This is a genomic window from Ensifer adhaerens (genome assembly GCF_002940685.1).
Lineage (GTDB): Bacteria > Pseudomonadota > Alphaproteobacteria > Rhizobiales > Rhizobiaceae > Ensifer > Ensifer adhaerens_E.
Window position 1 is genome coordinate 458,848 of sequence record NZ_PNFP01000003.1, and the last position, 54,805, is coordinate 513,652.

At 63.0% G+C, this 54,805-nt stretch carries 60 protein-coding genes and 3 pseudogenes (2 of these 63 running past the window's edge); 41 read left to right on the forward strand and 22 right to left on the reverse strand.

Going from position 1 to position 54,805, the window contains the following annotated elements; all coding sequences use genetic code 11:
• The 5 genes in view from C1A35_RS08135 to C1A35_RS08155 are tightly spaced (at most 27 nt apart) and all read right to left on the reverse strand, a layout consistent with a single transcriptional unit that may run on beyond the window.
• Positions 1-169: the 5' portion of a fumarylacetoacetate hydrolase family protein gene (locus tag C1A35_RS08135; RefSeq protein ID WP_104663829.1), read on the reverse strand. 677 nt of this gene lie to the left of the window's left edge; 169 of the gene's 846 nt are visible here — the first part of the coding sequence; the start codon lies at positions 167-169; its stop codon lies off the left edge, out of view.
• 27 nt (positions 170-196) lie between these two features.
• On the reverse strand, positions 197-931 hold the full coding sequence (locus C1A35_RS08140) for an SDR family oxidoreductase (RefSeq protein WP_104663830.1): 735 nt from the start codon (positions 929-931) through the stop codon (positions 197-199).
• Positions 932-941: 10 nt separating this feature from the next.
• Positions 942-1,388, reverse strand: coding sequence for a MaoC/PaaZ C-terminal domain-containing protein (locus C1A35_RS08145; RefSeq protein ID WP_104663831.1), 447 nt, complete (start codon positions 1,386-1,388; stop codon positions 942-944).
• Position 1,389: 1 nt separating this feature from the next.
• Positions 1,390-2,469, reverse strand: a complete 1,080-nt coding sequence (locus C1A35_RS08150; protein WP_104663832.1) for a Gfo/Idh/MocA family protein — start codon at positions 2,467-2,469, stop codon at positions 1,390-1,392.
• Positions 2,462-2,791, reverse strand: coding sequence for an L-rhamnose mutarotase (locus C1A35_RS08155; protein ID WP_104663833.1), 330 nt, complete (start codon positions 2,789-2,791; stop codon positions 2,462-2,464). Before C1A35_RS08155 ends, C1A35_RS08150 begins: the two co-directional genes overlap by 8 nt.
• Between C1A35_RS08155 and C1A35_RS37330 the strand changes: the two are divergent.
• Positions 2,743-2,940 (forward strand): annotated as a pseudogene (locus C1A35_RS37330) (hypothetical protein); the annotation flags it as partial. The gene C1A35_RS08155 and the pseudogene C1A35_RS37330 sit on opposite strands and share 49 nt — an antisense overlap.
• Here the strand turns inward: C1A35_RS37330 and C1A35_RS08160 are convergent.
• From C1A35_RS08160 to C1A35_RS08180, 5 genes are all read right to left on the reverse strand, one after another.
• A complete protein-coding gene (locus C1A35_RS08160; protein ID WP_104663834.1) occupies positions 2,863-3,975 on the reverse strand; it encodes a mandelate racemase/muconate lactonizing enzyme family protein in 1,113 nt (370 codons plus the stop codon). The pseudogene C1A35_RS37330 and the gene C1A35_RS08160 overlap by 78 nt on opposite strands.
• A gap of 1 nt (position 3,976) precedes the next feature.
• A complete protein-coding gene (locus C1A35_RS08165; RefSeq protein ID WP_104663835.1) occupies positions 3,977-5,074 on the reverse strand; it encodes an ABC transporter ATP-binding protein in 1,098 nt (365 codons plus the stop codon).
• 6 nt (positions 5,075-5,080) lie between these two features.
• Complete coding sequence (locus C1A35_RS08170) at positions 5,081-5,947, reverse strand: carbohydrate ABC transporter permease (protein ID WP_104663836.1); 867 nt, start codon at positions 5,945-5,947, stop codon at positions 5,081-5,083.
• Positions 5,947-6,843 (reverse strand): carbohydrate ABC transporter permease, encoded by an 897-nt coding sequence (locus tag C1A35_RS08175; RefSeq protein WP_104663837.1) that lies wholly within the window; start codon positions 6,841-6,843, stop codon positions 5,947-5,949. Before C1A35_RS08175 ends, C1A35_RS08170 begins: the two co-directional genes overlap by 1 nt.
• A gap of 82 nt (positions 6,844-6,925) precedes the next feature.
• On the reverse strand, positions 6,926-8,245 hold the full coding sequence (locus C1A35_RS08180; protein ID WP_104663838.1) for an ABC transporter substrate-binding protein: 1,320 nt from the start codon (positions 8,243-8,245) through the stop codon (positions 6,926-6,928).
• Between the two features lie 165 nt (positions 8,246-8,410).
• Here C1A35_RS08180 and C1A35_RS08185 point away from each other — a divergent pair, with 165 nt between their 5' ends.
• From C1A35_RS08185 to C1A35_RS08195, 3 genes and pseudogenes are all read left to right on the forward strand, one after another.
• Positions 8,411-9,199, forward strand: coding sequence for an IclR family transcriptional regulator (locus C1A35_RS08185; protein ID WP_104663839.1), 789 nt, complete (start codon positions 8,411-8,413; stop codon positions 9,197-9,199).
• 76 nt (positions 9,200-9,275) lie between these two features.
• The gene (locus C1A35_RS08190; protein WP_104663840.1) at positions 9,276-10,112 is read left to right on the forward strand and encodes an amidohydrolase family protein; all 837 of its coding nucleotides are present in this window, start codon (positions 9,276-9,278) and stop codon (positions 10,110-10,112) included.
• A gap of 6 nt (positions 10,113-10,118) precedes the next feature.
• A pseudogene (locus C1A35_RS08195) lies at positions 10,119-10,211 on the forward strand (IS5/IS1182 family transposase); the annotation flags it as partial.
• A 25-nt stretch (positions 10,212-10,236) separates the two neighbouring features.
• Here C1A35_RS08195 and C1A35_RS08200 read toward each other — a convergent pair.
• The gene (locus C1A35_RS08200) at positions 10,237-10,632 is read right to left on the reverse strand and encodes a nuclear transport factor 2 family protein (RefSeq protein WP_104663841.1); all 396 of its coding nucleotides are present in this window, start codon (positions 10,630-10,632) and stop codon (positions 10,237-10,239) included.
• Between the two features lie 111 nt (positions 10,633-10,743).
• On the opposite strand from C1A35_RS08200, the gene C1A35_RS08205 reads away from it, so the two are divergent.
• Positions 10,744-11,724, forward strand: a complete 981-nt coding sequence (locus C1A35_RS08205; RefSeq protein WP_104663842.1) for a LysR family transcriptional regulator — start codon at positions 10,744-10,746, stop codon at positions 11,722-11,724.
• 45 nt (positions 11,725-11,769) lie between these two features.
• On the opposite strand, the gene C1A35_RS08210 is transcribed toward C1A35_RS08205, so the two are convergent.
• The 3 genes from C1A35_RS08210 to C1A35_RS08220 are packed head-to-tail and all read right to left on the reverse strand — an operon-like array spanning position 11,770 to position 14,622.
• The gene (locus C1A35_RS08210; RefSeq protein WP_104663843.1) at positions 11,770-12,906 is read right to left on the reverse strand and encodes an ABC transporter substrate-binding protein; all 1,137 of its coding nucleotides are present in this window, start codon (positions 12,904-12,906) and stop codon (positions 11,770-11,772) included.
• The gene (locus C1A35_RS08215; RefSeq protein WP_104663844.1) at positions 12,903-14,063 is read right to left on the reverse strand and encodes a CaiB/BaiF CoA transferase family protein; all 1,161 of its coding nucleotides are present in this window, start codon (positions 14,061-14,063) and stop codon (positions 12,903-12,905) included. Before C1A35_RS08215 ends, C1A35_RS08210 begins: the two co-directional genes overlap by 4 nt.
• A 7-nt stretch (positions 14,064-14,070) precedes the next feature.
• Complete coding sequence (locus tag C1A35_RS08220) at positions 14,071-14,622, reverse strand: MaoC family dehydratase (RefSeq protein ID WP_104663845.1); 552 nt, start codon at positions 14,620-14,622, stop codon at positions 14,071-14,073.
• 290 nt (positions 14,623-14,912) lie between these two features.
• On the opposite strand from C1A35_RS08220, the gene C1A35_RS08225 reads away from it, so the two are divergent.
• The 3 genes from C1A35_RS08225 to C1A35_RS08235 all read left to right on the forward strand — a co-directional run bounded on the left by C1A35_RS08225 (position 14,913) and on the right by C1A35_RS08235 (position 18,299).
• Positions 14,913-15,893 carry a sugar-binding transcriptional regulator gene (locus tag C1A35_RS08225; protein WP_104663846.1) on the forward strand — a complete coding sequence of 327 codons (981 nt, stop codon included), beginning with the start codon at positions 14,913-14,915 and terminating at the stop codon, positions 15,891-15,893.
• A gap of 55 nt (positions 15,894-15,948) precedes the next feature.
• Positions 15,949-18,003 (forward strand): bifunctional aldolase/short-chain dehydrogenase, encoded by a 2,055-nt coding sequence (locus C1A35_RS08230; RefSeq protein WP_104663847.1) that lies wholly within the window; start codon positions 15,949-15,951, stop codon positions 18,001-18,003.
• A 71-nt stretch (positions 18,004-18,074) separates the two neighbouring features.
• Positions 18,075-18,299, forward strand: coding sequence for a DfrB family trimethoprim-resistant dihydrofolate reductase (locus tag C1A35_RS08235; RefSeq protein WP_104663848.1), 225 nt, complete (start codon positions 18,075-18,077; stop codon positions 18,297-18,299).
• Between the two features lie 57 nt (positions 18,300-18,356).
• On the opposite strand, the gene C1A35_RS08240 is transcribed toward C1A35_RS08235, so the two are convergent.
• From C1A35_RS08240 to C1A35_RS08250, 3 genes are read right to left on the reverse strand one after another with little or no spacing between them, the layout of a single operon-like run.
• Positions 18,357-19,400 (reverse strand): substrate-binding domain-containing protein, encoded by a 1,044-nt coding sequence (locus C1A35_RS08240; RefSeq protein WP_043619406.1) that lies wholly within the window; start codon positions 19,398-19,400, stop codon positions 18,357-18,359.
• A gap of 48 nt (positions 19,401-19,448) precedes the next feature.
• Positions 19,449-20,498 carry an ABC transporter permease gene (locus C1A35_RS08245; RefSeq protein WP_104663849.1) on the reverse strand — a complete coding sequence of 350 codons (1,050 nt, stop codon included), beginning with the start codon at positions 20,496-20,498 and terminating at the stop codon, positions 19,449-19,451.
• On the reverse strand, positions 20,495-22,012 hold the full coding sequence (locus C1A35_RS08250) for a sugar ABC transporter ATP-binding protein (RefSeq protein WP_104663850.1): 1,518 nt from the start codon (positions 22,010-22,012) through the stop codon (positions 20,495-20,497). The genes C1A35_RS08245 and C1A35_RS08250 overlap by 4 nt, the downstream gene beginning before the upstream one ends.
• Positions 22,013-22,159: 147 nt before the next feature.
• Here C1A35_RS08250 and mtnK point away from each other — a divergent pair, with 147 nt between their 5' ends.
• From mtnK to C1A35_RS08280, 6 genes are all read left to right on the forward strand, one after another.
• The gene (gene mtnK, locus C1A35_RS08255) at positions 22,160-23,431 is read left to right on the forward strand and encodes an S-methyl-5-thioribose kinase (RefSeq protein ID WP_104663851.1); all 1,272 of its coding nucleotides are present in this window, start codon (positions 22,160-22,162) and stop codon (positions 23,429-23,431) included.
• Entirely contained in the window at positions 23,428-24,522 is a 1,095-nt protein-coding gene (gene mtnA / locus C1A35_RS08260) for an S-methyl-5-thioribose-1-phosphate isomerase (RefSeq protein ID WP_104663852.1), read from the forward strand. The genes mtnK and mtnA overlap by 4 nt, the downstream gene beginning before the upstream one ends.
• 4 nt (positions 24,523-24,526) lie before the next feature.
• On the forward strand, positions 24,527-25,462 hold the full coding sequence (locus C1A35_RS08265) for a transketolase (protein WP_104663853.1): 936 nt from the start codon (positions 24,527-24,529) through the stop codon (positions 25,460-25,462).
• A 2-nt stretch (positions 25,463-25,464) separates the two neighbouring features.
• A complete protein-coding gene (locus tag C1A35_RS08270; RefSeq protein ID WP_104663854.1) occupies positions 25,465-26,466 on the forward strand; it encodes a transketolase family protein in 1,002 nt (333 codons plus the stop codon).
• Positions 26,466-27,584, forward strand: a complete 1,119-nt coding sequence (locus C1A35_RS08275; protein ID WP_104663855.1) for a RuBisCO large subunit C-terminal-like domain-containing protein — start codon at positions 26,466-26,468, stop codon at positions 27,582-27,584. The genes C1A35_RS08270 and C1A35_RS08275 overlap by 1 nt, the downstream gene beginning before the upstream one ends.
• Positions 27,585-27,962: 378 nt before the next feature.
• Positions 27,963-28,211, forward strand: a complete 249-nt coding sequence (locus C1A35_RS08280) for a hypothetical protein (protein WP_104663856.1) — start codon at positions 27,963-27,965, stop codon at positions 28,209-28,211.
• A 159-nt stretch (positions 28,212-28,370) separates the two neighbouring features.
• Here C1A35_RS08280 and C1A35_RS08285 read toward each other — a convergent pair whose 3' ends face one another.
• A complete protein-coding gene (locus C1A35_RS08285; protein ID WP_104663857.1) occupies positions 28,371-29,201 on the reverse strand; it encodes an alpha/beta hydrolase in 831 nt (276 codons plus the stop codon).
• A gap of 325 nt (positions 29,202-29,526) precedes the next feature.
• On the opposite strand from C1A35_RS08285, the gene C1A35_RS08290 reads away from it, so the two are divergent.
• From C1A35_RS08290 to C1A35_RS08320, 7 genes are all read left to right on the forward strand, one after another.
• A complete protein-coding gene (locus tag C1A35_RS08290) occupies positions 29,527-31,146 on the forward strand; it encodes a benzoate-CoA ligase family protein (RefSeq protein WP_104663858.1) in 1,620 nt (539 codons plus the stop codon).
• Positions 31,147-31,150: 4 nt separating this feature from the next.
• Complete coding sequence (gene kynA / locus C1A35_RS08295) at positions 31,151-31,987, forward strand: tryptophan 2,3-dioxygenase (RefSeq protein WP_104663859.1); 837 nt, start codon at positions 31,151-31,153, stop codon at positions 31,985-31,987.
• 42 nt (positions 31,988-32,029) lie between these two features.
• On the forward strand, positions 32,030-33,169 hold the full coding sequence (locus tag C1A35_RS08300; protein ID WP_104663860.1) for an ABC transporter substrate-binding protein: 1,140 nt from the start codon (positions 32,030-32,032) through the stop codon (positions 33,167-33,169).
• 89 nt (positions 33,170-33,258) lie between these two features.
• Positions 33,259-34,179 (forward strand): branched-chain amino acid ABC transporter permease, encoded by a 921-nt coding sequence (locus C1A35_RS08305; RefSeq protein ID WP_104663861.1) that lies wholly within the window; start codon positions 33,259-33,261, stop codon positions 34,177-34,179.
• 8 nt (positions 34,180-34,187) lie between these two features.
• Positions 34,188-35,159: a branched-chain amino acid ABC transporter permease gene (locus C1A35_RS08310; protein ID WP_104663862.1), complete on the forward strand. Its 972-nt coding sequence runs from the start codon at positions 34,188-34,190 to the stop codon at positions 35,157-35,159.
• A complete protein-coding gene (locus C1A35_RS08315) occupies positions 35,152-35,901 on the forward strand; it encodes an ABC transporter ATP-binding protein (RefSeq protein WP_104663863.1) in 750 nt (249 codons plus the stop codon). The genes C1A35_RS08310 and C1A35_RS08315 overlap by 8 nt, the downstream gene beginning before the upstream one ends.
• Entirely contained in the window at positions 35,898-36,584 is a 687-nt protein-coding gene (locus C1A35_RS08320) for an ABC transporter ATP-binding protein (protein WP_104663864.1), read from the forward strand. Before C1A35_RS08315 ends, C1A35_RS08320 begins: the two co-directional genes overlap by 4 nt.
• A 129-nt stretch (positions 36,585-36,713) precedes the next feature.
• On the opposite strand, the pseudogene C1A35_RS36670 reads toward C1A35_RS08320, so the two are convergent.
• Positions 36,714-36,902 (reverse strand): annotated as a pseudogene (locus C1A35_RS36670) (pyridoxal-5'-phosphate-dependent protein subunit beta); the annotation flags it as partial.
• A 225-nt stretch (positions 36,903-37,127) separates the two neighbouring features.
• Between C1A35_RS36670 and C1A35_RS08330 the strand changes: the two are divergent.
• From C1A35_RS08330 to C1A35_RS08355, 6 genes are read left to right on the forward strand one after another with little or no spacing between them, the layout of a single operon-like run.
• Positions 37,128-38,150, forward strand: a complete 1,023-nt coding sequence (locus tag C1A35_RS08330) for a LacI family DNA-binding transcriptional regulator (RefSeq protein ID WP_104663865.1) — start codon at positions 37,128-37,130, stop codon at positions 38,148-38,150.
• Positions 38,151-38,184: 34 nt separating this feature from the next.
• Positions 38,185-39,141 carry a substrate-binding domain-containing protein gene (locus C1A35_RS08335; protein ID WP_104663866.1) on the forward strand — a complete coding sequence of 319 codons (957 nt, stop codon included), beginning with the start codon at positions 38,185-38,187 and terminating at the stop codon, positions 39,139-39,141.
• The gene (locus C1A35_RS08340) at positions 39,141-39,944 is read left to right on the forward strand and encodes an ATP-binding cassette domain-containing protein (protein WP_104663939.1); all 804 of its coding nucleotides are present in this window, start codon (positions 39,141-39,143) and stop codon (positions 39,942-39,944) included. Before C1A35_RS08335 ends, C1A35_RS08340 begins: the two co-directional genes overlap by 1 nt.
• Positions 39,941-40,939, forward strand: a complete 999-nt coding sequence (locus C1A35_RS08345; protein WP_104663867.1) for an ABC transporter permease — start codon at positions 39,941-39,943, stop codon at positions 40,937-40,939. The genes C1A35_RS08340 and C1A35_RS08345 overlap by 4 nt, the downstream gene beginning before the upstream one ends.
• Before the next feature lie 5 nt (positions 40,940-40,944).
• Entirely contained in the window at positions 40,945-42,012 is a 1,068-nt protein-coding gene (locus tag C1A35_RS08350; protein ID WP_104663940.1) for a phosphotriesterase family protein, read from the forward strand.
• A gap of 40 nt (positions 42,013-42,052) precedes the next feature.
• The gene (locus C1A35_RS08355) at positions 42,053-42,820 is read left to right on the forward strand and encodes a glutamine amidotransferase (RefSeq protein ID WP_104663868.1); all 768 of its coding nucleotides are present in this window, start codon (positions 42,053-42,055) and stop codon (positions 42,818-42,820) included.
• Between the two features lie 29 nt (positions 42,821-42,849).
• On the opposite strand, the gene C1A35_RS08360 is transcribed toward C1A35_RS08355, so the two are convergent.
• Complete coding sequence (locus C1A35_RS08360; protein ID WP_104663941.1) at positions 42,850-43,749, reverse strand: ribokinase; 900 nt, start codon at positions 43,747-43,749, stop codon at positions 42,850-42,852.
• Between the two features lie 25 nt (positions 43,750-43,774).
• Between C1A35_RS08360 and C1A35_RS08365 the strand changes: the two genes are divergently transcribed.
• The 12 genes from C1A35_RS08365 to C1A35_RS08420 all read left to right on the forward strand — a co-directional run bounded on the left by C1A35_RS08365 (position 43,775) and on the right by C1A35_RS08420 (position 52,102).
• Positions 43,775-44,617 carry a BtpA/SgcQ family protein gene (locus tag C1A35_RS08365; RefSeq protein ID WP_104663869.1) on the forward strand — a complete coding sequence of 281 codons (843 nt, stop codon included), beginning with the start codon at positions 43,775-43,777 and terminating at the stop codon, positions 44,615-44,617.
• Between the two features lie 2 nt (positions 44,618-44,619).
• Positions 44,620-45,267 (forward strand): TenA family protein, encoded by a 648-nt coding sequence (locus tag C1A35_RS08370; RefSeq protein ID WP_104663870.1) that lies wholly within the window; start codon positions 44,620-44,622, stop codon positions 45,265-45,267.
• A 26-nt stretch (positions 45,268-45,293) separates the two neighbouring features.
• Positions 45,294-46,544, forward strand: coding sequence for a Zn-dependent hydrolase (locus tag C1A35_RS08375; RefSeq protein ID WP_104663871.1), 1,251 nt, complete (start codon positions 45,294-45,296; stop codon positions 46,542-46,544).
• A gap of 246 nt (positions 46,545-46,790) precedes the next feature.
• Positions 46,791-47,144, forward strand: a complete 354-nt coding sequence (locus C1A35_RS08380) for an ArsR/SmtB family transcription factor (protein ID WP_104663872.1) — start codon at positions 46,791-46,793, stop codon at positions 47,142-47,144.
• A complete protein-coding gene (gene arsN2 / locus C1A35_RS08385) occupies positions 47,141-47,581 on the forward strand; it encodes an arsenic resistance N-acetyltransferase ArsN2 (protein ID WP_104663873.1) in 441 nt (146 codons plus the stop codon). Before C1A35_RS08380 ends, arsN2 begins: the two co-directional genes overlap by 4 nt.
• Positions 47,582-47,596: 15 nt before the next feature.
• Positions 47,597-48,124, forward strand: a complete 528-nt coding sequence (locus C1A35_RS08390) for an arsenate reductase ArsC (protein WP_104663874.1) — start codon at positions 47,597-47,599, stop codon at positions 48,122-48,124.
• Entirely contained in the window at positions 48,124-49,182 is a 1,059-nt protein-coding gene (gene arsB, locus C1A35_RS08395) for an ACR3 family arsenite efflux transporter (protein WP_104663875.1), read from the forward strand. The genes C1A35_RS08390 and arsB overlap by 1 nt, the downstream gene beginning before the upstream one ends.
• Before the next feature lie 2 nt (positions 49,183-49,184).
• Entirely contained in the window at positions 49,185-49,607 is a 423-nt protein-coding gene (gene arsC / locus C1A35_RS08400; protein ID WP_199772886.1) for an arsenate reductase (glutaredoxin), read from the forward strand.
• A complete protein-coding gene (arsH, locus tag C1A35_RS08405) occupies positions 49,582-50,310 on the forward strand; it encodes an arsenical resistance protein ArsH (RefSeq protein ID WP_199772890.1) in 729 nt (242 codons plus the stop codon). The genes arsC and arsH overlap by 26 nt, the downstream gene beginning before the upstream one ends.
• Before the next feature lie 238 nt (positions 50,311-50,548).
• Entirely contained in the window at positions 50,549-50,776 is a 228-nt protein-coding gene (locus C1A35_RS36675) for a GDCCVxC domain-containing (seleno)protein (protein WP_104663942.1), read from the forward strand.
• A gap of 107 nt (positions 50,777-50,883) precedes the next feature.
• Positions 50,884-51,075 carry a DUF6494 family protein gene (locus tag C1A35_RS08415; protein ID WP_104663878.1) on the forward strand — a complete coding sequence of 64 codons (192 nt, stop codon included), beginning with the start codon at positions 50,884-50,886 and terminating at the stop codon, positions 51,073-51,075.
• Positions 51,076-51,331: 256 nt separating this feature from the next.
• On the forward strand, positions 51,332-52,102 hold the full coding sequence (locus tag C1A35_RS08420) for an SDR family NAD(P)-dependent oxidoreductase (protein ID WP_104663943.1): 771 nt from the start codon (positions 51,332-51,334) through the stop codon (positions 52,100-52,102).
• Positions 52,103-52,130: 28 nt separating this feature from the next.
• On the opposite strand, the gene arsK is transcribed toward C1A35_RS08420, so the two are convergent.
• The gene (arsK, locus tag C1A35_RS08425) at positions 52,131-53,330 is read right to left on the reverse strand and encodes an arsenite efflux MFS transporter ArsK (protein ID WP_104663879.1); all 1,200 of its coding nucleotides are present in this window, start codon (positions 53,328-53,330) and stop codon (positions 52,131-52,133) included.
• Positions 53,331-53,349: 19 nt separating this feature from the next.
• Positions 53,350-53,691 (reverse strand): ArsR/SmtB family transcription factor, encoded by a 342-nt coding sequence (locus tag C1A35_RS08430; RefSeq protein ID WP_104663880.1) that lies wholly within the window; start codon positions 53,689-53,691, stop codon positions 53,350-53,352.
• Positions 53,692-53,734: 43 nt separating this feature from the next.
• Here C1A35_RS08430 and C1A35_RS08435 point away from each other — a divergent pair, with 43 nt between their 5' ends.
• Both C1A35_RS08435 and C1A35_RS08440 read left to right on the forward strand, forming a co-directional pair.
• The gene (locus C1A35_RS08435) at positions 53,735-54,244 is read left to right on the forward strand and encodes a DUF6428 family protein (protein WP_104663881.1); all 510 of its coding nucleotides are present in this window, start codon (positions 53,735-53,737) and stop codon (positions 54,242-54,244) included.
• A gap of 544 nt (positions 54,245-54,788) precedes the next feature.
• Positions 54,789-54,805 carry the 5' end (the start) of a hypothetical protein gene (locus tag C1A35_RS08440; protein ID WP_104663882.1) on the forward strand. 454 nt of this gene lie beyond the right edge of the window, so the window shows 17 of its 471 coding nt (coding positions 1-17); its start codon is at positions 54,789-54,791; the stop codon falls past the right edge of the window.

A 54,805-nucleotide genomic window follows, 5' to 3' on the forward strand; every position in this document is an offset into this window, starting at 1 on the left:
CAGCGGGCAGGCCGGCGAGATCGAGCGCCTTTAGTTCGGCGAGCTTGTCGGGGTCGAGTGCGGCGCCGGAGAAATCGGCGACGTGGCCCGAGAGGTCGCGCAAGGTACCGCTCGCATCGAGGATGCCCGGCTTTTCCTGACCCGGGAGGCCGTAACGAAGAAGTTTCATGTCTCTGCTTCCTGCTTCTGTGTGTTGTCAGATGGTCCAGCCGCCATCGATGGCATAGGCCTGGCCGGTCGTATAGGTGGCGCCCGCGAGGTGGACGGCAAGGTCGGCGATCTCTTCCGGGGTGCCGAGGCGGCCCATCGGCTGGCGGGCGATGAAGGCGGCCCGCGCCGTTTCATAGTCGCCCTGAGCGCGCATGCGGTCCTGCAGGGACGGGCTTTCGACCGTACCGGGGCAGATGGCGTTGCAACGGATGCCCTGAGATACGTAATCGGCAGCGACGGCCTTCGTGAGACCGATGACGGCCGCCTTGGTGACGCCATAGGCGAAGCGGTTCGGCACACCCTTGATGCTGGAAGCGACCGAGGCCATGTTGATGATCGCGCCATCCTTGCGCGCAAGCATGCCCGGCAGCACCGCACGGATGGTGCGGATCATCGCCTTGACGTTGAGGTCGAGGGCGAATTCCAGATCGGCGTCCTTCATCTCCAGGATCGAGCCCGCATGGACGAAGCCGGCGCAGTTGAAGAGGATATCGACGGCGCCGATCTTCGCGACGAGCGCTTCGACGGCCTGCGTGTCGAGCACGTCGAGCCGGTGCGTCTCGACGTCGGTTTCCTTGGCGAGTGCTGCGAGCGCATCGGCGTTGATGTCGGTCGCGTGCACCTTGGCGCCGGCTTTTGCGAAGGCCAAAGCCGAAGCGCGGCCGATGCCTTGAGCCGCAGCCGTAATCAGGACGACCTTGCCTTTAAGATCCGCTGTCATTCTCGATCCCTCATGCTTTGCGTTCGACGACCAGGATATGGTCGGCGGCGAGAACGACCTCGCCACGCTGGTTGATAACTTCTAACCGTTCCACGACGCGGCCCGCCTTCGGCCGCTTCGGATCGTCCTCCTTGGCGGAGATCGTCACGCGGGTGCGGATCGTATCGCCGATATGAACAGGGCGCACGAAACGCAGACGATCATAGCCGTAGGAAAAGGCAACCGGATTGATCAGTGATGCGGTCAGCCCCACGCCGATCGAAAAGATCATGGTGCCGTGGGCGATGCGCTGGCCGCCCGGCAGGGTCTTGGCGAACTCCGCGTCCATGTGGTGCGGAAAGAAATCGCCGGTGTGGCCGGCATGGACGACGAAGTCGGTCTCGGTGATCGTGCGACCCGTCGTCAGGCGCTCATGGCCGAGCTCATAGTCTTCGAAATGGATGATCTGTTCCGACATGTCATCGTCCCGGAAGGGCCGCGATCGCCGTTGCCGGCGCGGCACTCGATTGATAGGCGGCCTCGACCAGGGCCATCGTCTGCCAGGCATCTTCGACCGAGCCGATCAGCTCCTGGTCCTCTCCCACGACGAAACGCTGCAGATTGGCCATGCGGTTGACAAAGGCATCGGGGAACCAGGCGCCTTCGAGCGGGACCGACACCCAGTCGGCCGCCCCTGCGGGCCGGATCCAGAGCTCGTCCGGCTCGCCCCTGGGATAGTCGAGGTTGACGCCGAGCTTGACGTAGGCCGCACCCGAGGTTCCGGAGATGCGGAATTCGCAGGCCTGGAACTTGCGGCCGAAATCGTGGTCGTGGTTGACCGAGAGCGCGCAGCGCACGCGATCGCCATAGTCGAGGATCGCAGCCGTGCGCGTCTGGGCGACCTCGTGGTTCGGATGGCCGATCGTTTTCGCATGCACGCCCAAGGGATTGCCGAGCAGGCCGCGCACCAGATCCAGATAGTGGATCGAGTGCATCGCGATCTCGATGCGCGGCAGACCTTTCAGGAACGGCCACAGGCCCCAGGGGGTTGCCTGCGCCAGCCAGGCGTCGAAATCGACGACCTCGCCGAGGTAGCCCTTGGCGATCGCATCTTTCAGCGCCAGCATCATCGGGGCGAAGCGAAGCTGGAAGTTGACGGCGGCCTTGAGCTTGCGTGTGCGGCAGATCTCCAGAATGGCGGTAGCCGCCGCGAGATCCGACCCCATCGGCTTCTGGATGAGGGCGGCAGCGCCCACCGGCAACTTGGCGAGGATAGGCGCGTGGGCGGCAGGCGGGGTCGCGAGGTCGAAGATCGCACCTTCGACAGCAAGCGCGTCCGCCTCGTTGTCGAAGGCCCGGATAGACCATTTGTCTGCAAGCGCAGTCGCCTTGGAATGGTCGGGATCGTAAATCCCGGCAACCGGGAAGCCGGCCTGGCGATAGGCCGGCAGGTGCGCGTCGCCGACGATGCTGCCGGCGCCGAAGATCACGATCGGCCGCGGTTTAGCGGGCTTCGGCCACCACTGCCTGAGCGCGCCGGGGTCGAAATTCTCAGCCATGGTGGAAAACCTCCTCCATCATCGCCCACCACTCGCCTTCCTGGCGCGTCTCAAGCGGCTTCTGGCAGGGCATGCAGACAGACCACCATTCCTGGTTCTTCGGGTGTGCCGCCATTTTGGCCATGTCGGCCTCGAAATCCGAGCCGACATATTCCCAATAGCCGAACAGCAGGTTCTCCGGTTCTTTCAGGAAGATCGAGTAGTTGGTGACGTTGCACTCGGAGATCAGCGCGAGGATCTCCGGCCAGACGGCGGCATGCAACGCCTTGTATTCTGCGATCTTCGACGCTTCGAGGCCGATCACCATTCCCATTCGCTGCATCTTGCTTCTCCGCCTCGTCCTATTGCGCAATTCCGAACGCAAAACCGCTTCACACTTTTGCTGGAATTGCTTTAGCCACGAAACTCGCGGGTGAATTCGCCGATCGAGCGTGCTTTCACCGCGTCCCAGTCCCAGGAAATCCCGATGCCCGGCTCGGACGGCGCTAAAGCGCGGCCGTTCTTGATCTCCATGCCCTTCGTCGTCAGATCGTCGAGCTGCGGAATGTATTCGACATATTTGCCGTTCGGCACGGCACAGACGAGGCTGACATGCAGTTCCATCAGGAAATGCGGGCAGACCGGGATGTCGAAGGCTTCCGCCGCATGTGCCACCTTCAGCCACGGCGTGATGCCGCCGATGCGGGCGACGTCCACCTGCACGATCGAGCAGGCGCCCTTCTGCATGTATTCGCGGAAGTGGCGGATCGAATACATCGATTCTCCGACCGCGATCGGCGTCGGCGTCGAGCGCGTCAGCCGGATATGGCCGTCGAGATCGTCGGCCGGCAGCGGCTCCTCGATCCAGGCGAGATCCAGCTCCTTCAGCCGGGACGCCCGGCGGATCGCCTCGTCGACAGTGAAGCCCTGGTTGCAATCCGTCATGATCTCGAAGCCATCGCCGAGCGCCTTGCGCATGGCCGACAGACGATCATAGTCCTCCGAGCCATGCGGCTTGCCGATCTTCACCTTCGAACCGGAAAAACCCTTGGCCTTGGCGGCGAGCGCATCCTCGACGAGCGCTTCCTTCTCGATATGCAGCCAGCCGCCCTCGGTGGTGTAGAGCGGGCAGCTATCCTTGGCGCCGCCGGCAAGTTTCCAGAGCGGCAGCTTCTGCTTTTTGGCGCGCATATCCCAAAGGGCGGTGTCGACGGCGGCCAGCGCCAGCGCGGTGATCGCGCCGATCGTCGTTGCGTGGGTCGCGAACTCCATCTTGTGCCAGATCGCCTCGATGCAATCGGCGTCCTCGCCAATCAGGATCGGCACCAGGTGGTCGGAGAGCAGCCGCATCACCGACGAACCGCCGGTACCGATCGTGTAGCTGTAGCCAGTGCCCGTCGCGCCATCGCTGTCGGTGATGGTGACGATGGGCGTTTCCTGGCTGACGAAGCTCTGGATTGCATCGGTCCGCTTCACCTTCGGCGGCAGGTCGACCATGCGCAGTTCAATTTTCTCGATTCTTGCCATGTCAGCCTTCCAGAGCCTTGCCGGTATCGATGTCGAAGAGATGGGCGCGGGAGAGATCGAAGCTCATGCGCACCTTCTCGCCCGAGGTAAGCGGGCGCGGATTGAGCATGCGTGAAACCCAGTCGCGGCCGTTGAACTGAATGAAGACGAGCGTCTCGTTGCCGAGCGGTTCGGTGATCGACACCGGCAATTCCACCTCGTGCACGGCGGCCGGATCGCCGGCATGTAGTCCGTGGCCGCTCGGATAGATATCGTCGGGCCGGAGGCCGAACGTCACCTTCTGGCCGGGACGCAGCGCATTTGTAAAACGCGGCGGGATCGGCAGCCGCATGCCGCTTACAAAGACCAGCGTGCCGTTGTCGACGATCGCCTCGTCCATGTTCATCGGCGGCGAGCCGATGAAGCCGGCGACGAACTTTGTGGCCGGGCGCTGGAACACTTCTTCCGGCGTGCCCACCTGCTCGATGTAACCGTCGCGCATGATGACGATGCGGTCGGATAGGGTCATCGCCTCGACCTGGTCGTGGGTGACGTAGATCATCGTCGCCTGCATGCGGGCGTGCAGCTTCTTGATCTCGGTGCGCACCTGGGTGCGCAGCTTCGCATCGAGGTTCGACAAGGGTTCGTCGAACAGGAAGACATCGGGCTGGCGCACGATGGCGCGGCCCATGGCGACGCGCTGGCGCTGGCCGCCGGAAAGCTGCGACGGCCGCCGCTCCAGGAGATGGCTAAGATCGAGGATGGCAGCCGCCTCGTCGACACGCACCTTGATCTCGTCCGGCTTGCGTCCTGCGATCTTCAGCGAAAAACCCATGTTTTCGGCGACCGTCATATGCGGGTAGAGCGCGTAAGACTGGAAGACCATGGAGATGTTGCGGGCGCGCGGCGGCAGGTCGTTGACCTTGCGGCCACCGATCTCGATCGCGCCGTCGCTGACGTCTTCAAGCCCCGCGATCATGCGCAGCGTCGTCGACTTGCCGCAGCCCGACGGTCCGACGAGCGCGATGAACTCGCGGTCCTTGACCTCGAGATCGATGCCGTGGACGACCTCGAGCGCGCCGTAGCGCTTGACCAGTTTCCTGAGGGTGACAGGAGCCATGAACGATTATCCTTTCACCGCGCCGAAGGTCAGGCCCGAGACGAGGTGCTTCTGAATGATGAAGGTAAGGGTCAGCGCCGGGATGATCATCACGACGGCGAGCGCACACATGCCGCGCCAGTCGATGGTGAATTCGGCGGTATAGTCGAGAAGCCCGACCGGCAGGGTCTTGGAATTGACCGAGCGGGTGATCTGCGAGGCGAGTGCATATTCGTTCCAGGATGTGAGGAACGCAAAGATGCCGGCAGACGCGATGCCGGGACCGGCGAGCGGAAACTCCACCTGCCAGAATGCCTGCCACGGCGTGCAGCCGTCGATCTGGGCGGCCTCCGCCAGATCCTTCGGCACCTGCCGGAAGAAGCCGTCGATCAGCCAGATGGTGAAGGGCACGTTGAGCGCCACATAGGTGAGGATCAGCGAGAAGTGCGTGTCGATGATGCCGGTGCGGGCGTAGAGCATGAACAGCGGCAGCGACAGCGCAATGCCGGGCACGGCGCGCGTCAGCATGAAGCCGAGGAAGATCGCCGACTTCGCCTTGAAGCGGTAGCGGGCAAAGGCATAGCCGCCGGCCATGCCGATCGCAAGCGCGATCACCGTCGAGGTCACCGAGATGATCAGCGAGTTGCGGAAATAGTCCCAGACGGGAACACCCCCCTGCCCCGCGCCCGAGAACATGGCGCGGTAAGCATCGAGCGAAATGCTCTCAGGGATCCAGACCGGCGGCTTCGCCATGATCTCGACGGTCGGGCGCAATGACGACAGCACGATCCAGAGGCCGGGCAGGCAGATCACCGCCATGGCGAGAAACAGGCCGATCAGATGCGCTGTCTTGAGCAGGCGGCGGCGCAGGCGGTGCGAAGCGTTGATATCCATTACCACTCGGCTCCGATCTGCTGGCGCGCCGCGGCGAGCTTGCGGAAGAAATAGACGGTGAAGACGATCGACAACAGGATCGCGACATAGGCCATGGCGTTGGCGAGCCCCATGCGGGCGTCCGCATAGGCCGTGCGGCCGACGAGCGTCCACAGAAGCTCGGTGCGCTTGGCCGGGCCGCCATCGGTCATGATCTTGACGATGTCATAGGCCCGCGCCACGTCGAGCGAACGGATCGTCATGGCGATGAAGGCAAAGGGCATGAGATAGGGCCAGGTGACATAGCGGAAGGTCTGCCAGGGCGTGCAGCCGTCGACATGGGCGGCCTCGACCGGATCCTTCGGCATCGCAAGCAGGCCGGCAAGGATCAGGATGGCAAAGACGGCGGTCGAGGACCAGACTTCGGCGATGATGATGGAAAGCAGCGCCAGATTGCCGTCGATCAGCCAGGGGATCGCCTGGTCGGTCAGCCCCAGCGACTGCAGCGCATTGTTGACGAAGCCGATATTGTCGTTGAACAGGAACTTGAACTGGAAGCCGACCAGCACCGGCGAAAACATCATTGGAAACATCATCATGGTGCGCAGCAGGCGCTGGCCATGGGTCGCCTTGTTGACGAGCAGCGCCAGCCCGAGGCCGAGCAGCATTTCGGCATTGAGCGCCACCGTCAGCAACAGCACGGTGCGGCCGAAGGCGATCCAGAACTCGGCATTACCGAGAACGGTCATGTAGTTGCGCAGGCCGACAAAGACCCACAACGTCTCAGGCCTGGTCAACCGGAACGGCGTGAAGCTCGAATAGAAGGAAAACATCAGCGGCAGGACGATGACCGCCGCAAGCACGACGAAGGCCGGAAGCAGAAGCAGGGCCGGTGCTGACAATTTCTTGAGCTTCATCGGGCAGTCCTGAGGATGATATGAAATGGCTGAGGCGGCGCCGGCGCCCTCAAGGCATCGGCGCCGCCTCTTTGGTCAGGGGTCAGAGCTTGCCCGCGTCTTCGAGAATGCCGGTCGCCTTTTCGGCGGCGGCATCCAGCGCTTCCTTCGACGTCTTGTCGCCGAGGATGGCGGCCTGCAGTTCCGGATAGACGGCGTTGGAGATCTCGATCCACTCGGCGGTCTTTGGAACCGGGAAGGCATGCTTGGCAGCTTCCTGGAAGGCCTGCAGCACCTCTGTCTTATAGGCGTCGCCTGCGGCTTGCTTGATGTTGTATTCCCAGACGGCCGTCCGCGTCGGCAGGGGGCCGGCTGCCGATTCCAGCTTCTGGCTGTCCTCGTTGGTCAGCCACCAGACGAGCGAGGCGGCCGCGTCCTTGTTGGCGCAGTCCTCGGTTACCGAGAAGCCGTGATGGCCCGACCAACCGGTGCGCTTACCGGAGGAACCGGCCGGCTGCACCTTCACGCCGACATTGCCGGCGACCTTGGAGGACTTCGGGTCGTTGAAGAAGCTCGCCCAGCCAGGCCAGTCGAGGTTGAGCGCGATCGAGCCCGAGGCAAAGCCCTGGCCGAGGTCGTCCCAGAGATAGTTGGTCGTGCCCGGGGGCACCGCCTTGTCCTTGTAGAGCTTGACGAACCAGTCGAGCGCGCGCACGCCGGCTTCGGAATTGAAGGCCGGGCGGCCGTCCTTGTCGAGATATTCGCCACCCTCGGCGACCAGCATTTCATAGAAGCGGCCGTTGATCGCCTCTTCCTTGCCGGCGAACTGCGTGCCGTAGAAGTTCGGCGGTGCTGCGAAGAATTCGGCCTGGTCGCTCACCTGCGCCCAGGTGTCCGGCGGCGCGAGATCGTAGCCGTACTTGGCCTTGAAGGCCGTCTTCTTGGCTTCGTCCTGATAGAGGCTCTTCTGGTAATAGAGCGCCGACACGTCGAACTGGGCGCGCGGCAGCATCACCAGCTTGCCGTCGAGCGTCGAGGCATCGATCAGCGCCGGCACGAACTTGGCGATTTCTTCCGGCGGCAGCAACGCGAGCAGGTCGGTGTAGATGTCGGGATACTGCGGCGCGAAGGAGGAGTGGTTGGAGCCGACGCACCAGCTGACGCCGCCGGTCGCGATGTCCGACTTGATCTCCTTGTCGAGCTCGAAGTGGTTCTTCTTCGACAGAATGTTGACCTTGGCGCCGGTCGCCTTCTCCCATTCTCCGATGCGCTCATAGAGCTTTTCGTATTGCTGACCGCCGATCAGCTTGGCGTCGATCGTGACGCCTTCGAACTTGCCGGGCAGGTCCGCGGCGCTGGCCGCCCCCATCGCGCAGGCAAGCATAAGGACGCCGGCAGAGACGCCGGCAAGCAGCCTTTCCATTTCCACTCCCTCCCTGGTTCACGCCCTCTTCCCGGCGCGACTTTCTCATTTGTGAGAAACTAATTCATATACAAACAACAATTTTATGAGGCGTCAAGGGAGAACTTTCCTTTGTCGGCGGCTTCTTCTGCGTATATGGATATCAATATTCACTAAGGAGGCTTCATGGATACCGAAGAGTCAGATCGCTATCGCGCACCGGCCCTTGATAAGGGGCTCGACATTCTCGAGCTGCTCGCCAGCGTCGACGGCGGACTGACGCAGGCGGAGATCTCAAAGCGCCTGAACCGGAGCCCGAACGAGTTCTACCGCATGCTCGACCGGCTGGTGCGACGCGGCTATGTCACCCGCATCGACGGCGATCGTTATTCGCTGACGCTGAAGCTGTTCGGGCTTTCGCAACTGCATGCGCCGGTGCGCCGGCTTGCCTCCTACGCGACGCCGCTGATGCGCGATCTGGCGCAGCGCTCGAAGCAGGCAAACCACCTCGCGGTGTTCGACCGCGGCTCCGCTGTGGTTATCGCCCAGCAGGAAGCGCCTGATTACTGGGGGATCTCGATCCGGGTGGGATCGCATATCAGCCTGTTCGATACCGGCTCCGGCCACATCCTGCTCGCCTTCCGCTCGGTCGAAGAGCGCGAGATGATGATTGCGGAACATGCCAAGAGCAAGGACGAGGTTCCGCGCGGACCGGAGTTCTACGCCCGCCTCGACCAGATCCAAGAGCGCGGCTACGAGATGATGGCGAGCGCCCAGACGGCCGGCGTCTACAACCTCTCGGCGCCGATCCTCGGGCCCGATGGACGGGGGATTGCCGCGTTGACCGTGCCCTATATCGCACTCGTCAACGCGCCGTCGGCCCCGGATATCACCGAAACCATCGCCCTGCTTCTGAAAACAGCCGAGCAACTGTCGACGCTTGCGGGTTCGGACGTGGTGCCGGCAACCGATTGACGCCGGCCTGCGACGGCCGTACTTCTTATTTGAATAACCCATTCTTATGTGGGCTGCCAATCGGAGGAGAAGCGCCTTGATCATCGACACCCATCTTCACCTCATCGACAGGGCGAAGCTCAGCTATCCGTGGCTTTCCGGGGTGCCGGCGCTCGACCACGACTTTCTGTACGCGACCTATGAGCGCGAGGCCCGCCGGCTCGGCATCGAGGCGGCTCTGCACATGGAGGTCGACGTCGCGCCCTCGGAGATCGAGAAGGAGACGGCCGAAATCGCGCGGCTCGCAAGCCAGCCGGACAGTCTGCTCAAGGGCGCCATCGCCGCCTGCCGGCCCGAAGACGATGGCTTTGCGGCCTATCTCGAGCGTCAGGAGGCACACGGCTTCGTCAAAGGGTTTCGCCGGGTGCTGCATGTCATGCCCGACGACCTCTCCGAGCAGCCGACCTTCCGCGACAACATCCGCAAGCTTGGCGGACGCCGCTTCACCTTCGACCTCTGCGTGCTGCCGCACCAGATCGAAAAGGCGATCGCGCTTGCCGATCTTGCGCCCGACCTTCAGTTCATCCTCGACCATTGCGGCGTTCCCGACATTCGCGCCGGCACTGAACATCCCTGGCGCGAACGCATGAGCGAGATCGCCCGCCGTCCGAACGTGACGGCGAAGATTTCAGGCGTCGTCGCCTATGCCGACGAGACCTGGCAGGTCGAAACGCTGCGTCCCTATGTCGAGCACACGATCGGCGTCTTCGGCTGGGACCGGATCGTCTGGGGAAGCGACTGGCCGGTCTGCACGCTCGGCGGTAACCTCTCGACCTGGGTCGGGGCGACCCATGCGCTTATCGAAGGCTGCAGCGCGGAGGAAAAACGCAAGCTGCTTTCTGGCAATGCGCGGCGCATCTGGAAGCTCGCTTAGGGTGGAGGGCCGCGGGCCGATAACCGAAAGCTCTTGGATGCGCTCTTATGGATGGCCCGGTCGGTTGGCCGCTGGCGCAATCTGCCCGAACGGCTTGGCGGGACGAGGATCGATGGCAGATCTTTCAGGCCAGGATCTCGGCGGCGAATACCTTCTGGACGATCTGCCAGCGCCCGTTGAGGTAAAAGCACGACAGCAGATCGGTCACCTCGCGGGGCGGGATCCGCAGTCGGAGCTTGAGCAGCGCCATGTCACGGGCAATGGCGATGGAGAGGATTTGATCGGCGCGCACGCTGCCGGCATCCTGCGGTGAGGTCAGGCTCCGGACCGCATCGAGCCAAGCGGCAACAGGGGTAACCACCACGCTGTTGCCATCGCCGCGCCTAGTGACCAAGGCCGCGGGGTCGAAGATGGTCGCGAACTTGTCAGCGTCCATCGCATAGGCGGCATCGAAGTAGGTTTTGGCTAAGGCGATCAATTCATCTATGTTTCCGGCCGGGTGCGTGTTCTGCTGCGTCATGGTGGTTCCCTTCAACTCCAATGTCCAGCAGACTATAAGGACGGGGCGGCAATGGTTAGTTCGCGCGCGCTAATCAGCCTTATAAGCTGAGCTAAGCAATCGAGGACGATCATGAAACCTTCCCTTCCGTCTGCCGGAGACTTCAACCAGCTCCGCGCCTTCGTAGCCGTCGCCGATTCGCTGAATTTCAGCCGGGCGGCCGAGAACCTCGGTGTGTCATCCTCGGCGCTCAGCCAGATGGTGCGGGGGCTCGAGGAGCGTGTCGGGGTCAGCTTGTTCAACCGCACCACCCGCAGCGTCTCCCTGACCGAGGCGGGGTCCAAGCTGTTCAAACGGGTACAGCCCGCCGTCGAGGAACTGGCAGAGGCGCTGGGCGAGACCCGCGAGCGCCGCGCCCATCCCGCCGGGACCGTGCGGGTGCACTGCTTCCGGGCGGCCGCGGACCTCTACCTGACGCCGATCCTCCGTGACTTCAGCGACGCCTATCCGCAGGTAGTGCTCGACGTCACGCTCGACGACGCCGTCGTGGACTTCGTGGCCGAAGGCTATGACGTCGCCATCCGCCTCGGGGAGGTGATCGACAAGGACCTCATTGCGGTGAAACTCGGCCCGGACCTACGCCAGACCGCGGTCGCCTCGCCCGACTATCTCGCCCGGCACGGCACGCCGGCGCATCCGCGCGACCTTCTCGCCCATCGCTGCATCGGCTGGCGATGGCCCGGGCAGAAGACGCGATACAAATGGGAGTTCATGGAAAACGGCAAGTGGTTCGAGGTCGCAATCGACGGCCCACTGATCTCCAACATGAAGGATTTCGGGGTGCAAGCGGCGGTCGACGGAGTCGGTATTGCATTCGCCAGCCAGCAGCTGATCGCGCCCCACATCGCTGAGGGTCGCCTTATCGCGCTGCTCGAGGCCTGGTCCGCCCCCTTTCCCGGTTACTACCTCTGCTATCCGGCCCAACGGCGGATGGCGCCGCCGCTTCGCGCCGTGATCGACACCATCCGCGGCGGCCCGCGCGAGATTAACGGCGTAGAGACAGCGGCGGCGATCGGCGCGGCTGTTCCTCGAGGTCTACGTCCAGACCAGTAACGCGGGGCGCACTGCCGCCAAGCGCGGGCAGCGCTCGCCGGCTGGTCAGGCGGGAACAAAGGTCTCCGCAAACAGGCGATTGAGGTCCTCCACGACTTTTCGCGCGGGATCCTTGCGCAGCAGCCCATCATTGATGCGATCCGAGCCCGCCTGCTGGAAGGCCATGTAGCCATCGTGCCGGGGACGAACCCAGGCTCCCTCGAGCGTCTTGCGGGTGGCGCGATAAAAGTCCGAGGTCGCGACATTGACGACTTGGTCGTCCCAGGCGGCCGCATGACCGGGCTGTCCGCCGCCTGAGGCATAGGGGCCGCGCTGGACCTCGTCGCTCGCGATGAAATAGGCGAAATCGATCGCCGCGTCACGCGCTTGCGAGAAGGCCGAGACGGCAATACCTGTTCCGCCCAGGGCGGAGCCGACGGGACCATTGTTTCCTGCGACCGGGATATCGCCGAACGTGACGAGAGCCGGCCGGAATCCGGGCATGGCATAGCTGACATAGCCGTAGATCAGCGGCGCGCACAAGGCCTTAGAAGCCGGATCGCTCATCGTCTCCAGCACGGCGATCGGGTCCATCGAGAAGCAGGCGGGATCGATCAGGTCCGTCAGTTCGCGCAGACGCTCGAAGGCGTCGATGCCCGCATCCACCTCGATCAATTGCCCCTCCCCGTCGCTGCGGCAGGCATGGCCGAGATTGGCGACGAGCGTGTAGAAGCACATCAGCGAATGTGGTGGGCGCATCGGCAGCGCCACCTTGCTCTGGCGCGCCAGATCCAGCATCTCCGACCAGCTATCGGCGCGCTCCGTCAGGTCCGGCCGCCAGGCCTGCACCTGGGTCGCCGCGTCGATCGGAAACGCCCATTGCCGTCCTTGCCAGGTGTAGCTCGGATAGGAGCGGCCGACGCTTGCCTCAAGAAGTGCCTTTCGCTCCGCCTCGCGGCCCGCGACGTCAAGCGGCGCCAGGCACTTTTCCTTGGTGATCTGGCCCACATGCGGATGGTCGATGACGATGAGATCATAGGCCCGTGCCAGTTCCTCGACCGGATAGGTCTCGAAGTCCTGCAGCGACCGCTTGTCCCATTCGACGGTGATGCCGGTGCGCTCCTGCCAGAGCCGCGAACAGGCGATCATCGGGTCGTAGCCGCGCGGGTGGCTCCAGGTCATGCCCTTCAAGGTGACGCTCACAGGCCGAACTCCTCTCGGATCGAGAGGCTATGCTCGCCGATGCGCGGTGCGGCGCGATCGACCTGGGCGCGCTTCCCGTTGACCCTCAGCGGCGATCGCGTCGTCAGGATCGAGACGTCGTCTTCACGCACGACCGTCTGCAGCATGTCGAGCACCCGGAAACCTTCGCTTTCGAGCAGTTCGTTCCAGTTGAGAACGCGGGCGCACCAGATGTCTGCCGGCTCAAGCAATGAGAGCCAATGGTCGATGGTGTTTTCGGCGATCCGCTTGGCGATCAGCGCCTTGATCTTGTCCCGTTCGGAGAACCAGGAGGCCGGATCATCGCGATAGGCGTCGAGTTCTGGCATTTCCAGGAGATCCGCAAGCTTCGGTATCGGGGTCATGGCGATGGCGAGATAGCCGTCCTTTGCCGGATAGACCCCGTAGGGCGCCGAGAGATAGGCATGGGCGCTGCGGAAGCCGGAGCGGGCCGGCAGCCGCCGGCCGTCGTTCAGGTGCGTCGTCAGCACTTCGAACTGGAAGTCGACGAGCGCCTCGAGCAGGCTGGTCTCGATCAGGCTGCCCTTGCCGGAAATGCCGCGCCGGACGAGCGCCGCAAGGATGCCTTGCGCGGCGGCTGCACCCGCAAGCATGTCGCCGATCGCCAGGCCAAAGGGCACCGGCCCCTGGCCCTCGTCGCCGTTCAGCCACATGACCCCGGAGCGCGATTGCGCGAGCAGGTCCTGTCCCGGTCGCCTTACCCAGGGGCCCTCCTCGCCGTAGCCGCTGATCGAGGCGTAAACGATCTTCGGGTTGATCGCCTTGACCGCCTCGTAGTCGAGTCCCAGGCGCTGGATGACGCCGGGGCGGAAGTTCTGGATGACGACGTCGGCTTTCGCGAGCAGCGTCTTCAGGGCGACAAGGTCGGCCTCGTTCTTGAGGTCGATCGCCAGGCTCTCCTTGGCGCGGTTGATGGCATGGAAGATCGTCGAATCGCCACCGATCTCGGTGTCGCTGAGATAGAGCCGCCGCGACAGGTCGCCGCCGTCGGGTCGCTCGATCTTGATGACGCGCGCACCGAGATCCATGAGGCGCAGCGAGCAATAGGGGCCGGAGAGGAACTGGCTCATGTCGACGACGACAAGGCCAGAGAGCGGCAGTTCATTTTCAACAGTCATTGCTATCTTACTTCTCGGTCTTGCCGACGAAATCAGCGGGATTCTTGTACTTCACGGTCTGCAGATGCTCGCAGTAGAGCACCAGTTCGCCCTCGCCCTTGAAGACCTGGTAGCTGGCTCGGATCAGCCCGAGCTCCTTGTAGCGGGGCGTTTTGTCCATGTTGGTGCGGATCGCGTAGATGGTGTCGCCAATGAAGACGGGCTTGATGAAGCGCAGCTTGTCATAGCCATAGGAAAAGGCGTTGACGCAGTTGGTGGCGACCAGTCCGAGTCCGGCCGAAAAGACGAAGGCGCCGGCGACCAGGCGCCTGCCGAAGATCCCCTCGCGCTCGGCAAACATCTGATCCTGCACATAAGGATGGATGTCGACGACCAGCGTGTTGAAGAGGTGGCTGTCGCTCTCGGCGATCGTGCGGCGCAGGGATCTGATGCGCTGCCCCACGGGCCAATCCTCGTAGAACCAGTTTTCCGCATTCCAGACGGGCAGGTCGGCATGGTCTTGCGGCATGTCGGCGGGGCGGGTCGAGGACACCCCGACAGTGGGTGTGAAGTCATCCATTGGTCAGTCCCTCATGCAAAAGTCGGCAATTGCGGTCGCCCGGCAGTTCAATGGCGGGCGCCGCTCGATCCGGTCCGGATCCTTATATGAATAGTATGTTCACATATGGATGGTGATTGCAACCCGCTGTTGGCCGATGGGTGCCTCTGGCGGCATGCGGCGCTGCAGCGACAGTCGTTCGGGAAGGCGGCAACCGCTGCCGCGCGGACAAGGCGCGACATTCGTCAATGTCGTTGACTTTTGTCAGTATAGATGGAATATGTCAGAACCAATCTGCGAAAGACCAGCCGATGCCCATCAGAGCCACCGACCAGATCATTCACAAGGCCGCCTGGCTCTACTATACGCACGGCCTGCGTCAGGACGAAGTGGCGCAGCGGCTGGAGATATCCCGCGCATCGATCGCCATGTATCTGCGCAAGGCCCGCGAGATGGGCATTGTCACGATTACCACGTCGACCGAGCTGTTTTCTCAGGACGTTCTTGCCCGCGAGCTGGAGGACGCGACCGGCCTGACGACCGCCTGGCTCGTGCCGGAGGACCGGCAGGCCATGGACCCGACGGCCGAAATGCCTGTCGTTGCCGCTTCGGTCTTTCTCGAACTGATCAACAAGGGTGACCGGATCGGTGTTGCCTGGGGCCGCACGGTCTATCACATCGCCGACGTCATGCCCTTTGCCGATCTGCGCGGCGTCACCGTCGTGCAGCTTTGCGGCAATCTCGGCGCGCCCTATTCCTATCGTCCCGACCAATGTACGACCGAAATCGCCCGCCGCCTCAATGCCGAGGGCATCAATTTCTATGCGCCCCTCGTCCTTTCGTCCGAGCGCCTTGCCGAGGAACTGCGCGGCGAGCCCGTGATCAAGGAGCAGCTTGCGACCATTTCCGACTGCGGCCTCGCCCTCTATTCGGTGGGCGGCATCGAGGATGACAGCCACCTCGTCAAGTGCGGCGCGCTGTCGGCAAAGGACATGCATGAAATGGGCGAAGAGGGCGCGGCGGGCGTCATCGCCGGGCAACTCATCGACCGCGACGGCCAATGGATGGACTGCGCGCACAATCGCCGCTGCATCTCGGCCGATCTCGATTCCATTCGCACGATCAAGAAGCGCATGCTGGTCGTCCAGGAGGACAGCAAGTTCGAACCGCTGATGGCGGCCTTGAAGGGCGGCTTCGCCTCGCATCTCGTCATCACGGAATCGATGGCGCGCAAGGTTCTTGTTCGCTGGAACCGCGAAGGGCTCGGCAGGAGCGGCTCAGGCGCTCCCTGAGCCTCGAATTTGGGTCCGCCGATACCGGCCGGGCCGGTTTATCGGGAGGCTACTTATGGAAAATCTCTGGCGTGACGACGAGGCGGAGACGGTCGTTGCGGGCTATCTGGCAAAGGGCATCGGCCGCGATCTGGCGCTGCGGACCTATACGACGCGGCTGCTCGGCGGCGAGCCGCGGCTCGTGCTGCACGGCGGCGGCAATACCTCGGTGAAGACGGAAATAACCGACCTCGTCGGCGATACCCATGCCGTGCTCTGCGTCAAGGGCAGTGGCTGGGACATGGGCACGATCGAGCCTGCAGGCCTGCCGGCCGTCAAGATCGCCCCTCTGCTCAAGAGCCGCAAACTCGAAAGGCTGTCGGACGAGGACATGGTGACGCTATTGCGCGCCAACCTCATCGACCCGGCCTCGCCGAATCCCTCGGTGGAGGCGCTGCTGCACGCCTTCTTGCCGCACAAGTTCGTCGACCACACCCATTCGACCGCCATTCTCGCCATTGCCGACCAGGCAAAGAGCCGGGAAATGTGCACCGAGCTTTTCGGCAAGAAGATGGGTTTCGTGCCCTATATCATGCCGGGCTTCGCGCTCGCCAAGGCGGCGGCCGAAGTCTTCGACCAGGACCCGACGGTCGAGGGGCTCATCCTCGACAAGCATGGCATCTTCACCTTCGGCGAGAGTGCGAAGGAAGCCTACGACCGCATGATCCACTACGTCACGCTTGCCGAAGAGCATGTGAAGGCGAAGGGGCGGCATCCGTTTACGCCCGCCACCCTGCCAGCAGCGCTCGCCAGCCCTGCCGATATCGCGCCGATGCTGCGCGGCGCCGTTGCCGTCGACAGGGGTGAAGGCCGCTATGAGCGGATGGTCAGCGTCTTCCGTTCCTCGCCTGAGATCCTCGATTTCGTCAACGCCGCCCAGGTTCAGGAGATGGCGGCCAGGGGCGTTTCGACGCCCGACCTTTCCATCCGCATCAAGACCGGTCCGATGGTGCTTCCGGCGCCGGCCAGGGACGATCTCCCTGGTTATCGGGCCGTGATCGACGAGCGCGTTGTCGCCTTTGCCGCCGACTATACCGAGTATTTCCGCAGCAATGATGCCCGCGACGATGTCAAGCGCATCATGCTCGATCCCATGCCGCGCCTGACGCTGGTGCCGGGGCTCGGCATGTTCGGCCATGGCCGGACCTACAAGGATGCGACGATCGCCGTCGATGTCGGCGAGATGTGGATCGAGGCGGCGCGCGACGCAGAATCCGTCGGTCGCTTCGAGCCGGTCAGCCGGCCGGATCTCTTCGATCTCGAATACTGGTCGCTGGAGCAGGCGAAGCTCGCCGGCGCCAAGCCCAAGCCGTTTACCGGTCAGGTCGCGCTCGTCACCGGCGGTGCCGGCGCCATCGGCGCTGCCATCGTCAAGGCCTTCGTCGCCGAGGGCGCACACGCCGTCGTGCTCGACCTCGACGGCGAAAAGGCCGCGACGGTCGCGAAAGCCGCCGGCAACAGTTCGATCGGCATCGCCTGCGACATCACAGATCCCGCATCCGTGCGCGCCGCCTTCGACCAGGCGGTCGCGACCTTCGGCGGCGTCGATATCGTCGTCTCCAATGCCGGTGCCGCCTGGGAAAGCCCGATCGCGACGATGGACGATGCGCTGCTGCGCAAGAGCTTCGAGCTCAACTTCTTTGCCCATCAGACCGTTGCCCAGAATGCCGTGCGCATCATGAAGGCACAGAAGACCGGCGGCGTGCTGCTCTTCAATGCCTCCAAGCAGGCGGTCAACCCGGGTGCGAAGTTCGGCGCCTACGGCCTGCCGAAGGCAGCGACGCTGTTCCTGTCGCGGCAATATGCGCTTGAACATGGCGTCGACCACATCCGCGTCAATGCCGTCAACGCCGACCGCATCCGTTCCGGCCTGCTCAACGACGAGATGATCGCCAACCGTGCGGCGGCGCGCGGTCTTTCGGTCAAGGACTATATGGGCGGGAACCTGCTCGGCCTTGAAGTAACGGCCGAGGATGTGGCCCGCGCCTTCGTGCACCACGCGCTTGCGGAACGGACCACGGCGGATGTCACGACCGTCGACGGCGGCAACATCGCGGCCGCCATGCGCTGACGGTCTTCCGCCCGAGGGTCAAAGCGTGCCATCATGCATCCTCCCGCTAGAGTTGTTCGGATGGAGATGACATGGCTGATCCTTGGCCCTCGGATGCCGCGTTTCAAATGGGTGACTATGCCGCGAAGAAAGGCCGCGCCTCGTGGCGCGGCAAGATCGTCGGCTGGTACCGGACAGACCTGACCAGCCTCGGCTATGCGATCGAGAGCCACTTCGAGCCCGGCTCGGTGCAGATCTACCCCGAGACGGCAATCGAAACCTGGGTGCCGCCAACGGCGGAGAGCGAACAAGAGTAGTCAGGACAAAAAAGGGGGCGGTCGATCAACCGCCCCCTTTCGTTTCGTCTTGGGAGATTAGGGCTTCGGCATCCATGCCGGCATGGCGACATCCGCATGGGCGAACTGCGGCAGCTTCACGCCGAGCTCTTCCATGTTCTTGATGTCCTGATCGTTCAGGTCCTTCTGGGTGATCAGCGTCGGCGGCACGACGACCTGGCGGCCCGGGTCTTCGCCGGCGAGCAGCATGGCGAGCGAGCGGACCGAGACCTGGCCGACGACGGCCGGGTTGGTGGCAGCCGTCGCCGTCCAGGCCGAACCCGCTTCGCGCATGGCGGCGATGTCCGATGTCGAAATGTCCGCCGAGTAGATCTTGACGCTCGACGACAGGCCAGCCTCGTCGACAGCAATCTTCACGCCCTTGGCGAACTCGTCGTAGGGCGCGAACATCACGGTGATGTCGGGCTTGGCCGAAATCACCGCGCGGGCCTGGTTGGCGACCGAGTTGGCGATCGGGTTGTCCATCGTGCCGAATTGGGCGGCTTCCTCGATGCCGGAATACTTCGCCTTGAATTCCTTCCAGGTCTCGTCGCGGCGGTCGAGCGGCGCGATGCCGGCGACATAGACGTAGCCGGCCTTGAAGCTTTCGCCATTGTCCTTGACGGCCTGCTCGAGGGCAAGGCGGGCGAGGTCGCGGTCGGACTGCTCGATCTGCGGGATCTTCTCGTTCTCGACATTGACGTCGAAGGCAACGACCTTGATGCCGGCGTCAACGGCGCGCTGGGCCGCTTCCTTCATCGATTCCGTCAGGCCGTGCTGGATGATGATGCCCTGCACGCCGAGTGCTATCGCCTGGTCGACCATGTCCGCCTGGAGCGCTGCATCCTGGCGGCTGTCGAAGACCTGCAGCTGTACGCCAAGCGCCTTCGACTGCGCCTCGACGCCGGCGAGATACGACTGGAAGAAGTCGCCGGTCGAAAGATAGCGCACGAGCGCGATCTTCACGTCGCCGGCCTTGTCGAACGGCTTCGGCATGTCGGCGGCAAAGGAGGGCACGCCGAAGGCGGCCGCCCCCATCAACCCGAGCGTCAAGCGGCCCAGGCTTCTGCGAGTCATGTTCATGTCAGTCTCCTCCACTGGTGAACTTTTGTTTTCCGCTGAAGAACAGCTTCAGCGTTTGCCTCTTTTCGAGAGCGCAAAGGTGAAGATCAGGGCAGCGACGAGCACGGCGCCCTTGATGAAATCCTGGGTGTAATAGGGGGCGTTCATCATCGTCAGCCCCTGCAGCAGGATGCCGACGAAGAGCGCGCCGATCGCCGTGCCGAAGGCGTTCGGCTTGGCGGCGCCAAGCACGGCAAAACCGATCAGCGCGGCGGCAACCGCATCGAGCAGCAGGTTGTTGCCCGATGCAATGTCGCCGCGGCCGAGGCGGGCGGCAAGCAGGATGCCGCCGATCGAGGCGAAGACGCCGGAGATGATATAGGCGGAGATCTTGTAGGCATTGACCGGCGCGCCGGCGAGACCGGCCGCACGCTCGTTGGAGCCGACGGCATACATCATGCGGCCGAAGCGGGTGTATTCGAGGAAGAACCAGATCACGATCGCAAGCACGATCAGCACGACCACCGACACCGGAACGAGATTGGGCAGGATGAAATCGAAACGGTGGCGGCCGAGCGCCAGGAAGGCCGGGCTGAAGGTGCCCGCAGCGACCGAACCGTCGGGAAGCGTCATGCCTGTCGCGATCGACCTGCCTTCGGTCGGAATGCGCTGGAGACCGAGCAGCAGGAACATCATGCCGAGTGTTGCGAGCAGGTCGGGGACGCGCATGTAGACGATGATGACGCCGTTGATGAAGCCGACCAGCACCCCGATGGCAAGGCAGACGAGCGTCGCCGTCAGCGCGTCGCCGCCCATTACCACCATCACATAGGACGAGGCCATCATCGCCGTCGTTGCGACGGAGCCGATCGAGAGATCGAACCCACCGACGACGAGCGTCGCCGTCACGCCGAGCGCCAGGATGCCGGTGATCGATACGGACTGCAGAATGAAGACGGCGCTTTGCGGCGAGGCGAATCCGCCGGTGACGAGCGAGAAATAGAGGACCATCCCGGCAAGAAGCACCAGGAAGCCGTATTTGATCGCTGCCTCGCGGATCCCCGACCCGCTCGAAGGGACGGCGACCGATGCTGCGGAATTGCTCTGTTCAGTGCTCATGACGCATGGACCTGCTGATAGAATTGACCGGCGATTTCCGACAGAAGCCGCTCGACGTCGATGTCGGCATTGCGATGCTCGCCGACGATGGTGTGCTCCGACATCACGAGGATGCGGTCGGCGACTTCGAAGGCTTCGTCGATTTCGGTCAGAAAGAGGATCGTGGCACGCCCGGCCGCCGATGCGCGCAGTTTCTCGCCGATATCGCGCCGTGCGGCGATGTCGACGCCCTGGAAGGGTTCGTCGAGGATGAGCAGGCGCGAAGGCTCGGAAAGCCAGCGCCCGACCATGACCTTCTGCTGGTTTCCGCCCGATAGCGTCTGCAGCTCGTCCCGCTCGCTGCGGCAGACGACGCCAAGCGCGGCAATCTGCTGGCGTGCCTTGTTCTTTTCCGCCCGCCGGCTCGATATGCCGAAGCGCGAGAGCCGGCGCAGGAATGGCAGGCTGATGTTTTCGTAGATGTTGAAGTCAGGGACGATACCGCTTTCGGCACGATCCTTGGCGACGAGGAAGACACCGCGGGCAATGGCCCGGCCGGTGCTTGCCGGCGCATAGCGCCCGCCGTCGAGCGTCATTTCACCGGCAAAGGGTGCGCGCGCGCCAAACAGGGTTTCGGCGAGCGCGGTCTTGCCGACGCCCACGAGCCCGGTGACGGCGACGATTTCACCGTCACGAAGGGTAAAATCGAACGGACGCGCCTGGTCCGACAGCTTGAGGCCGCGAACTGCAAAGACCGGAGCGCCGCCGTCGCGAAGGTCAACGGCGCCGGCCGAGACCTTGCGGCCGAGCATGGCGTTGACCGCGCCCTCATAGTCCAGCTCCGGCCCTTCGAACCGGCCACTGATGCGGCCATCACGCAGCGCCACGATACTGTCTGCAAGGCGGCGGATATCCGACATGCGGTGCGAGATATAGAGAATGGCGACGCCGCGCGCCTTCAGCCGGTCGACGAGATCGAAAAGCCGGTCAGCCTCCGCGCTCGACAGCGACGAGGTCGGCTCGTCGAGGATCAGCACCTTCGGCTCGTGCGCCATGGCACGGGCGATCGCCACCATCTGGCGGTCGGCAAGCGTCAGGTCGTTGATGTTGGCGCCAAGGTCGATCGCAAGGCCCATGCGGGAGGCGACGGCTGCCGCCTCGCGCCGGACCCGGCGCGGGTTGAAGAACAGCCGCGCGCCGCGTCCGTTCAGCCGGTCGAGGGTGAGATTGGTCGCCACATCGAGATCGGCGACGACCCCGTCATTGATGTTCTGGTGCACGGTGACAACGCCCGCGCGGATCGCTTCGGCCGGTGTCGTCGGCTCGAAGGGCATACCGGCGAGCGTGATCGTGCCGGCATCGCGGGTGTAGACGCCGCTCAGGATGCGCACGAGCGTGGATTTGCCGGCGCCGTTGGCGCCCATCAGGACTGTAACCGCCCCTGCCTTGAGATCGAGGTCCACCCCTCTGAGCACCGGTACCGGCCCAAAGGATTTGCGCACGCCCTCAATGCGAAACACTGCCTGTTCGCTCATTCTCTCCTCCCGATGAAGGCAGGTTAGGATAGGCTTCCGTCAAATGTCAAGGCCATTGACATTTGCTATCATGCCGCCTTAGTTGTGACCACACACGGCATGGCTGCGAGCGGTGGAGGCCCGCGCCATGCGTTGGAGGAGAACGATATGGACAAGCAGGTCTTCAAGGCGCTGAGCGCCGCGACGTTGCCGGAAAAACTCGGTGGCAACGCCGTTCTGAGAGAAAAGATCGGGGCGGACTCGTCGCGCTGGAGCGTCAAGGAAGTTGGCGACGGCAACCTCAACCTGGTCTTCATCGTGACGGGCGACACGGGTGCTGCCATCGTCAAGCAGGCGCTGCCCTATGTGCGCCTTGTCGGCGAAAGCTGGCCGCTGCCGCTGAAGCGCTCCTACTTCGAATATCACGCGCTGAAGCGCCAGGCTGCGCGCGACCCCGGGCTTGTGCCGGAGATCTATTTCTTCGACGAATCCCAGGCGCTCATCGTCATGGAATTCCTGACGCCTCACGTCATTTTGAGGCGCGCGCTGATCGACGGGCGGCAACTGCCGAAGATCGGCCGTGATCTCGGTCTCTTCGTTGCACGCACGCTCTTTCGCGGCTCTGATCTCTCGATGGCCACGCGCGAGAAGAAGGCGGACCTTGCGCTTTTCGCCGACAATATCGAGCTCTGCGATATCACCGAGAACCTGGTGTTTTCCGACCCCTATTTCGAGGCCGAACTCAATCGCCACACCACGCCGCAACTCGATCCCGTTGTCGCCGAGCTCCGCGCCGACCGCGACCTCAAGGTCGAGGCGCAGCGGCTGAAACATCTGTTCTCGGCAAAAGCCGAAACGCTCTGCCACGGCGACCTGCATACAGGGTCAGTGATGGTGACCGACGACGAAACCCGCGTCATCGACCCGGAGTTTGCCTTTTACGGACCGATCAGCTTCGACGTCGGCATGCTGCTCGCCAACTTCTGGATGAGCTACTTCTCGCAGAGTGGCCACGAAAGCGCGCCCAGTGCCCGCGACGGCATGCGCGCCTATCTGCTCGATACGATCGAAGTCATCTGGGAGACCTTCCGCGCCGAATTCGCCCATCTCTGGCGGACGGAGCGCAACGGCATTCTCTACCAGGCAAGCCTCTTTGAGGCGCGCAACGACCCGTTCGGCGCCGAACAGGCGCTCGACATCGTCATCGACGAGATCTGGCGCGAGATGCTGGGCTTTGCCGGCGTCGAGATGCATCGCCGCATCCTGGGCCTCGCCCACAATGCCGATTTCGAAACCATCGCCGATCCCGACCGCCGTGCCGCCTGCGAAGAAAAGGCGCTGAAGCTTGGGCGTCATCTCGCCGTCAACCGGCACCATATCCATAGCCTCAAGGACATCCGCGCACTTGCGGAGCGCCTTCAGAAGGAGACATCAGCGTGAAAGTCGGAGAACGCCACTACCATACGATCTGGCTCAACGAGGACGGCCGCTCCGTCGATATCATCGACCAACGCTGGCTGCCGCACGAGTTTCGCGTCGTAACCTTGAAGACGGTCGCGGACGTGGCCGTTGCCATCCGCGACATGTGGGTGCGTGGCGCGCCGCTGATCGGCGTCACGGCCGCCTACGGTGTCGCGATCGCGATGGCGAAGGACCCGTCGGACGCGCATCTCGACGCCGTATGGGAAGAACTCAACGAAACCCGCCCGACCGCCATCAACCTGCGCTGGGCGCTGAATGCAATGCGCGACCACCTGCGCCCCTTGCCGCAAGGCGAGCGTGCCAAGGCAGCCTATGATCGCGCCGCGGAGATCGCCGCGGAAGATGTCGAACTCAATCGCGCCATCGGCGCAAACGGCCTGAAGGTCATCCGCGAGATTGCCGCGAAGAAGGGCCCGGGCGAACCCGTGCGCATCCTTACCCATTGCAATGCCGGCTGGCTTGCGACCGTCGACTATGGCACTGCGACCGCGCCCATCTACATGGCGGTCGAGGAAGGCATTCCGGTTCACGTCTATGTCGACGAGACGCGCCCGCGCAATCAGGGCGCCTATCTCACCGCCTGGGAGATGAACGGCCACGGCGTGCCGCACACGCTGATCGTCGACAATGCCGGCGGACACCTGATGCAGCATGGCGATGTCGACATGGTCATCGTCGGCACGGACCGCACGACGGCCAACGGCGATGTCTGCAACAAGATCGGCACCTATCTGAAGGCGCTGGCCGCGCGCGACAACGGTGTGCCCTTCTACGTCGCCCTCCCCTCGCCGACGATCGACTGGACGGTTCGCGACGGGGTCAAGGAAATCCCGATCGAGGAGCGCACCGCCGACGAGGTGAGCTTCGTCCAGGGGCGCGCGAGCGACGGCACGATTGCCAGTGTGCGCATCTCGCCGGAAGGCAGCCCCGCCGCCAATCCGGCCTTCGACGTCACGCCCGCGCGCCTCATCACCGGCCTGATCACCGAGCGCGGCATCGCAACGCCGTCGCCCGAAGGCCTCAAGGCGCTTTTCCCAGAACGGAGCTGAGACGATGACACTCACGAACCGGGTTTCAACCGAAGAGATCGCGCTCGGCATCCGCCGGCGCGTGTTCTTCCACACGATGAAGAACAATGGCGGCTATCTGAGCCAGGCCTGCTCGGCAGCCGAAAGCCTTGCGCTGCTCTATAACGAACTGCTGACGCTGGGCGAGCCGACCCTTCCGAAGGTGCCGCTGCCGTTCCGCGGCGTTCCTTCGGCGCACAATCCCGACGCTTTCACCGGCGCCGGCTACCACGGACCGGTCGGGCCGGCATTCGACCGCTTCTTCATCTCGCCCGCCCACTATGCGCTCGTCATCTATTCGGCGTTGATCGAGATGGGGCGCATGGACGAACACGCGCTCGATCATTTCAACAAGGACGGCGGCTCGGTCGAGATGATCGGGGCCGAACACAGTCCCGGCATGGAAGTGACGACCGGATCGCTGGCGCAGGGGCTTTCCATGGCCTCGGGCGTTGCCTGGGCACGGCTGCAGAAGAACGAGCCGGGCAAGATCTGGGTCTACATGTCGGATGGGGAGTTCCAGGAAGGACAGACCTGGGAGTGCCTTGCAGCGATGAGCTATCACGGCATCGAAAACATCCGCGTCGTCGTCGACGTGAACCGCCAGCAATGCGACGGCGCCATGTCGTCGGTGCTCGATCTCGGCGATCTCGCAGCCCGCGTCAGCGCCTTCGGCGTCACCTGCCGGTCGGTGGATGGCCACGATCTGGACGCGTTGAGAAACGCGGCCGGCAGCGCCGAACCCGGCAAGCCGCTGGTGATCCTCGCCAACACCTCGCCCTACCAGGGCATGGAGTTCCTGAAGAAACGTTTCCCGCGACTTCACTACGTTCGCTTCAAGAGCGCGGACGAGCGGCTGGAAATGCAGGCGGCACTTGCAGCCGAGCTCGGCGTCGACGTCGACGCAATGAAAGGGGCCTGAACATGGTCGAGATCGTCAACCGTCCCTACGCCAAGGCGTTCGAAACCTTCGCCACCGCGCGGCCTGAGGTCCTCTGCCTTTCCGCCGATCTGACCTCGTCCTGCGAGGTCGACGGCTTTCGCGACCGGCATCCGCAGCAGTTCCTCTCGCTCGGCATGGCCGAGCAGAACATGCTGTCCTTTGCCGGCGGGTTGGCGATGCAGGGCTACCGACCGTTCATTCATACCTTCTCGGTCTTCCTCTACCGCCGCCCCTACGACCAGCTCATCAACTCCATCGCCTATTCCAATCGCAAGGTGCGGCTGATGGGTTTCCTGCCTGGTATCACCACGCCCGGCGGTATTACCCACCAGGCGATCGAGGACATCGCCGTTCTGCGCGCCGTGCCGAACATGACGATCCTCGAGACGGGTGACGCGACCGAGGTGGAATCCGTGCTCGAAGTGGCCGACAGCATCGATGGGCCCGTCTATGTGCGCGTGCTCCGCGGCGAGGTTCCCCGTCTCTTTTCGACGCCTTTCGAATTCAACAAGCTGCGTGTTCTCTCAGAGGGCGACGACATTCTTGTCGTTTCCTCCGGCGTCTGCACCGAGGAGGCGCTGCGCGCCACCCAGCCGCTTCAGGCACGTGGCATCGGCATCACCCATCTGCACGCCTCGACCCTGAAACCCTTCGATCGCGACGGCCTGATCAAGGCGGCGCGCGGCAAGAAGGGGGTCGTCACGCTGGAAAACCACACCGTCGTCGGTGGCCTCGGCTCGCTTGTTGCGGAAATCCTGGCTGAAGAGGGCCTCGGCATTCGGCTGAAGCGGCTCGGCCTCAATGACACCTTCGCCCACGGCGCATCCAAACCCTACCTCATGAAGAAGTATGGCCTCGACGCCGGCGCGCTCGTCGGTGCCATCGGCGAACTTGTCGGCAAGACGCTCGCGATCGGCGAGGACGAATTGGCGGAGGTCCGCATCGACCACGTGCATTCGGCGCAGAAGGCGGAGGCGCTCTAGTGGCTTCGCGTTTCACCGTCACCTACTACGTCGGCGCTTCGGACGCCGAGGAAGCAAAGGCGCGCGCGCTCGACATTGCGCTGGAGCAGACCGTCGAAATCCCGCGAAACGCCGTTCCCAAGGGCTACGTCGAGGACGAGATCCTCGGAAAACTGGAGGCCCTGGAGCGTGACCCGGCCGGCCGGCCGGGTTTTCTCGCCTCGATCTCCTATTCCGACGATGACGTCGGCGGCGACTTTCTGCAGCTCCTGAACGTCATCTTCGGCAACAGCTCGATCAAGCCCGGCCTGAAGGTCGAGGATATCGGTCTTTCGCCGGGTATCCTTGCGCTTTGCACCGGGCCGCGGCACGGCATTGCCGGGCTTCGCGCCCGCGCAGGGGTGGGCGAAAGCCCCCTTCTGATGTCGGCGATCAAGCCGGTCGGGCTCTCCACATCCGAACTCGCCAGCCGCGCCCATGATTTTGCGCTTGGCGGCATGCACTACGTCAAGGACGACCATGGTCTCGTCGATCAAGCGACGTCGCCTTTTGCCGAAAGGCTGAAGGCCTGCATCGAGGCCGTCGGCGAAGCCAACGCAAAAACCGGCGGCAGCACCGGCTTCGTGCCGAATGTCACCGGGCCGGCAGGCGCTGTCATCGAGCGGGCGAAAGAGGCGCAGGCCGCCGGCGCCGGCGCCGTGATGCTGGCTCCGGCGCTCACCGGTTACGATGTGGTGCGCACGCTTGCAGCCGATCCGGGATTCACCTTGCCGATCGTTTCGCATCCGGCCTTCTCCGGCGCGAATGTGGTCTCGGCCGATTGCGGCTTCTCGCACCGATCCTTCTTCGGCACGCTGCATCGCCTGATGGGTGCGGATGCCGTGATCTATCCGAACTTCGGCGGCCGTTTCGGCTTCACGCGCGACGAATGCCTGTCCATCGCCCAGGCCTGTGCGGTCGACATGGGCGGGCCGAAGGCGATCGTCGCGGCGCCCGGAGGCGGCATGACCTTCGAGCGGGTGCCCGAGATGCGCGAGGCCTATGGCAACGACGTCATGTATCTGATCGGCGGCGCCCTGCTTCAGCAGCCGAACCTCGTCGAGGCATGCCGCCGTCTGGTCGCGGCGGTCTATCGCTGAAGATATCGCGCAGGAGCTCCGCGGCGGCCTTGTGACAACGACGCGCTTTGGCCGCAGGCGCGTCGCCGGCGTGCATCTGTGCCGGTGTCGGCCAGGATCGCGCGGGTTCTGCTAGCGGACGGCCGGGCTTGGGACCAGACAGCCCTCCGGCGCCCATCCCGGTGCTCGCAGCGATCGGAATGCCAATATTCGCCAAGAGAGACCTTGACCGAAGACGGCGTCGAGCTGTGCCGGGACCGAAGAACGCCTCCATCGTTTAGGCGCGGCAATTCCGGCGGGCTCGCTCAGGGAGCACTTGTAGCCCGATTTGAGTAAGCGTGTAATCATTGCTCGCCGACTTTGGCCGTGCTGCTATCTGCTCTCAACGAGAGCGCTGCCATGTTTGACGATGAAATCGATGTCCCATGCCCCGAATGCGGCCACGAAAACGGAACGCCGGCCGCTTTGGTGAAGGCCAACGCCGAGCTCCCATGTGAACGATGCGGGACCGCTATCGCGCTGGAAGATCAGAAGCACATGCTCATCATCGAGCACGTTACGGGCAACATTGCGAAACTGAGGCGCTCACTCGCCAAGTTCCGGAACTACGGTCACGGTGCCCGCCGAGGGACTCGAGGCAAGAAGTAACGGCTTGGACACGCCTGCCATGAACCGCTTACCGCGCTACAGGCGGCTTTGATTGGGTCCAACGCGACGTCGTAGCTCGATGCGCTCAGGCCATCCAGCGGGGGCTCGTTGCCCCAGCTTGGATCCGGCGTCGGCGGAATGCGCGCTCGCGGCGGCTCCTCACGCAGCGATCAGTGTTCGCGTGAGCGGATGCCCGGCGTCGGCAAGGCCGTCGATGACGCTGAAGTGGTGCTTGTCCGGTTCGATAACGGCCGCGGTGGTTGCCCCAAGTCCCGTCCAGATATTGGCTAGCAGGGCGCTCTGGCGCAGGAATTCCGCGCGTTCGCCGCCACCGACCCAGCACGTGATGCGGGCATTTTGCATCGGCCGAAGCAGCGCCGGACTCTGCGAGAGCGCCTCGGTCTCGTCGATCGCGAGCTTCTCGTTCATGGCGGTCGACATCAGCGGCCGCAGGTCATGAACGCCCGAGATCGAGACGACGTTGCGGATCCGCGCCTGCACGTCGGACGAAAGCGGCGCCGACACCGTGATCATTCGGCTGGCGAGATGCCCGCCGGCCGAATGGCCGGTCAGCATCAGCGGGCCGTCGACCAGTTTCGAAGCCTCGCTGATGGCAGCGGCGACCTCCTCGACGATGCCGCCGATACGGATCTCCGGGCAGAGCGTGTAGGACGGCATGGCAACGGCATAGCCGTGGCCGACGGCACCGGCGGCGAGATGCGACCAGAAGCTCTTGTCGAGCTGCAGCCAAAAGCCGCCATGCACGAAGACGACCAGGCCCTTGGGCGCACCATCGGGGAAGAACAGGTCCATGCGGTTTCTGGGCCGTTCTCCGTAGGCGACATCAAGCTTCGCCAGCCCCGAAGCCGAAAGCGCGTTGCGGAATGTCTCCGACGGCCCAACCCATGCCTGCGGCCACCGATCGCCGCGCGCAATGTTCGCGCCGTTGGCATAGGCGTCGTTCCAGTCGGAAACGCGGTGTTCCAGCATCGATGCACTCCTCCCTTGGATGTCTCCCCGAGCATAGAAATCGCCCGCTCCGGGAAGAAACGCAATGCCGCCCTTCGAAAAAACTTTAGGCTTGAAATAATTTTGGACTGGTGCGATGCTGCCCCATGTTCAGCCGAGAAGTGGAGGTCTCGCTGTGCCTGTCTCGATCCCTGGAACCGTCGCTGTGACGGCCCGCCCCATCGGCAGCGATGCGATGGCGGCAGCGTGCGCACCCGCCAGGAATCCGCACGACGGCAAGACTTTTATCCGGCTTTGAAAAATGCCTGGGCAACAGGCAGGAACTGAACAAGGGAACAGCCGCCATATGCTTGGACCGACTTCGCACGTCGATACGTTCACCCGCGATCATCTGCCGCCGCCGGAAGAATGGCCGGAGTTCCTTTTCGAAGGCTTCGACTATCCAGATCATCTCAACGCCGCCGTCGAGCTAACGGACGCTATGGTGGCCAAGGGTTTCGGCGACCACACCGCGTTGATCGGCAATGGACGCCGCCGGACCTACAAGGAACTCTCCGACTGGACCAACCGGCTCGCCCATGCGCTGGTCGAGAACTACGGCGTGAAGCCCGGGCATCGCGTGCTGATCCGCTCGGCCAACAATCCGGCCATGGTTGCCTGCTGGCTGGCCGCCACCAAGGCCGGCGCCGTCGTCGTCAACACCATGCCGATGCTGAGATCCGGTGAGCTCGCCAAGATCGTCGACAAGGCCGAAGTCAGTCTGGCGCTCTGCGACACCCGTCTGATGGAAGAGATGATCGCCTGCGCCAAGGACAGCCGTTACCTGAAGCAGGTGGTGAGCTTCGATGGGACGGCGAACCATGACGCCGAACTCGACCGGATCGCACTCGACAAATCCGTGGTGTTCGAGGCCGTGCATACCGGTCGCGACGACGTGGCGCTGCTCGGCTTCACCTCGGGCACGACGGGGATCCCCAAGGCGACGATGCACTTTCACCGCGATCTGCTGGCGATCGCCGATGGTTATGCCCGTGAGGTGCTCGGCGTCACGCCCGACGATGTCTTCGTCGGGTCACCGCCGCTCGCCTTCACCTTCGGCCTCGGCGGCCTTGCGATTTTCCCCTTGCGCTTCGGCGCGGCGGCCACGCTGCTTGAGCACGCGACGCCTGCCAACATGGTGGAGATCATCGAGAAATACAGAGCGACGATCTCGTTTACGGCCCCGACCGCCTACCGGGCGATGATGAAGGCGATGGACAACGGCGCCGACCTCTCGTCGCTCCGCGTCGCGATTTCGGCCGGCGAAACCCTACCGGGTCCGGTCTTCGAGGAATGGACGGCGAAAACCGGCAAGCCGATCCTCGATGGTATCGGCGCGACCGAGATGCTGCACATCTTCATTTCCAACCGTTTCGAGGACCGCAAGGCCGCCTCGACCGGCAAGCCGGTCGGCGGTTACGAGGCCCGGATCGTCAATGACGAAATGCAGGAGGTTCCCCGCGGCACGATCGGCAAGCTTGCCGTACGTGGGCCCACCGGCTGCCGCTATATGTCGGATGCCCGCCAGCGCGACTATGTCCGTGACGGCTGGAATCTCACCGGCGACGCCTTCTACCAGGACGAGGACGGCTTCTTTCATTTCGCCGCCCGTTCGGACGACATGATCATCACCGCCGGTTACAACATCGCCGGCCCTGAGGTGGAAGCGGCGCTGATTTCCCACCCGGAAGTCGCCGAATGCGCCGTCGTCGGTGCGCCCGACGCGGACCGTGGCCAGATTGTCGAAGCCTATGTCGTTCTGATATCTGGCGTGTCGGCGGACGACGCAACGATCAAGCGTCTGCAGGATCACGTGAAGGCGACGATCGCGCCCTACAAGTATCCGCGATCGGTAAAGTTCCTGGACAGCCTGCCGAAAACAGCCACGGGCAAGATCCAGCGGTTCCGATTGCGGTCGGAGACCTGAAAACATGAGCAAATCATACGACCCTTCCAAAGAAGGCGCCCAGATGTCGTTCAAGGGACGCATGTCCTACAGCGACTACCTGATGCTGGAAAAAGTGCTGGACGCGCAGGAGCCGCTTTCCAAAGCCCATGACGAGATGTTGTTCATCATCCAGCATCAGACGTCAGAGCTCTGGATGAAGCTCGCGCTGCATGAGATCAACGCCGCGGTGCGTTCGATCCGCGACGATCGCCTGGAGCCCGCCTTCAAGATGCTGACGCGGGTGGCGCGCATCTTCGAGCAGCTGAACAGCGCCTGGGACGTGCTGCGCACGATGACCCCCAGCGAATACACCACGTTCCGCGAATCGCTCGGCCAATCCTCCGGTTTCCAGTCGTGGCAATACCGGGCGATCGAGTTCCTGGCAGGCAACCGTAACGTCGCGATGCTCGGGCCGCATGCGCACCGCCCGGATATCCTGGAGAAGCTGGAAGCAATTCTTGGCGCCCCGTCGCTTTACGACGAGGCGATCCGGCTGCTTTCGCGCAACGGCTTCGACGTCGGCGAGGAGGCCGAGCGCACCGACTGGCGCGAAACGCGGGTCGAAAGCGACAAGGTCTTTTCCGCCTGGCAGACCGTCTACCGCGATCCCGAGCGCTACTGGATGCTCTACGAACTCGCCGAGAAGCTGGTCGATTTCGAGGACTATTTTCGCCGCTGGCGCTTCAACCACGTCACGACGGTCGAGCGCATCATCGGCATGAAACGCGGAACCGGGGGCACATCCGGCGCGTCCTATCTGAAAAAGATGCTCGAAGTGGAACTTTTCCCCGAGCTCTGGCACGTGCGCACGGGTCTCTGATAGAACACAACCCAAAAGGGAACCAACAAAGAGGAGAACAGCATGAACCGCATTCTGGCAGCGAGCCTTCTTGGCCTCTCGCTTGCAACGTCGAGCCTTGCCCATGCCGAGCCGGTGAAGATCGGCGTCATCACCACGCTCTCGGGCGGCGGCGCGGGGCTGGGCATCGACATGCGCGACGCCTTCACGCTCGCAATCAAGCAGTCGGACAACAAGGACGTCGAACTGGTGATCGAGGACGATGCCCAGAAGCCGGAGCTTGCGGTGCAGATCGCCGAGAAGATGATCCAGGGCGACAAGGTCGACCTGATGACGGGCATCATCTGGTCGAACCTCGCCATGGCCGTCGTGCCGAACACGGTGGCGCAGGACGTCATCTATCTCTCGCCGAATGCCGGTCCGTCGGCGCTTGCCGGTGCAAACTGCAATCCGAACTATTTCAACGTCGCCTACCAGAACGACAATTTCCATGAGGCGATGGGGCAGTACGCCAACAAGGACTACAAGAACGCCTTCATCCTCGCCCCCAACTACCCGGCCGGAAAAGATGCGCTGACCGGCTTCAAGCGCTACTACAAGGGCGCGCTCGCCGGCGAGATCTACACCCAGGTCGGCCAGACGGACTATGCCGCCGAAATCGCCCAGATCCGCGCGTCCGGCGCCGATAGCGTCTACTTCTTCCTGCCCGGCGGCATGGGCATCGCCTTCATGAAGCAGTATGCCCAGTCGGGCGTGAACATCCCGGTCACGGGCCCGGGCTTCTCCTTCAGCCAGGACGTGCTGCCGGCGATCGGCGATGCGGCCCTTGGCGTCAAGAACTCGGCGACCTGGTCGAAGGACCTCGACAACGAGGCCAACAAGAAGTTCGTCGAGGCCTTCAAGGCCGAATACAAGCGCCTGCCCTCGATCTATGCTGCGCAGAGCTGGGATACGGCAAACCTGATCCTCGCCGCCCTTTCCAAGGCTGATGTCAAGGACAAGGACGCGTTCCGCGCAGCCCTGAAGGCGGCCGACTTCCAGTCGGTGCGCGGCAAGTTCGTCTTCAACAACAACAACCACCCGATCCAGAACATCTATGTTCGCGAAGTGGTGAAGGAAGCCGATGGTGTGCTGACCAACAAGATCATCGCCACCGCCTTCGAAGATCACAAGGACGCCTACGCAGAGAAGTGCAGCATGTAATTTGTGCAGCTTTCGCCCGGGTGCGCGGCCCTGATGCCGCCATCCGGGTGATGATCCATGCCTTCTGACACCTAGCTTGGACCGGTCTCTTGTTCACCGCACTCCTGATCGAACAACTGCTCAACGGGCTGCAGCTCGGTGTGATGCTGTTTCTCATGGCCGCCGGCCTGACGCTGATCTTCGGCGTCATGGGGCTCATCAACCTTGCCCACGGCTCGCTCTACATGATCGGCGCCTTCGCCTGCGCGACCGTCGCTGCCGCAACCGGCTCCTTCTGGATCGGCCTGATCGCCAGTCTTGCGGCTGCCGCCGGCGTCGGTGCGATCATCGAGGTCGCCGTCATCCGCAGGCTCTATGATCGTGACCACCTCGATCAGGTGCTCGCCACCTTCGCGCTGATCCTGATCCTGTCCGAAGGCGCGCGCTGGCTCTTCGGTTCCTTCCCGCTCTATCTCGACATACCGCCCTTGCTGCAGGGCGCGGTGCCGCTGCCGGGCGGCGGCCAGTACCAACTCTATCGCCTGGCGATCATCGGCGTCGGTGTTGCCGTGGCCGTTGGTCTCTATCTCCTGATCTCCCGGACCCGTCTCGGCATGCGTATCCGGGCGGGCGAGTCCGATCGCGAGATGATCGGAGCGCTCGGCGTCGATATCGGCACGCTCTACACGGTTGTCTTCGCGCTCGGGGCGGCCCTCGCGGGTCTTGCCGGCGCGCTCGTCGGCGCATTGCAATCGGTGCAGGTCGGCATGGGCGAGCCGGTGCTCATCCTCGCCTTCGTCGTCATCGTCATCGGCGGCATCGGCTCGATCAAGGGCGCGCTGGTCGGCGCTGTTATCGTCGGTGTGGTCGACACGATGGGCCGTTTCCTGCTCCCATCGCTTCTGGCACTCACCATGCCCGCATCGCAAGCAACCACCATCGGCGCAGCCCTTGCCTCGATGCTGATCTATGTCGTCATGGCCCTCATCCTCGCCTTCAGGCCGAGCGGCCTGTTCTCGGCGCAGTCGTGAGGCGATCGATGACACGCGAAACCACGATCAACCTGGTGCTTGCTCTTCTGCTTCTTGGCGCGCCGATGCTCGCCGCAAGTCTGGGCGAACCCTTCTATGTGACGCTCGCGACACGTATCGCCGTCCTTGCGCTCGCCGCCGTCGGCCTCAACCTGGCGCTCGGGCTTGGTGGGCTGCTCTCTTTCGGGCATGCCGCCTTTTTCGGCCTCGGCGGCTATGTCGCCGGTATTCTCGCGACCCACGCGTTCAATGCCGAGCCGCTGTTCGCCGGCATTCCGGCGACGACATCGATGCCGCTCATCTGGATCACAGCCGTCGCGGTCGCGGGTCTCGTCGCACTGCCGATCGGCGCGATCAGCCTGCGCACGTCGGGCGTCTATTTCATCATGATCACCCTCGCCTTCGCCCAGATGATCTACTATTTCGCGATCTCCTGGCCGGCCTATGGTGGCGAAGACGGCCTGTCGCTGTCGATGCGCAACGCGTTTCCGGGCGTCAACACAGCCAAGCCCCTGCCCTATTTCCTGATCTGCTACGCCGCACTGATGGCGGCGCTTCTCCTCTTTCGCGTCGTCGAGGGGTCGCGCTTCGGCAGTGCGCTGCAGGCGGCGCGACAGAACGGGACGCGCCTTGCCGCAGTCGGCATCGCACCCTTCAACATCCGCCTCGTCGCCTTTGCCGTCTCGGCGATGATCACCGGATTTGCCGGCGCGCTCTATGCCGACCTCAATCGCTTCGTCGGCCCCTCGATGCTCTCCTGGCACATGTCGGGCGAACTGATCGTGCTGATCATCCTCGGCGGCAAGGGGCGGCTTTTCGGTCCCGTCGCCGGCGCGATGATCTTCGTCTTCTTCGAATATGTGCTCGGCGGCATTACCGAGCGCTGGCAGTTCTTCCTCGGCCTCATCCTGCTCGGCATCGTGCTCTTTGCCCGCGGTGGCCTGCTGGGGCTCCTCTCCGGAAAGCCGCGCCATGTCTGAGCCCGTCCTAGAAATCCGCGATCTCCGCAAATCCTTCGGCGCGCTCAAGGCGACCGACGGTGTCAGTCTCGAGCTTCGCCCGGGGCAGATCCATGCGCTGATCGGCCCGAACGGGGCCGGAAAGAGCACGCTGATCCACCAGATCGCCGGCTCGCTCAAGGCCGATAGCGGTACGATCCGCTTCCTCGGCCAGGATATCGGCGGCCTCGACATGGCCGCCCGCGCAAGGGCCGGCCTCGCCCGCAGTTTCCAGATCTCCTCGCTCGCCCAGGAGTTCACAGCACTTCGCAACGTCATGCTGGCGGTGCAGGCGCGCCAGGGCAGCAGCTTTCGTTTCTTCCGCCAGGTAACCGGCGACAAGGAGCTGATCGAACCGGCGATGGTGATGCTGGAGCGCGTCGACCTTGCCGCGCGTGCGCATGTCCCGGCGGCGGAGCTCTCGCACGGCGAGCGCCGGCAGCTCGAAATCGCCATCGCGCTGGCACTCGCGCCAAAGGCCTTTCTCTTCGACGAGCCGATGGCCGGCATGGGACCGGAGGGCTCGAAGCGACTGACTGCGTTCCTCGACGGCTTGCGCCAGGAAGCGCCGATGCTCCTGGTGGAGCATGACATGGATGCGGTCTTTGCGCTGGCCGATCGCGTGTCGGTGCTCGTCTACGGCCGCATCATCGCGTCAGGCACGGTTGATGAAATCCGCAGCAACCCGGAAGTCCGCCGGGCCTATCTGGGAGAAGCCGCATGAGCCTCCTTGAGATCAAAGGCCTCGAAACCTTCTATGGCGCATCCCAGGCGCTTTTCGGCGTCGGTCTCGACGTGCGCGAGGGCGAAGTGGTCGCGCTCATGGGCCGCAACGGCATGGGCAAGACGACGACGATCAACTCGATCCTCGGCCTCGTGCGTCCGCGCTCGGGCGCCATCAGTTTCGCCGGCCAGGCGATTTCCGGTTTGCGACCGCACCGGATTGCAAGGCTCGGTCTCGGCCTCGTGCCCGAGGGGCGCCGCTGCTTTCCCAATCTCACTGTCATGGAAAATCTCGTCGCCACCGCCCGCGGCAACGAATGGACCTTCGAGAAGGTCATCGCGCTCTTTCCCCGCCTCGGCGAGCGCCGCGACCAATATGCCAACACGCTTTCGGGCGGCGAGCAGCAGATGCTTGCGATCGGCCGCGCCCTGATGACCAACCCAAGCCTGCTCATTCTCGACGAGGCAACCGAGGGGCTGGCGCCGGTCATCCGGCAGGACATCTGGTCGGCGATCCGCACGCTGAAGGCAGCCGGGCAATCGATCCTCGTCGTCGACAAGACGCTTTCGGAACTGCTGCCCGTGGCTGACCGCTGCTTCGTGCTGGAAAAGGGCACGACCGTCTTCGAGGGAGCGCCGGCAAGGCTGACGCCTAAGCTTCAGGACCGCTATCTCGGCGTCTGAGCGCGCCGGTCGGGCCGCGGGAATGTCGCCGGCGAGCACAGTGGAATAGGCAGCCGCGTCGATGTTGCCGCCGGAGATGACGCAAACGATGTTGCCCTTGAGATCCGGTCGGGCGATTGCGGTCGCAAGGGAGGCAGCCCCTGCCCCCTCGGCGACGACCTTCGATTTCCTGAAGAGAAGCCGCATGGCTTCGGTCACCTGCGCCGGACTGACGGCACTCGCCCCGTCGATCAGGTCCCGCGCGACCGGCCACAATTGAGGCACCAGCGACGGCGCGCCGATGCTCCAGATGAAGGACGGGCGTGTTTCGATCGTCACGATCTGTCCTGCCGCAAGAGCTGCCGAAACCGGGCGGCGTCTTCATCCTCGACTGCGAAAACACGGCAACGGTCGTAGGCGGCCTTGTCGACTGAGCATCGACGCTCGGGCGACAGCCGCTGACGCGTTGCTCCGAAGAAGCCGTCTTGACAAAACCTGAGAGTCGAATTTTTATTGTAAAGCGGTTTAGTAAATCGCTTTACAACGGCAGGGACGGAGCCAAGGTTGACCACACGACGCGTCACAAGCCTCAAGGATGTAGCCCGCGCTGCCGGTGTTTCCGTGACGACGGTCTCGCGCCTTCTGAACGGATCGCTTGACCTCCCCCACGAGACGAAGAAGCGGATCTCGGACGCGATCCACGACCTGAACTATCAGCCCAATCCACACGCCCGTCGCCTCAGCCGCGGCCGCTCCGACACGATCGGCCTCGTTGTTCCCGATATCGCCAACCCCTTCTTCGCGACCCTCGTGGCCGCAGTCGAAGAGGAAGCCGATAGCCGCGGCCTTGCCGTTTCGCTCTACGCCACGCTGAACAGGGCCGGCCGTGAAGTCGCCTATCTCCAGCTGATCGAACGCAATCACGTCGATGGCCTCATCTTCATCACCAACCACCCGGATGACGGACAGTTGGCCACGCTCATCAATCGCACCGGCAAGGTGGTGATCGCCGACGAAGATGTTCCCGGCGCCCGCGCTCCGAAACTGTTCTGCGACAACGAGCTTGGCGGCTATCTCGCGGGCAAACACCTCGCCGAGTTCGGGCACAAAGACGTGCTGTTCGTCGGCGGCCCGGAGGAAATGATCAGCTCACGCCGGCGTCTCAACGGGCTTGAGCGTGGTCTGCAGCAGGCTATCGGTGAAGGTTCCCGGGTTTCGAAATATGCCGGGGACTATACCGTTGGCTTCGGCCGAGAGGCGGCAAAGCGCTTCATCGCGGAGAACCGTCCCGCCACGGCGATCTTTGCGAGCTCGGACGAGATCGCCATCGGCATGATCGAGGTCTTTCGCGACCAGGGGGTGTCGATCCCGGACGATGTCTCGGTGCTGGGCTTTGACGATGTCGGCCCGCTCCACCTGTTCGGCCCGCCCATGACCGCCATTCGCCAGCCGGTCCGTACGATCGGCGCGCGCGCCCTATCCTTGCTTCTCGAAACAAACTGGCAGGACAAGCAGCTTGCCACCGAAGAGCTGCTGCCAGTCGAAATCGTCGTGCGGAAATCCGTTGCTCCGCCTGCGAAACGATAAATCACGCAATGGAGAACCAACAGAGGATTGGAACATGAACTGGACTTTGAAACGCAGGACTCTCATCGCCACGCTTGGGTTCACCGCACTGACCACCCTTGGCGCGGCTCTCTCGCCGGCGCTTGCCGCCGAAAAGACATTCGCGCTCGTGCAGATCAACCAGCAGGCGCTCTTCTTCAACCAGATGAACGAGGGCGCCCAGAAAGCGGCTGACGCCGCCGGCGCCAAGCTCGTCATCTTCAACGCCAACAACGATCCGGCCGCGCAGAACAGCGCGATCGAGACCTATATCCAGCAGAAGGTCGACGGCATCGCTGTCGTCGCGATCGACGTCAACGGCATCATGCCTGCGGTCAACCAGGCGGCCGAAGCCGGCATCCCCGTCGTCGCCATCGACGCGATCCTGCCGGAAGGCCCGCAAAAGGCGCAGATAGGCGTCGACAACGCCACGGCGGGCGCCGACATGGGCAAGCACTTCCTCGACTACATCAAGGCCAACGCGTCCGGAAAAGCCAAGATCGGCGTCGTCGGCGCGCTCAACTCCTTCATCCAGAACGTTCGCCAGGAAGGCTTTGAAAAGACCATCAAGGATGTCGACGGCATCACGTCCGCCGGCGTCGTCGACGGGCAGAACGTGCAGGACAACGCGCTTGCCGCCGCCGAAAACCTGATCACCGGCAACCCCGACCTGACCGCGATCTATGCAACCGGCGAACCGGCTTTGATGGGCGCCATTGCCGCTGTCGAAAGCCAGAGCAAGCAGGATAGCGTCAAGGTGTTCGGCTGGGACCTGACGGCCCAGGCGATCGCCGGCATTGATGCCGGCTACGTCGCCGCCGTGATCCAGCAGGATCCTTCCGCCATGGGCGCTGCCGCAGTCGACGCCTTGAAGAAGGTCGCAGACGGCGGCAGCGTCGAGAAGAACATCGCCGTGCCGGTAACGATCGTCACCAAGGACAACGTCGAGCCATACCGGGCGATCTTCAAATGATGACGACTGAAAGACAGCATCCTCCCGCTGTCGCTGGTGCCGGGGGGGCTTTGCCCTCCCGCACCGGTGTCAGTCCCCGCGTGTCCCTCAAGGGGATCATCAAGACGTTCGGGTCGCACCAGGCACTGCGTGGCGTGGACCTCGACATCTATCCCGGCGAGTGCCTCGGCCTGGTCGGAGACAACGCCGCCGGCAAATCGACGCTCACCAAGATCATCTCGGGAACCTATATTCCGGATGGCGGAACGATCACCCTGGAAGGAGAAGAGGTCCGGTTCTCAGGTCCAGCTGACGCCCGCAACCGTCACATCGAAATGGTCTTCCAGGACCTGAGCCTCTGCGATCATATCGACGTGGTGGGCAACCTCTTTCTTGGTCGTGAGATCAGCAAGGGGCCATTCCTTGATACGAAGACCATGCTCGAGGAAGCACGCAAGATGCTCGATGCGCTGGAAATCCGCATTCCGCGTCTGACCGGCAAAGTCGCTCAGCTCTCCGGCGGACAGCGCCAGGCGATCGCGATCGCGCGCGCCGCTTCGTTCAACCCGAAAGTCCTGATCATGGACGAGCCCACCTCGGCGCTCGCCGTGGCGGAGGTCGAAGCCGTGCTCGCGCTCATCAACCGCGTCAAGGCCAAGGGCGTCTCGGTGATCCTGATCACCCATCGCCTCCAGGATCTGTTCCGTGTCTGCGACCGCATTGCCGTCATGTACGAAGGCACCAAGGTGGCTGAGCGCGAAATCGGCAAGACCAACCTGGAAGACCTCGTCAAGTTGATCGTCGGGGAAGGAGCCAAGCAATGACGGCCTACACCGAACGCGCAAAAGGCTCGCCGGCGGCAGACTTCCTCTCGGAGAACGCCCAGGTCCTGTCGATCGCCTTCTTCTTCCTCGCCTGCGTCGTCTTCTTCGCGGCGACGACCGACACCTTCATGACGCTCGGCAATATCCTGAACGTCATCCGCCAGGCGGCGCCGATCCTCATCGTCGCGGTCGCCATGACGCTTGTCATCATCACGGGGGGTATCGATCTCTCGGTCGGCTCGCAGGTCGCCCTGGTCAATGCCGTCGCGGCGATCGTGCTGGCAATGGGCTATCCGTGGCCGCTGGTCGTCGTCGCAATGCTCTTCTTCGGCGCCTTTCTCGGCTTCGTGCAAGGATGGTTCACGGCCTATCAGGGCATTCCGGCCTTCATCGTCACGCTTGCCGGCCTGTCGATCCTGCGCGGATTGGCGCTCTATCTGACACAGGGCTACTCGATCCCGATCAAGGATGCGCCCGGGTTCTTCATGCTTGGCCGCGGCGAATTCATCGGCATTCCCGTGCCGGCGTTGATTGCAGTCGCGGTCGCAGTACTCGGTTATGTCGTCATCTCCTCGACCAAGTACGGCCGTCAGGTCGTCGCCGTCGGTTCCAATATGGAAGCTGCCCGCCGCGTCGGCATGCCGGCAAAATGGGTTATCGCGTCTGTCTACATGATCGCCGGCATCGCCTGCGCCCTTGCCGGCCTGCTGATCGCTGCGCGCCTCGGCTCCGGCTCTTCGAATGCTGCCGTCGGCTTCGAACTTCAGGTCATCGCCGCGGTGGTACTGGGCGGGACATCGCTGATGGGGGGCCGCGGCACGATCCTCGGAACCGTGCTCGGCACCATGACGATCGCGGTCATCGGCAACGGCCTGATCCTCATGCATATCTCGCCGTTCTTCACGCAGATTGTTACCGGCGCGATCATTCTCGTTGCGATCTGGCTCAACACCCGGATCTTCACCGCCAACTTTCGCTTTGGCGGCAAGAGATGACCGTCATGAGCAAGGAGCTGTCAGAAGGACATGTGCGGTCCGGCAAGGTGATGACGGTGAACGGCGCGATCGACGCGGGCGAGCTAGGCGTCACACTGATGCACGAGCACATCCTCAACGATTGCCGCTGCTGGTGGAACGCACCGCAAACGAAGGAGCGTCAGTATCTCGCCGAAGGCTTCGTCTGCATGGAGATCCTCGGCGAACTGCGCCAGGACCCCTTCGTCAACAAGCACAACATCACGCTCGACGACGAACCTTTGGCGATCGCCGAATTGCAGGCTTTCGCGACCGCAGGCGGCCGTACGGTCGTCGAACCCACCTGCAACGGCATCGGTAGAAACCCGCTCGCCTTAAGGCGGATCTCCAAGGCGACGGGTCTCAATATCGTGATGGGGGCCGGATACTATCTTGCCTCCTCGCATCCGGCCGAAGTCGCGGACATGAGCGTCGACCAGATCGCCGACGGCATCGTCCGCGAGGCTATCGACGGTGTCGACGGTACGGGCGTGAAAATCGGGCTGATCGGCGAAATCGGCGTTTCTTCCGATTTCACCCCGGCCGAGGAGAAGTCCCTGCGCGGGGCGGCTCGTGCGCAGGTTCGGACCGGTCTGCCGCTGATGGTGCATCTGCCCGGATGGTTCCGGCTCGGCCATCGCGTGCTCGATGTCGTCGCCGAGGAAGGTGCTGATCTCCGCCATACCGTGCTCTGCCACATGAACCCGTCGCACGACGACTTCGCCTACCAGAGTGAACTCGCCGCGCGTGGAGCGTTCATCGAGTATGACATGATCGGCATGGACTTCTTCTATGCCGATCAGCAGGTGCAATGCCCGAGCGACGAAGAGGCCGCGCGGGCGATCGCAAGGCTGGTGGAGGCCGGACACATCGACCGCATCCTGCTTTCGCACGATGTGTTCCTGAAGATGATGCTCAGCCACTACGGAGGCAACGGCTACGCCTATGTGCTGCGTCACTTTCTGCCGCGCCTCAAACGACATGGATTGGGCGACGATGCGCTCGACCTGATGATGCGGGGCAATCCCCGCTCGGTATTCCAAACCGGGGCCTGACATTCGGCTCCAAACGCAATTCAAGACCTACGGATAGACCATGACCAAGAAAGTACTTCTCGTCGGCGAGAGCTGGGTAAGCTCCGCCACCCACTACAAGGGCTTCGACCAGTTCGGCAGCGTCACCTTCCATCTCGGTGCCGAACCGCTCGTCAAGGTGTTGAAGGACAGCGAATTCGAGCTGACCTACATGACCGCGCATGACGCCGTGGACCAGTTTCCCTACGAGATGGCCGGCCTCGACGCCTATGATGCGATCATCCTTTCGGACATAGGCGCCAACTCGCTGCTGCTGCCGCCGGCCGTGTGGCTGCACTCGCGCACGGTTCCGAACCGGCTGAAACTGATCAAGGCCTGGGTGGAAAAGGGCGGCGCGCTCCTGATGGTCGGCGGCTATTTCTCGTTCCAGGGCATCGACGGCAAGGCGCGCTGGCGCCGCACGGCCGTCGAAGACACGCTTCCGGTCACGTGCCTTCCCTATGACGACCGCGTCGAAATTCCCGAGGGTGCGGTCGCCGACGTCGTCAAGCCGGAGCACCCGACCATGGCCGGCCTTTCCGGCAACTGGCCGCTGCTTCTCGGCGTCAACGAAGTGGAGGTGCGTCCGGGAGCCGAAGTTATCGCACGCCTTCCGGAAGACCAGGGCGGTCACCCGCTGCTCGTCCTCGGTGGCTTTGGCAAGGGCCGCACTGCAGCCTGGACGTCGGATATCGGCCCGCATTGGCTGTCGCCGGCATTCTGCGAGTGGGACGGCTACGGCCGCCTCTGGAAGAACATCCTTGGCTGGATGACGGAGACGGCGCGCTAAGCAGCCGATGTTGCGCGCTGGGCAAAAACTCAGCGCGCGGCGAGGATTGCTTTGAGCTGCTCGATCGACGGAAACGCCGAGCGGGTGCCGGGACGACTGACGGTGATGGCGGCGGCCCGTGTCGCTTGTTCGATTGCCGTGCGATCGAGACGGCTGCCGCGAAGCGCCGCCGATGCAAGCGCCACTGCCATGAAGGTGTCGCCGGCGCCCGTGGTGTCGACGACATCGCATGCCACGGCAGCGATCCGGACACTGCTTTCGGCTGTGACGAGCATAGCTCCGTCGCCGCCGAAAGTCAGAACGACTTCGCGAACGCCGGCCGCAATCAGCTTGCGGGCAGCGTCTTCGCCGCTGGTCCCGGTCAATGCCTGCGCCTCGCCCTGGTTGAGGAAGGCGATGTCGACCAAGGGCCACAGGGTGCTGAAATGGGGACGCAGGGGAGACGGATTGAAGGCGGTGATCATTCGGCGGGCGCGCGCAGCTTCAAGGACGCCGCGCGTCGTTTCGTCCGAGAGGTTTCCCTGGAGCACCGCAAGGTCCCCGGGAGCCGCGTCGGCCAGAGGTGCTACGGCGTCGGCAAGCGCCAGGTTCTGGGCGGAGTCGGTGGTGGTGATGTTGACGTTTTCGCCATCCGGCGTAGTCAGCACGATCGAGAAGTCGGTGGACTTGCCGGGTACCGGCACAAGCTGGCTCACCACCGGTTCGCTCGCCAGATGCTGGCGGATCATGTCGGCGCGAAAGCCGTCGCCGAAGGCGGCGACAAGGCTCGTCGGCAGGCCTGTGCGGGCCATGACGACAGCCTGGTTTGCGCCCTTGCCGCCGAGGTCTCGAGATCGCTGGCTGCCATGGATCGATGCGCCGGCGGCCGGCATTTCCGACACGGCGATGGTTTCGTCCACCGTCACATTACCGATTACGTAAGCGTGCATGAACATACCTTCGAAAGGGAGAGAAATGCAGGAAATTTCTGACAAGTCCTCAAGCGCCATAAGGGAAATATTCGGGACTGACAAGGTTCTGATCGGCATGATCCATTGCCCCGCCTTTCCCGGCGCGCCACGCTATCGGGGCGCCGATATGTCCGCCATCTACGATGCCTGCATGCGTGATGCCGAGGCGTTGGTCGAGGGTGGCCTGCATGGCCTGATGATTGAAAATCATGGCGACGTACCCTTCTCCAAGCCGGAAGATATCGGTCATGAGACGGCCGCCTTCATGTCCGTCGTCACCGACCGGATAGCGCGAGCCACGGGTGTGCCGCTTGGCATCAACGTCCTTGCCAATGCGCCGATCCCGGCCTTTGCCATCGCCATGGCCGGTGGCGCCAAGTTCATTCGCGTCAACCAGTGGGCCAACGCCTACGTCGCCAACGAAGGCTTCATGGAGGGCCGGGCCGCAGAAGCGATGCGGTATCGCTCGCTGCTGCGCGCCGAGCACATCAAGGTCTTTGCCGACAGCCACGTGAAGCATGGCGCTCACGCGATCGTCGCCGATCGGTCGATCCAGGAACTGACGCGCGATCTCGCCTTCTTCGATGCCGACGGCGTGATCGCCACCGGTCAGAGAACCGGCAACACCGCAACCATCGAGGAAATCGAAGAGATCGGCTCGGCCACGCATCTGCCGCTTCTGGTCGGCTCGGGCGTGACCAAGGACAACATCGTCGAAATCCTCAAACGCACGAACGGCGTGATCGTCGCCTCGTCGTTGAAGCAGGGCGGGGTCTGGTGGAACCCGGTCGACATCGAGCGGGTCAAAGCTTTCCGCGCTGCCGCAGAACCCGCGCTGGAGGCATGACGATGGCGGCTGAAACCCTGTCGGAGCAGATCCTGCTGGAAAACGCTGCCGTCTTCGAAGCGATGGTGAACCATCGCTTCGTCGAGGACATCGTCCACGGGCGCCTCGCCCGTCCGGTTTTCGAACGTTATCTCGTCTATGAGGGCGCCTTCGTCGAAACCGCCATCTCGATCTTCGCCTTTGCAACAGCGAAGGCCCCGACGATCAACCAGAAGCGCTGGCTGATCGCTGTTCTGGATGCGCTCGCCAACCAGCAGGTCGCCTATTTCGAGAGGATATATGCCGAGCGGGGCATCGATGCCAGCGCCCACGATGTCGACCGTCCTGAGGTCGAAGCGTTCCGGTCGGGCATGCTGGAGATCGCAAGAAGCGGTGGTTTTCTCGACACTGTCGCTGCCATGTTCGCGGCCGAATGGATGTACTGGACCTGGTCGAAAAGGGCTGCGCTCGCACAAATTGCCGACCCGCATCTGAAGGAATGGGTCGACATGCACGCCCATGATGATTTCGCGGCGCAGGCGAAGTGGCTGAAGCAAGAGCTCGACCTTGCCGGGGAGACGCTGGAGGCTTCCGAGCGGAGCCGCCTCAGCGCCATCTTCGGGCGCGCACAAGAACTTGAGATCGCCTTTCACGACGCAGCCTATCGCTGATCAGGATCCCCTACCAGGAGCCGACCATGACCCCTCGCGTCCAAATCGACGGCAAACGACTGCTGCAGCGCCTCGACGATTTCGCCCGGATCGGCGCGACGCCAGCCGGCGGCGTCAACCGCCAAGCCTTGTCGCCCGAAGATCGCGCCTCGCGGCGCCTCCTCGCCGAACTCGCATTGGCGCGCGGCTTTCGCGTGTTTCAGGATCCTATGGCCAACCTGTTCATCCGGCGGGAAGGTCGTCTCGCCGCGCGACCGCCATTCGTGATCGGCAGCCATCTCGACAGCCAGCCGACCGGCGGGCGTTTCGATGGAGCTCTCGGGACCCTCGCCGCCTTCGAGGTCATGGAAAGTCTCGAAGACGCGGGGATCGAGACCGATCTGCCGCTTGAGGTCGTCGCCTGGACCAACGAAGAAGGTAGCCGGTTTGCTCCAGGGACGATGGGATCCATGGCCTTCGCCGCGGGCACGATCCCTGATGCCTGGTCCGACCTTCGCGGCCGCGATGGCGCCCCGTTCGTCAACGAGCTGACGGCAACACTCCAAGCCTTGCCAGAGGCCGAGGTGCGCCCGCTCGGTTTCCCGATCTCCGGCTATATCGAGCTCCATATCGAGCAGGGTCCGTCGCTCGAAAGGGAAAACATACCGATCGGCATTGTCTACGGCATCCAGGGGACGCGGTGGCTGGAGGTGACGATCACAGGCCAGGCAGCGCATGCCGGCACGACAGCGCTTGAGTTCCGTCGTGATCCCATGGCAGTCGCCATCGCCGCACTCGAACCGCTCTACAAGAGCGCGATGCCGAACGATCGGCGCGTCCGCTTTACTGTCGGTCGCTTTGCAGTCGAGCCGGGTTCAGTGAATGCCATTCCAGGTTCGGTGACGTTCAGCATTGATCTGCGGCACCCGGAAACCGAAGCCATCGACGCCTTGGAAGGCCGCGTGCGGCACGGCTGCGAGAGCGCGGCTGCTGCAGCCGGCTGCCGTAGCGAATTGAGACGGATATTCGACATGCCTCCCGCTGCCTTCTCGAAAGACCTGCTCGCCTGCCTTGATCGCGCCGCCGCATCGCTCGAACTAGAGACCAAGTCCATGCTGTCCGGCGCGTTCCACGATGCCCTGTTCGTCAATCGCGTTGCGCCCGCCGCCATGATTTTCGTCCCCTGCCGCGATGGACTTAGCCACAACGAGGCGGAATATGTCGAGCCAGAGCATTCAATAGCGGGGGGCCGTATGCTGCTTGCGGCCGTCGTGGAAGCGGTTGCCGTGAGCGCATAGCGGCCGCACGCAAGACCGACATGGAGCGGTTTCACCACCGCGGCTTTGGTTGCAACCATCGCGACGGAAGTCCGAATTCCAGTCGATACATTATGCGATCCTGACCGTACAAAACTAGAGCATATGAAGTCCGCTGATCGCTGCTCCACCAGGGGCGGCACTCGATGCCCACATTAATTCCAATCGACTATGCAAGGACTGCCGCAAGCCAATTGACACATCATATACATCCGCTATTCTGGATATATGGATACCACCACAGCAATCGTGGCGCTTGCCGCCCTCGCCCAAACCACCAGGCTTGAGACCTTCCGGCTTCTCGTGCGGCACGAGCCCGATGGCGTTCCCGCCGGCGAACTCGCCCGTCTCCTCGACGTGCCGCAGAACACCATGTCGGCGCACCTTGCGACGCTGTCGCGCGCAGGCCTCGTGACAAGCGAACGGCAAAGCCGTTCGATCATCTACCGGGCAGACCTTCAGGGGCTGCGGGACCTGACCCTTTTCCTGCTGAAAGACTGCTGCGGCGGCTCGGCGGAACTCTGCGCGCCGCTGATCGCAGAACTCACACCGTGCTGTGCTCCCGAGGTGAAGCTGTCATGAGCGACATCAGGCTGGAGCCAGTCCCGGGGAGCGATCAGGAACTAAAACTCGCGCTGTGGGCTTCCGGTCTTCCAACCGAAGACCTCGAAGACGCAGGGCGCTCGTTTTTCAGGGCGGTTTCTTCGGATGGCGGTACGCTTGGCTATGCTGGCATCGAGGCGTGCGGCGATGACGTGCTTCTCAGGTCGATAGTCATCTTGCCCGAGCATCGTGGCAAGGCGTTTGGCAAATCGCTGACCAGGGAAACTCTGAAGGCCGTCAATGTAAGCTCGGCAGTCTTCCTGGCGACGACCTCCGCCGCACCGTTCTTCGAAAGCCTTGGCTTCGCTGTGATCGACCGCTCGGATGTGCCGCCCGCCGTTCTCGCGACCCGTCAGCTCTCGGGCATCTGCCCGGCATCCGCAACGATCATGAAACTCAACAGACCTCCGACCTAACCACGGAAAACAACCATGACCGACAAGACCTACAACGTGCTCTTCTTGTGCACGGGCAACTCCGCTCGTTCTATTCTCGCCGAATCCATCCTCAACAACGAAGGCGGCGGACGCTTCCGCGCCTTCTCCGCGGGCAGCCAGCCCAAGGGCGAAGTCAATCCGCATGCCCTGAAGGAACTGGACGTCCTCGGCTATCCGGCGACTGGCTTCTCGTCGAAGAGCTGGGACGTCTTCGCACAACCAGGCGCGCCCGAAATGGATTTCATCTTCACCGTCTGTGACAGCGCCCACGGCGAGGCCTGCCCGGTATGGATCGGTCATCCGATGACGGCGCATTGGGGTGTCGAGGACCCCGCGGCCGTTGTCGGTTCCGAGGTCGAAATCCAGCGCGCCTTCGCGCAAGCCGCTCGCTTCCTCAAGAACCGCATCATGGCCTTCATCAGCCTGCCGCTGACGTCGATTGACCGTCTGGCGCTCGAAACGAAACTCCGCCAGATCGGCGCGATGGAAGGCACGACGGCAATCCAGGGAAAGTCCGCCTGATGTCTACCTTTGAGCGCTATCTCACCATCTGGGTCTTCCTCTGTATCGTCGTCGGCGTCGCCCTCGGCCATCTGATGCCCGGTGTTTTCCAGGTTATCGGCGCGGCGGACGTCGCGAAGGTGAACTTGCCCGTTGCCATCCTGATCTGGCTGATGATCATCCCGATGCTCATCAAGATCGACTTCCGTTCGCTGGCGCAGGTCAGCACCTACTGGCGCGGTATCGGCGTCACCCTGTTCATCAACTGGGCCGTCAAGCCGTTCTCCATGGCGCTGCTCGGATGGCTGTTCGTGGGCTGGCTGTTCCGTCCCTATCTGCCGGCCGATCAGATCGACTCCTATATCGCTGGCCTGATCATCCTCGCGGCAGCACCCTGTACCGCGATGGTGTTCGTCTGGAGCAACCTGACGCGCGGCGAGCCACTGTTCACGCTCTCCCAGGTGGCACTCAACGATGCGATCATGGTGGTCGCCTTTGCGCCGATCGTTGGGCTGCTGCTCGGGCTGTCGGCGATCACCGTGCCGTGGGACACGCTCGTTCTGTCGGTCGTCCTCTATATCGTCGTCCCCGTCATCATCGCGCAGGTCCTGAGAGGGCGGCTGACCGCCGACGGCACAACGAAGGCGCTGGACGCCATGCTGGCGAAGCTGCAGCCACTATCGCTTGTTGCCCTGCTGGCGACGCTCGTCCTCCTCTTCGGCTTCCAGGGAGAACAGATTATCGCGCAGCCGACGATCATCGCGCTGCTGGCCGTCCCCATCCTGATCCAGGTCTATTTCAACTCGGGGCTGGCCTATCTGCTGAACCGGATGTCGGGCGAGCGCCATTGTGTTGCCGGGCCTTCGGCATTGATCGGGGCCAGCAACTTCTTCGAACTCGCGGTCGCGGCCGCCATCAGCCTGTTCGGCTTCCAGTCCGGCGCGGCACTGGCGACCGTCGTCGGCGTGCTCATCGAGGTTCCCGTGATGCTCACGGTCGTCTGGGCCGTGAACCGCAGCAAGGGCTGGTACGAGGCAGCACCCGCCGTCTCCCGGAACACCATCACCGAAAGGACATGACAATGAACGTCACCATCTATCACAACCCGGCCTGCGGCACGTCCCGCAACACTTTGGAAATGATCCGCGCAGCCGGGATCGAACCTGATGTCATCGAGTATCTCAAGTCGCCACCGTCGCGCGACGAGTTGGCAAGAATGATCTCCGATGCCGGGCTGACCGTCCGACAGGCGATCCGCGAGAAGGGCACGCCTTACACGGAGCTGGGTCTCGATGACCCGAAGCTGACGGACGACCAGTTGCTTGACGCCATGCTGAAGGACCCGATCCTCATCAACCGTCCGTTCGTCGTCACGCCGCTCGGCACCAGGCTTGCTCGACCCTCCGAGGCAGTGCTCGACATCCTGCCGGATGCCTTCAAGGGGGCCTTCTTCAAGGAAGATGGCGAGCAAGTTCTCGATCAGGAGGGTAAGCGCGTTGTCTGAGACATTCCCCGCCTTGCAGGAGCGGCATCTTCGCCAAACTGACCTCGACGCGTTGCGTCCAGCGTTTTCGACGCACAAGCCGCGCATCCTGATCCTCTACGGCTCGCTCCGGGAGGTCTCCTACAGCCGGCTGCTCGCGCACGAAGCCAGGCGTCTGCTCGAGCGGTTGGGGTGCGAGGTGCGGATGTTCGATCCGAAAGGATTGCCGCTTCCCGACGAGGCCCCGGTCAGCCATCCGAAAGTGCAGGAGCTGCGCGACCTGTCGCAATGGTCGGAGGGTCAGGTCTGGGTCAGCCCTGAGCGCCACGGTGCGATGACGGGCATCATGAAGGCCCAGATCGACTGGATTCCCCTATCGCTCGGATCGATCCGTCCGACTCAAGGCAAGACGCTGGCGATCATGGAAGTCTCCGGTGGCAGCCAGTCCTTCAACGCCCTGAACCAGATGCGCGTGCTCGGCCGCTGGATGCGGATGATCACGATCCCGAACCAGTCGTCCGTCGCCAAGGCCTACCAAGAATTCGACGCCGACGGCAGGATGAAACCGTCGTCCTACTACGACCGCGTCGTGGACGTCTGCGAGGAGCTGGTGAAGTTCACGCTGCTGACACGGGACGTCTCGGCCCACCTGACGGACCGCTACAGCGAACGGAAGGAACAAGCGGCCGAGTTGGAGAAGCGGGTGTCACTGAGGACGATTTAGTCAAACGCCATCGGCAAAGTTCCGATAGCGGTCATCTTGCAATCGCAACGGCCGCTATTTGGCCATAAGCGAACCAACGCCTTGTCCGCTTATGGCGGCCCATTGCAGCCTTTCGAAAGACTGACCTAGCGCGCATGACGCAAAAACTATGCACGAGGCGATATTTCCAATAGGCTATTCAGCAATGGATGACGGGCGTCACCTGAAAGCATCCATTGCCGAGGCACAAAGAGTGACGATACAGCTTCGATCAACCCTCACCTGTCCGAATTGCGGCCAGCGGGCTACGGAAACGATGCCCACCGACGCCTGTCAGTTCTTCTATGATTGCAACGGATGCGGCACGATGCTCCGGCCAAAATCCGGGGACTGCTGTGTGTTCTGTTCCTTTGGCGACGTGCCTTGCCCGCCAATCCAGGAGGCCAAACATAACAACGGAGCCGCAAGGTGCTGCGTCGGTTCCTAACGTGGGGTGAGAGGCAAGGCTGACGTCCGTATTGGGCTATGCCGGCGCATTTCGGCCGAAAGACATGCGCCCACGCTGCACCCTCAAGGACGCCGAGGAGTTCCACGATGAGCGAAGACGCCTTCAACATGTCGATCCGCAAGTTCCTGAAGGAAGTCGGTGTCACCTCGCAGCGCAAGATCGAAGAGGCGGTGCGCGAGTGGCAGTTCGGCGGCAAGAAGCTGAAGGTCCGCATGACGCTGACGGCAGAGGGCACGGATCTCAACCACGTGGTGAACGGTGAAATCGAACTTCCATAGGTCTGACGAAGCATAGATCGAAACGACCATGCCGATACTTATCAATAAGACCAAGATCGGTCAGGCATCGCGCCCGCACTGGGGCGGAAGCTTCAAACTTCCCACCGAGCCAAGCCTACAGCCCGCGCATTACTGCCCCAAGGTCGCTCTCGACGAGCGCGACGTTGATCCGACGGACTTCGCGTGCGCGACATGAGCACAACACCTGGCATCCGCACGCCGCCACAATAAATGAGCTACATCGAGGGAGGCAATGATGCGGAAGAGTGCGCCGGATTTCAGCCTTGAGGGCAAGGTGACTTTGGTGACGGGCGCGAGCCGTGGCATTGGACGTGCTTGCGCACTTGCCTGTGCTGCAGCAGGCTCAGATATTGTCTTGGGGGTCCGCGATGTCGCAGCGTCAGCGGGCCTGATCGCCGAGCTCGAGGGCGCGGGGCGAAAGATCCTCCCTGTCGAACTGGACATTCCCAACAAGGCCCACATCGCACAAGCCGTCGACGCGGCTCTTGCTGCATTCGGTCGGATCGACGTCCTCGTCAACAATGTCGGCGTGGCTCCGGGCAATCTCGCGGAACTCGTTGAGGAGAAGGACCTTGACGAGATACTCGATGTCAACATCAAGGGCACCTTCCTGATGACACAAGCAGTAGGCCGTCACATGATCGCGCGAAATGGTGGCCGGATCATCAGTATCAGCTCACAGGCCGGTACGGTCGCACTGCGCGGAGAGGCAATCTATTGCATGAGCAAGGCGGCAATTAATCACCTCACGCGCTGCCTTGCAGCCGAATGGGCACGCTATAATGTCACCGTAAACACCGTATCGCCGACGTTCATCCACACGGATGGTACAGCACCGTTTCTATCCGATGCCAAAAATCGCAAAGCGACGGTCGATCACATTCCACTCGGTCGGATCGGGGAAACCGATGATGTGGTGGGTGCCGTAGTCTTCCTTGCATCGCCGGCTGCGAGCCTGATCACCGGCGCGAACCTGCTGGTGGACGGCGGATGGTCCATCGCCTGAGGCCACGGGGCCGAACGTTCGTCCGTCATCAGGCAACGCTGTCGCGGCGCACCGATGAGGCGACAGCGACGAACGCCAGGATTCCAAGCGTACCCAGCGCGGCGATCACGAAAAGCGAGATGGTTGTCCCGAAGTGGCTCATAGCGGCCGCGAACGCAAACGGGGCAGCCGCGCCAGTCGCCAACCTTGCCGCAGCCATTTTGCCCGTGATCGCGCCGTAGCCAGCGGACCCGAAGAGATAGAGCGGCAAGCTCCCCTGAGCGATGCTGTTGATCCCTGATCCGAGGCCAAGACAGATGGCGAAAGCCACGGCACCTGGCAGCCAATCACCCGACATCCCGAGTATCACCGCACCAACGACCATCAACGCCGCGGACACTATCGCAAGCGCGGGCGGCGACAGGCTCTTTCCGAAGACCATGTTGATCAGGCGGCTCATGACCTGTGCCGGACCGAACAGGGAACCGATCACGACCGCCGCACTGCCGAGTCCGATCGCGCCGAGCATCGGCACCATGTGGGCAAGGATGGCGGCGAGAGTGAAGCCCGAAAGGGAGAAGGCAAGGGAGACCAGCAGCATGCCGCGGCGACGCGCCTGTGGCTCAAGAGCGCCGACGACGACCTCGCGGGTTCTTGTCTCGTCCGTCTTGGAGCCCATTCTTCCGTCACGCATGATCCAGTAATGTAGGGGCATGCAGACGAGAAGGTTCAGGGCGGCGAACACCAGATAGATTTCCCGCCAGGACAGGTATCCGGTCAGTGTCGCGGCGATCGGCCAGAAGATTGTGGAGGCAAAGCCGCCGATGAGCGTGAGGTAGGTGATGCTGCGAGAGGCGGACCGAGGTTCGCTTTCGACCAGTGTGGCGAAGGCTGCCTGGTACTGGACCATCCCGGAGGACACCTCGAGCAAGACAATCGCAAGGGCGAAGAGCGAGACGGATGGCGACCATGCACAGAGTGCCAAGGTGAACGCCGCAAGTGCCGATCCCAGCGTCATCACCGTCGCCGCGCCGATCTTGTCCATGTACCTGCCGATGAAGGGAGCCGACAGGCCGCCGATGAACAGGGAGACCGAGAAGATGGCGAAGACCCGTTCCAGGCTGATGCCGAGGTCTTTGGCCATTCCGGGGGCGAGGATGCTGAAGGAGTAGTAGAGGGTGCCGTAGCCGATGATCTGCGTGACACCGAGAGCGGAGACGGTGCCCGCCGGAACCTTGATCGTATGCAATGACGTGTTCCTTGACGGCCTATGCTTCGCTTGAACAGCAACTGGCGGATCGCACGACGGACCCACGAATGCCGGGATGTCCCGCACAGCAGTCTTCCATCAGGAACGTCACGAGGTCGGCCAGTGTGTCGTAGCTTGCGCTGTAGACGATCGAGCGCGACTCCCGGCGCTGGGCAATGAGACCTGAGCGCTCGAGTTCCTTGAGGTGGAACGAGACGTTCGATGGAGAGACGCCCATGCGTTCCGCAATCGCGCCGGCGGCCAGACCTTCAGGGCCGGCGACGACCAGGGTCCTTACGATGGACAGCCGGGTCTCCTGCGAAAGCGCGGCGAAGGAAGAGAGGGCTTGACGATCATCCATATTTCAATAATCCTTGAATCATTGAAATTGAGGATAGCCGCAAATGAGCACGATCGACAATAGCCAATCCGACAAAACCGATATCTCGCTCGGGGCGTTGCTCGGCAGAGCCGCAGAGACACCGGACCTGCCCTTGGTTTTCCTGTATGACGGAAAGCGCGTGAAGCCGGGCTATCACGTGACAGAGGTCAAAGCTGGCCAGTTCTCCGCGCTTGATTGCGGAGCAAATCCGGAAGTCTGGTCGGAAATCTTCGTGCAGCTTTGGGATGTCGAGGAGGGCGAGCGGACCCATATGACGGCCGGAAAATTCTCGGCCATCGTCCGCAAGGTTTCCGAACACGTCCGCCTCGACGGCTCCGCCAAGCTTACCTTCGAAGTCAGCGATGGCGTCCGCCCGATGCAGTTGTTCTGCGCGAACGCTCCTGTCGCGGAAGACGGCGCTCTCCACGTAGCGTTGACGCCACGGCCCGCGAGCTGCAAGCCTCGGGACCGCTGGCTGGCTGAACATAAGTCCAATAAATCGCGGTGCTGCGGGAGTGCTGCGGCTAAATGATTGAGGCGCGTTACGGCCGAGCACCCAATCCCTCGCCTTGATGGGAATCGAACCCTCGACCCACCTACACAGCGCCTCCTGGTTGCCAATTGATGAAGGCACACACGTGCTAGATCTCTTCAGCGATGCATGCCGAACCACGGCCTTGTAATCGGGGTAGAACGCAGGACGAACTGGTTGGTATAGACGCTCAACGTAGCCAGCGACCAAGCAATGAAGACAACAGTATGAACCGTCTGGCAATAATTCCTGGCTGCGCAGAATCGGCGACCTTAGTTTGAGCGATCAGTCCGGCCCCAAAAGACTGGCCCTGGTCTTTTTTTGCTTTCCGGGAGACCCGGCATCACCCAAGCAATGACGGAAAAATAACCATCAGTGTCGAGATTCAGCGGTGAGCAAGTAACCGGCACCTGAATTTCAGACTTCCTAAACTGAGCATTGCGTATGCCGTCAGCACATAGTTCGAGGGCGGTTAATGTTTGTTTTAGTTAAGAAATATCTTTTGGGAAGCTTTCCAAAATTCCTTAAAGGCGAATGGTCAAGCATGAGCCTTCTGGACAA

Excerpts from the sequence above, each read along its gene's own strand:
- C1A35_RS08245 (WP_104663849.1), bottom strand. The coding sequence starts at position 20,498 with ATGAGCACTGAACAGAGCAATTCCGCAGCATCGGTCGCCGTCCCTTCG.
- C1A35_RS08290 (WP_104663858.1), top strand. The coding sequence starts at position 29,527 with ATGCTTGGACCGACTTCGCACGTCGATACGTTCACCCGCGATCATCTG.
- C1A35_RS08230 (WP_104663847.1), top strand. The coding sequence starts at position 15,949 with ATGGAAAATCTCTGGCGTGACGACGAGGCGGAGACGGTCGTTGCGGGC.
- C1A35_RS08160 (WP_104663834.1), bottom strand. The coding sequence starts at position 3,975 with ATGGCAAGAATCGAGAAAATTGAACTGCGCATGGTCGACCTGCCGCCG.
- C1A35_RS08435 (WP_104663881.1), top strand. The coding sequence starts at position 53,735 with ATGAGCACGATCGACAATAGCCAATCCGACAAAACCGATATCTCGCTC.
- C1A35_RS08170 (WP_104663836.1), bottom strand. The coding sequence starts at position 5,947 with ATGGATATCAACGCTTCGCACCGCCTGCGCCGCCGCCTGCTCAAGACA.
- C1A35_RS08225 (WP_104663846.1), top strand. The coding sequence starts at position 14,913 with ATGCCCATCAGAGCCACCGACCAGATCATTCACAAGGCCGCCTGGCTC.
- C1A35_RS08155 (WP_104663833.1), bottom strand. The coding sequence starts at position 2,791 with ATGCAGCGAATGGGAATGGTGATCGGCCTCGAAGCGTCGAAGATCGCA.
- kynA (WP_104663859.1), top strand. The coding sequence starts at position 31,151 with ATGAGCAAATCATACGACCCTTCCAAAGAAGGCGCCCAGATGTCGTTC.
- C1A35_RS08380 (WP_104663872.1), top strand. The coding sequence starts at position 46,791 with ATGGATACCACCACAGCAATCGTGGCGCTTGCCGCCCTCGCCCAAACC.
- C1A35_RS08280 (WP_104663856.1), top strand. The coding sequence starts at position 27,963 with ATGTTTGACGATGAAATCGATGTCCCATGCCCCGAATGCGGCCACGAA.
- C1A35_RS08240 (WP_043619406.1), bottom strand. The coding sequence starts at position 19,400 with ATGAACATGACTCGCAGAAGCCTGGGCCGCTTGACGCTCGGGTTGATG.
- C1A35_RS08315 (WP_104663863.1), top strand. The coding sequence starts at position 35,152 with ATGTCTGAGCCCGTCCTAGAAATCCGCGATCTCCGCAAATCCTTCGGC.
- C1A35_RS08180 (WP_104663838.1), bottom strand. The coding sequence starts at position 8,245 with ATGGAAAGGCTGCTTGCCGGCGTCTCTGCCGGCGTCCTTATGCTTGCC.
- arsB (WP_104663875.1), top strand. The coding sequence starts at position 48,124 with ATGTCTACCTTTGAGCGCTATCTCACCATCTGGGTCTTCCTCTGTATC.
- C1A35_RS08220 (WP_104663845.1), bottom strand. The coding sequence starts at position 14,622 with ATGGATGACTTCACACCCACTGTCGGGGTGTCCTCGACCCGCCCCGCC.
- C1A35_RS08215 (WP_104663844.1), bottom strand. The coding sequence starts at position 14,063 with ATGACTGTTGAAAATGAACTGCCGCTCTCTGGCCTTGTCGTCGTCGAC.
- C1A35_RS08310 (WP_104663862.1), top strand. The coding sequence starts at position 34,188 with ATGACACGCGAAACCACGATCAACCTGGTGCTTGCTCTTCTGCTTCTT.
- C1A35_RS08285 (WP_104663857.1), bottom strand. The coding sequence starts at position 29,201 with ATGCTGGAACACCGCGTTTCCGACTGGAACGACGCCTATGCCAACGGC.
- C1A35_RS08175 (WP_104663837.1), bottom strand. The coding sequence starts at position 6,843 with ATGAAGCTCAAGAAATTGTCAGCACCGGCCCTGCTTCTGCTTCCGGCC.
- C1A35_RS08300 (WP_104663860.1), top strand. The coding sequence starts at position 32,030 with ATGAACCGCATTCTGGCAGCGAGCCTTCTTGGCCTCTCGCTTGCAACG.
- C1A35_RS08430 (WP_104663880.1), bottom strand. The coding sequence starts at position 53,691 with ATGGATGATCGTCAAGCCCTCTCTTCCTTCGCCGCGCTTTCGCAGGAG.
- mtnK (WP_104663851.1), top strand. The coding sequence starts at position 22,160 with ATGGACAAGCAGGTCTTCAAGGCGCTGAGCGCCGCGACGTTGCCGGAA.
- C1A35_RS08370 (WP_104663870.1), top strand. The coding sequence starts at position 44,620 with ATGGCGGCTGAAACCCTGTCGGAGCAGATCCTGCTGGAAAACGCTGCC.
- C1A35_RS08390 (WP_104663874.1), top strand. The coding sequence starts at position 47,597 with ATGACCGACAAGACCTACAACGTGCTCTTCTTGTGCACGGGCAACTCC.
- C1A35_RS08185 (WP_104663839.1), top strand. The coding sequence starts at position 8,411 with ATGGATACCGAAGAGTCAGATCGCTATCGCGCACCGGCCCTTGATAAG.
- C1A35_RS08140 (WP_104663830.1), bottom strand. The coding sequence starts at position 931 with ATGACAGCGGATCTTAAAGGCAAGGTCGTCCTGATTACGGCTGCGGCT.
- C1A35_RS08250 (WP_104663850.1), bottom strand. The coding sequence starts at position 22,012 with ATGAGCGAACAGGCAGTGTTTCGCATTGAGGGCGTGCGCAAATCCTTT.
- C1A35_RS08340 (WP_104663939.1), top strand. The coding sequence starts at position 39,141 with ATGACGACTGAAAGACAGCATCCTCCCGCTGTCGCTGGTGCCGGGGGG.
- C1A35_RS08200 (WP_104663841.1), bottom strand. The coding sequence starts at position 10,632 with ATGACGCAGCAGAACACGCACCCGGCCGGAAACATAGATGAATTGATC.
- C1A35_RS08235 (WP_104663848.1), top strand. The coding sequence starts at position 18,075 with ATGGCTGATCCTTGGCCCTCGGATGCCGCGTTTCAAATGGGTGACTAT.
- C1A35_RS08335 (WP_104663866.1), top strand. The coding sequence starts at position 38,185 with ATGAACTGGACTTTGAAACGCAGGACTCTCATCGCCACGCTTGGGTTC.
- C1A35_RS08420 (WP_104663943.1), top strand. The coding sequence starts at position 51,332 with ATGCGGAAGAGTGCGCCGGATTTCAGCCTTGAGGGCAAGGTGACTTTG.
- C1A35_RS08415 (WP_104663878.1), top strand. The coding sequence starts at position 50,884 with ATGAGCGAAGACGCCTTCAACATGTCGATCCGCAAGTTCCTGAAGGAA.
- C1A35_RS08145 (WP_104663831.1), bottom strand. The coding sequence starts at position 1,388 with ATGTCGGAACAGATCATCCATTTCGAAGACTATGAGCTCGGCCATGAG.
- C1A35_RS08320 (WP_104663864.1), top strand. The coding sequence starts at position 35,898 with ATGAGCCTCCTTGAGATCAAAGGCCTCGAAACCTTCTATGGCGCATCC.
- C1A35_RS08360 (WP_104663941.1), bottom strand. The coding sequence starts at position 43,749 with ATGCACGCTTACGTAATCGGTAATGTGACGGTGGACGAAACCATCGCC.
- arsN2 (WP_104663873.1), top strand. The coding sequence starts at position 47,141 with ATGAGCGACATCAGGCTGGAGCCAGTCCCGGGGAGCGATCAGGAACTA.
- arsC (WP_199772886.1), top strand. The coding sequence starts at position 49,185 with ATGAACGTCACCATCTATCACAACCCGGCCTGCGGCACGTCCCGCAAC.
- C1A35_RS08150 (WP_104663832.1), bottom strand. The coding sequence starts at position 2,469 with ATGGCTGAGAATTTCGACCCCGGCGCGCTCAGGCAGTGGTGGCCGAAG.
- C1A35_RS08270 (WP_104663854.1), top strand. The coding sequence starts at position 25,465 with ATGGTCGAGATCGTCAACCGTCCCTACGCCAAGGCGTTCGAAACCTTC.
- C1A35_RS08165 (WP_104663835.1), bottom strand. The coding sequence starts at position 5,074 with ATGGCTCCTGTCACCCTCAGGAAACTGGTCAAGCGCTACGGCGCGCTC.
- C1A35_RS08205 (WP_104663842.1), top strand. The coding sequence starts at position 10,744 with ATGAAACCTTCCCTTCCGTCTGCCGGAGACTTCAACCAGCTCCGCGCC.
- C1A35_RS08265 (WP_104663853.1), top strand. The coding sequence starts at position 24,527 with ATGACACTCACGAACCGGGTTTCAACCGAAGAGATCGCGCTCGGCATC.
- C1A35_RS08350 (WP_104663940.1), top strand. The coding sequence starts at position 40,945 with ATGAGCAAGGAGCTGTCAGAAGGACATGTGCGGTCCGGCAAGGTGATG.
- C1A35_RS08355 (WP_104663868.1), top strand. The coding sequence starts at position 42,053 with ATGACCAAGAAAGTACTTCTCGTCGGCGAGAGCTGGGTAAGCTCCGCC.
- C1A35_RS08375 (WP_104663871.1), top strand. The coding sequence starts at position 45,294 with ATGACCCCTCGCGTCCAAATCGACGGCAAACGACTGCTGCAGCGCCTC.
- C1A35_RS08365 (WP_104663869.1), top strand. The coding sequence starts at position 43,775 with ATGCAGGAAATTTCTGACAAGTCCTCAAGCGCCATAAGGGAAATATTC.
- C1A35_RS08345 (WP_104663867.1), top strand. The coding sequence starts at position 39,941 with ATGACGGCCTACACCGAACGCGCAAAAGGCTCGCCGGCGGCAGACTTC.